This is a genomic window from Microscilla marina ATCC 23134, from assembly GCF_000169175.1.
Classification (GTDB): Bacteria; Bacteroidota; Bacteroidia; order Cytophagales; family Microscillaceae; genus Microscilla; species Microscilla marina.
Window position 1 is genome coordinate 288357 of sequence record NZ_AAWS01000002.1, and the last position, 57671, is coordinate 346027.

At 41.4% G+C, this 57671-nt stretch carries 41 protein-coding genes (2 of these 41 cut by a window edge); 22 read left to right on the plus strand and 19 right to left on the minus strand.

Annotation, left to right across the window (positions count from 1 at the left end; all coding sequences use genetic code 11):
• Both M23134_RS02420 and M23134_RS02425 read right to left on the minus strand, forming a co-directional pair.
• Positions 1 to 695, minus strand: the 5' end (the start) of a protein-coding gene (locus tag M23134_RS02420) for an AMP-binding protein (RefSeq protein ID WP_002693578.1). 976 nt of this gene lie to the left of the window's left edge; the window shows 695 of its 1671 coding nt (coding positions 1–695); its start codon is at positions 693 to 695; the stop codon falls past the left edge of the window.
• A 702-nt stretch (positions 696 to 1397) separates the two neighbouring features.
• Positions 1398 to 2000 (minus strand): DUF2306 domain-containing protein, encoded by a 603-nt coding sequence (locus M23134_RS02425; RefSeq protein ID WP_002693581.1) that lies wholly within the window; start codon positions 1998 to 2000, stop codon positions 1398 to 1400.
• A gap of 286 nt (positions 2001 to 2286) precedes the next feature.
• Between M23134_RS02425 and M23134_RS02430 the strand changes: the two genes are divergently transcribed.
• Together M23134_RS02430 and M23134_RS02435 are read left to right on the plus strand one after the other, a co-directional pair.
• The gene (locus tag M23134_RS02430) at positions 2287 to 3858 is read left to right on the plus strand and encodes an NAD(P)/FAD-dependent oxidoreductase (RefSeq protein WP_002693582.1); all 1572 of its coding nucleotides are present in this window, start codon (positions 2287 to 2289) and stop codon (positions 3856 to 3858) included.
• Positions 3859 to 4073: 215 nt separating this feature from the next.
• Positions 4074 to 9011 (plus strand): translocation/assembly module TamB domain-containing protein, encoded by a 4938-nt coding sequence (locus M23134_RS02435; protein WP_002693583.1) that lies wholly within the window; start codon positions 4074 to 4076, stop codon positions 9009 to 9011.
• Between the two features lie 507 nt (positions 9012 to 9518).
• Here M23134_RS02435 and M23134_RS02440 read toward each other — a convergent pair.
• The gene (locus M23134_RS02440) at positions 9519 to 10148 is read right to left on the minus strand and encodes a DUF5683 domain-containing protein (protein WP_157558300.1); all 630 of its coding nucleotides are present in this window, start codon (positions 10146 to 10148) and stop codon (positions 9519 to 9521) included.
• A 383-nt stretch (positions 10149 to 10531) separates the two neighbouring features.
• Here M23134_RS02440 and M23134_RS02445 point away from each other — a divergent pair, with 383 nt between their 5' ends.
• The 5 genes from M23134_RS02445 to M23134_RS02470 all read left to right on the plus strand — a co-directional run bounded on the left by M23134_RS02445 (position 10532) and on the right by M23134_RS02470 (position 16248).
• The gene (locus M23134_RS02445; protein WP_045112888.1) at positions 10532 to 11404 is read left to right on the plus strand and encodes an ABC transporter substrate-binding protein; all 873 of its coding nucleotides are present in this window, start codon (positions 10532 to 10534) and stop codon (positions 11402 to 11404) included.
• A 457-nt stretch (positions 11405 to 11861) separates the two neighbouring features.
• Positions 11862 to 12857: a hypothetical protein gene (locus M23134_RS02455; RefSeq protein WP_157558301.1), complete on the plus strand. Its 996-nt coding sequence runs from the start codon at positions 11862 to 11864 to the stop codon at positions 12855 to 12857.
• Positions 12858 to 12868: 11 nt separating this feature from the next.
• Positions 12869 to 13735, plus strand: coding sequence for an ABC transporter substrate-binding protein (locus M23134_RS02460; RefSeq protein WP_262492890.1), 867 nt, complete (start codon positions 12869 to 12871; stop codon positions 13733 to 13735).
• A 498-nt stretch (positions 13736 to 14233) separates the two neighbouring features.
• The gene (locus M23134_RS02465; protein WP_002693595.1) at positions 14234 to 14821 is read left to right on the plus strand and encodes a hypothetical protein; all 588 of its coding nucleotides are present in this window, start codon (positions 14234 to 14236) and stop codon (positions 14819 to 14821) included.
• A 107-nt stretch (positions 14822 to 14928) separates the two neighbouring features.
• On the plus strand, positions 14929 to 16248 hold the full coding sequence (locus tag M23134_RS02470) for an amidohydrolase (RefSeq protein ID WP_002693598.1): 1320 nt from the start codon (positions 14929 to 14931) through the stop codon (positions 16246 to 16248).
• Between the two features lie 169 nt (positions 16249 to 16417).
• Here the strand turns inward: M23134_RS02470 and M23134_RS02475 are convergent, their stop codons facing one another.
• The 4 genes from M23134_RS02475 to M23134_RS02490 all read right to left on the minus strand — a co-directional run bounded on the left by M23134_RS02475 (position 16418) and on the right by M23134_RS02490 (position 22901).
• Positions 16418 to 17893 carry a nicotinate phosphoribosyltransferase gene (locus M23134_RS02475; protein ID WP_002693599.1) on the minus strand — a complete coding sequence of 492 codons (1476 nt, stop codon included), beginning with the start codon at positions 17891 to 17893 and terminating at the stop codon, positions 16418 to 16420.
• 437 nt (positions 17894 to 18330) lie between these two features.
• On the minus strand, positions 18331 to 20001 hold the full coding sequence (locus M23134_RS02480) for an amidohydrolase (RefSeq protein WP_002693603.1): 1671 nt from the start codon (positions 19999 to 20001) through the stop codon (positions 18331 to 18333).
• Between the two features lie 938 nt (positions 20002 to 20939).
• A complete protein-coding gene (locus M23134_RS02485; RefSeq protein ID WP_002693607.1) occupies positions 20940 to 22223 on the minus strand; it encodes a lactate 2-monooxygenase in 1284 nt (427 codons plus the stop codon).
• 192 nt (positions 22224 to 22415) lie between these two features.
• A complete protein-coding gene (locus tag M23134_RS02490; protein WP_002693609.1) occupies positions 22416 to 22901 on the minus strand; it encodes a dihydrofolate reductase in 486 nt (161 codons plus the stop codon).
• Between the two features lie 156 nt (positions 22902 to 23057).
• Between M23134_RS02490 and M23134_RS02495 the strand changes: the two genes are divergently transcribed.
• The 5 genes from M23134_RS02495 to M23134_RS02520 all read left to right on the plus strand — a co-directional run bounded on the left by M23134_RS02495 (position 23058) and on the right by M23134_RS02520 (position 31792).
• On the plus strand, positions 23058 to 23963 hold the full coding sequence (locus M23134_RS02495) for a Ppx/GppA phosphatase family protein (RefSeq protein ID WP_002693613.1): 906 nt from the start codon (positions 23058 to 23060) through the stop codon (positions 23961 to 23963).
• Positions 23964 to 24795: 832 nt separating this feature from the next.
• Positions 24796 to 26802 carry a neutral/alkaline non-lysosomal ceramidase N-terminal domain-containing protein gene (locus M23134_RS02500; protein ID WP_082226507.1) on the plus strand — a complete coding sequence of 669 codons (2007 nt, stop codon included), beginning with the start codon at positions 24796 to 24798 and terminating at the stop codon, positions 26800 to 26802.
• 73 nt (positions 26803 to 26875) lie between these two features.
• A complete protein-coding gene (locus M23134_RS02505) occupies positions 26876 to 28333 on the plus strand; it encodes a T9SS type A sorting domain-containing protein (RefSeq protein WP_002693616.1) in 1458 nt (485 codons plus the stop codon).
• Between the two features lie 1071 nt (positions 28334 to 29404).
• Positions 29405 to 31501 carry an ATP-dependent DNA helicase RecG gene (gene recG, locus M23134_RS02515; protein ID WP_002693621.1) on the plus strand — a complete coding sequence of 699 codons (2097 nt, stop codon included), beginning with the start codon at positions 29405 to 29407 and terminating at the stop codon, positions 31499 to 31501.
• 120 nt (positions 31502 to 31621) lie between these two features.
• Positions 31622 to 31792, plus strand: coding sequence for a hypothetical protein (locus M23134_RS02520; protein ID WP_157558302.1), 171 nt, complete (start codon positions 31622 to 31624; stop codon positions 31790 to 31792).
• Positions 31793 to 31885: 93 nt separating this feature from the next.
• On the opposite strand, the gene M23134_RS02525 is transcribed toward M23134_RS02520, so the two are convergent.
• Complete coding sequence (locus tag M23134_RS02525) at positions 31886 to 34207, minus strand: T9SS C-terminal target domain-containing protein (RefSeq protein WP_045112845.1); 2322 nt, start codon at positions 34205 to 34207, stop codon at positions 31886 to 31888.
• 199 nt (positions 34208 to 34406) lie between these two features.
• A complete protein-coding gene (locus M23134_RS02530) occupies positions 34407 to 34838 on the minus strand; it encodes an OsmC family protein (protein ID WP_002693629.1) in 432 nt (143 codons plus the stop codon).
• 776 nt (positions 34839 to 35614) lie between these two features.
• Between M23134_RS02530 and M23134_RS02535 the strand changes: the two genes are divergently transcribed.
• From M23134_RS02535 to M23134_RS02545, 3 genes are all read left to right on the plus strand, one after another.
• A complete protein-coding gene (locus M23134_RS02535; RefSeq protein WP_002693633.1) occupies positions 35615 to 36760 on the plus strand; it encodes a zinc dependent phospholipase C family protein in 1146 nt (381 codons plus the stop codon).
• Between the two features lie 222 nt (positions 36761 to 36982).
• Positions 36983 to 38344 carry an NAD(P)/FAD-dependent oxidoreductase gene (locus M23134_RS02540; protein WP_002693635.1) on the plus strand — a complete coding sequence of 454 codons (1362 nt, stop codon included), beginning with the start codon at positions 36983 to 36985 and terminating at the stop codon, positions 38342 to 38344.
• 110 nt (positions 38345 to 38454) lie between these two features.
• Positions 38455 to 38808, plus strand: a complete 354-nt coding sequence (locus M23134_RS02545; RefSeq protein ID WP_002693637.1) for a hypothetical protein — start codon at positions 38455 to 38457, stop codon at positions 38806 to 38808.
• A 289-nt stretch (positions 38809 to 39097) separates the two neighbouring features.
• Here the strand turns inward: M23134_RS02545 and pafA are convergent, their stop codons facing one another.
• Positions 39098 to 40771, minus strand: a complete 1674-nt coding sequence (gene pafA / locus M23134_RS02550; RefSeq protein WP_075163979.1) for an alkaline phosphatase PafA — start codon at positions 40769 to 40771, stop codon at positions 39098 to 39100.
• A 205-nt stretch (positions 40772 to 40976) separates the two neighbouring features.
• On the opposite strand from pafA, the gene M23134_RS02555 reads away from it, so the two are divergent.
• Positions 40977 to 42143, plus strand: coding sequence for a peroxiredoxin family protein (locus M23134_RS02555; RefSeq protein WP_002693639.1), 1167 nt, complete (start codon positions 40977 to 40979; stop codon positions 42141 to 42143).
• 194 nt (positions 42144 to 42337) lie between these two features.
• Here M23134_RS02555 and M23134_RS02560 read toward each other — a convergent pair whose 3' ends face one another.
• The 4 genes from M23134_RS02560 to ybaK all read right to left on the minus strand — a co-directional run bounded on the left by M23134_RS02560 (position 42338) and on the right by ybaK (position 45139).
• Positions 42338 to 42937, minus strand: a complete 600-nt coding sequence (locus tag M23134_RS02560; protein ID WP_002693640.1) for a DUF4291 domain-containing protein — start codon at positions 42935 to 42937, stop codon at positions 42338 to 42340.
• Between the two features lie 514 nt (positions 42938 to 43451).
• Positions 43452 to 43895, minus strand: a complete 444-nt coding sequence (locus tag M23134_RS02565) for a hypothetical protein (protein WP_002693641.1) — start codon at positions 43893 to 43895, stop codon at positions 43452 to 43454.
• Positions 43896 to 44012: 117 nt separating this feature from the next.
• Positions 44013 to 44420, minus strand: a complete 408-nt coding sequence (locus tag M23134_RS02570; protein ID WP_045112846.1) for a hypothetical protein — start codon at positions 44418 to 44420, stop codon at positions 44013 to 44015.
• Between the two features lie 239 nt (positions 44421 to 44659).
• A complete protein-coding gene (gene ybaK / locus M23134_RS02575; protein ID WP_198144968.1) occupies positions 44660 to 45139 on the minus strand; it encodes a Cys-tRNA(Pro) deacylase in 480 nt (159 codons plus the stop codon).
• A gap of 232 nt (positions 45140 to 45371) precedes the next feature.
• Here ybaK and M23134_RS02580 point away from each other — a divergent pair, with 232 nt between their 5' ends.
• Positions 45372 to 49184, plus strand: a complete 3813-nt coding sequence (locus M23134_RS02580; RefSeq protein WP_002693649.1) for a leucine-rich repeat domain-containing protein — start codon at positions 45372 to 45374, stop codon at positions 49182 to 49184.
• 27 nt (positions 49185 to 49211) lie between these two features.
• Here the strand turns inward: M23134_RS02580 and M23134_RS02585 are convergent, their stop codons facing one another.
• On the minus strand, positions 49212 to 49514 hold the full coding sequence (locus M23134_RS02585; protein ID WP_002693651.1) for a hypothetical protein: 303 nt from the start codon (positions 49512 to 49514) through the stop codon (positions 49212 to 49214).
• Positions 49515 to 49587: 73 nt separating this feature from the next.
• Positions 49588 to 50589: an NADP-dependent oxidoreductase gene (locus tag M23134_RS02590; RefSeq protein WP_002693653.1), complete on the minus strand. Its 1002-nt coding sequence runs from the start codon at positions 50587 to 50589 to the stop codon at positions 49588 to 49590.
• 125 nt (positions 50590 to 50714) lie between these two features.
• Here M23134_RS02590 and M23134_RS02595 point away from each other — a divergent pair, with 125 nt between their 5' ends.
• Together M23134_RS02595 and M23134_RS02600 are read left to right on the plus strand one after the other, a co-directional pair.
• Positions 50715 to 51086, plus strand: coding sequence for a winged helix-turn-helix transcriptional regulator (locus M23134_RS02595; RefSeq protein WP_045112847.1), 372 nt, complete (start codon positions 50715 to 50717; stop codon positions 51084 to 51086).
• A 320-nt stretch (positions 51087 to 51406) separates the two neighbouring features.
• The gene (locus M23134_RS02600; protein WP_002693657.1) at positions 51407 to 51751 is read left to right on the plus strand and encodes a hypothetical protein; all 345 of its coding nucleotides are present in this window, start codon (positions 51407 to 51409) and stop codon (positions 51749 to 51751) included.
• 33 nt (positions 51752 to 51784) lie between these two features.
• Here the strand turns inward: M23134_RS02600 and M23134_RS02605 are convergent, their stop codons facing one another.
• Positions 51785 to 52075 carry a hypothetical protein gene (locus M23134_RS02605; RefSeq protein ID WP_157558303.1) on the minus strand — a complete coding sequence of 97 codons (291 nt, stop codon included), beginning with the start codon at positions 52073 to 52075 and terminating at the stop codon, positions 51785 to 51787.
• A gap of 370 nt (positions 52076 to 52445) precedes the next feature.
• Between M23134_RS02605 and M23134_RS02610 the strand changes: the two genes are divergently transcribed.
• Both M23134_RS02610 and M23134_RS02615 read left to right on the plus strand, forming a co-directional pair.
• Positions 52446 to 52694 (plus strand): hypothetical protein, encoded by a 249-nt coding sequence (locus M23134_RS02610; protein WP_002693661.1) that lies wholly within the window; start codon positions 52446 to 52448, stop codon positions 52692 to 52694.
• A gap of 377 nt (positions 52695 to 53071) precedes the next feature.
• The gene (locus M23134_RS02615) at positions 53072 to 54214 is read left to right on the plus strand and encodes a trans-sulfuration enzyme family protein (RefSeq protein WP_002693662.1); all 1143 of its coding nucleotides are present in this window, start codon (positions 53072 to 53074) and stop codon (positions 54212 to 54214) included.
• A gap of 190 nt (positions 54215 to 54404) precedes the next feature.
• On the opposite strand, the gene M23134_RS02620 is transcribed toward M23134_RS02615, so the two are convergent.
• A complete protein-coding gene (locus M23134_RS02620) occupies positions 54405 to 54695 on the minus strand; it encodes a hypothetical protein (RefSeq protein ID WP_045112851.1) in 291 nt (96 codons plus the stop codon).
• 91 nt (positions 54696 to 54786) lie between these two features.
• Positions 54787 to 55605, minus strand: a complete 819-nt coding sequence (locus M23134_RS02625; RefSeq protein WP_002693664.1) for a hypothetical protein — start codon at positions 55603 to 55605, stop codon at positions 54787 to 54789.
• A 668-nt stretch (positions 55606 to 56273) separates the two neighbouring features.
• On the opposite strand from M23134_RS02625, the gene M23134_RS02630 reads away from it, so the two are divergent.
• Positions 56274 to 57671 carry the 5' portion of a tetratricopeptide repeat protein gene (locus tag M23134_RS02630; protein WP_082226508.1) on the plus strand. It continues 510 nt past the right edge of the window, so only the first 1398 of its 1908 coding nucleotides appear in the window; the start codon lies at positions 56274 to 56276; the stop codon falls past the right edge of the window.

Sequence of the window (57671 nt, forward strand, 5' to 3'; positions counted from 1 at the left end):
AACTCTATAAGGGCACGCTCGGCAATGTGGTTGAGTGGTAAAAAAGAGAAAAAACGATTGTCACCATCAAACGATACTTTGACATAGTTTTGTTGGTGCACCATAGCATCGAGGCTGGCAAGGGCCTGGTGGTTAAGCATTACACCCTTGGGAGTACCCGTGGTACCCGATGTAAATACTATAGTCCATAAATCTTCCATGTCGGGCAAAGGATTGCCCTGCAAAGGTTCAAAGCGGTCAAGAAAAGTGTCCCACTGCTCACCTTCGGTTACTTTAGAGTTGCCTTCGTAATGCGGAAAAGCAATAATGGGCAGGTCAGCAGGCACGCCTTTTTTCATATCTTCCCATACTTCAGTTTTGCCCACAAACAATGCCTTTACATCGCCCAGGTGGATTACTTCCTTGATTTGCTCTCCAGTAAGGGTGGGGTAAAAAGGTACCGATACATAACCCGCAATCATAATGGCCAGATCAGCTATGATCCACTCTCGACAGTTTTTAGATACCAGCCCTATATGACTTTTGGCTGGCAAGCCCAACGATTGAAGTCCTGTAGCAAGCTTGCGCGCCATTTGTGCCGCCTGTTGCCAGGTATAGGTTTCCCAACGGTCACCAAAAGGTTGTCTTAAAAAAGACTTGTTGGGCATTATTTGCTCTTTTTCGTAAAATGACTGGAGTATTGTTTTTTGTCCCATAGATTGAATGTTTTTAATTTAAGTTCTTTGGCTATCAGATACTTTCAAACCATTGACAGCGATTGGTTTGCTATACAAATAGCAGACAAGATTGTTTTATTATATTTGCAAATATGATATTGCAGGTAACACAACTGGTTGAGCGTTTTAAAAATTACTTAGTAATGGTTGAAAATAAGGCATCCATTTGGAGATAGAGATTTACCACTGAGGCGAGGCATTTTTTGCGTTCGTAGCAGCGCTACGAGCAATAACCGATGGCTACAGCTTTGCTGTGCCGAGCTCTGCCAAAGGCTAAAAATAACGAAGTATCAGTGGTAAAGGTCATTTCCTAAATCGAAAGATTATTTTTTGTCCATTACTTAATGTCTCGTGATAAATCAGTTTTTTAAATACATTTTGTTGACTCAGCGAGGTAAACATACAACCATTGTATTAGTAAAAGCTCAAAAATCAAATTAAATATTTTTAGCTGAATCAGAAAAGTAAAATAGTATTTTAATACTAACACAATCACTTTTGTTTTGTTTTGGGGTACATTTAATCCAGTCGGTGTCTTACTAAGGAAAGCAACTTGATGAGTGGTAAAGAGGGAAGGAGGCTTTGAGAAAGGTTAGAGTTTAACAACTTGCCTGCGTTGTTTTATAGCCACGGGGGAGAAGTAGCCATAAAACAATGCCTCAAACACAGGCTTTATAGTAGCTATGATACTTGTTTTGCCAAACGATGTGCTACCCACAAGTTGGGCACCCAACATAGCCAGGCTACTATCAGGTAAGCTTTGGTAAAGTCCCCCAGGGTAACAATCAACAAGGGAAGCCACAAACGCAAAGTAACCGCAGCAAAACAAGCCGCGTAGCTATAAATCATCATTTTCTGATGGATGACGACCTGCTTTGCTTTAATGCTGGTATACGCCTTGTAGGTAGTAAAAAACCACACCAAACCTAAGCCTATAAAACCGACGGCAGCCACTGCCCCTCCATTGGCATACCAACCAAGGTAAATACCCGCCACTGCACTCAATAGCGCCGATATTATATATACTTTGCCCAGCCTTCGGTGCCATTCCAGATGTTGGGTTCTCCACCGCTTGCCAAACTGCGCCCAACCCACCAACAAAGCCACCCCGCCCAGTACAATGTGGGTATAAAAACTGGTATACCACACCATGTTGTTGAGCAGTGCCAGACTCTTGGAGCCCAAAAATCCCTTGCTCATATCTACAAAAAAGTAAGCCGCTGGATAAAGCCCAATAGCAATGGCAAAAAACGCCATCAAAAAATGTAAGGTTTTGTTTTTCATGGAAATAGAGGGTATTGTTTGTTAATAAATAGTTCGACTTTTTGCTGGAGGTGATGAGCCCCAATGCTAGTTACTTTTTGTTTTATATAAAATGTTTGTCCGAAGAAACCACGAATAACTTGCCCCAAGCGTAGAAAAAAGCAGACGAAATGCTGGGTTGTTTTTAGATAAAACCACCATTTTTTATTACATCTACTTGCTTTCGTGTGTGGTTTTCAAACCAGGTTTGGCAATAAATTCGTAGATTGCAAGTCAGTTTTTTTTAAGGATAAACACCTTACTCGTTATGATGAAACAACTCAAATTGACTTTGTCTCCCGAAATCGCCTATAACGATGAGGCATTGGCCCAATACATTGCCACTAAAATATCGGCAGTTAACCAAGACGACTTTACCATTCGTAAACTCAAACGCTCGATCGATGCCCGTGGTAAAAACATTAAGGTACACCTTCAGGCAGAGGTTTACTTCAACGAAAGTCCCCCTCCCTTGTTAGATTACAAGCAAGACTATCCTAACGTAGCCCAGGCTCCACAAGTAGTGGTAGTAGGAGCTGGTCCAGGAGGTTTGTTTGCTGCTTTGCGTCTTATAGAGTTGGGGTATAAACCCGTAGTACTAGAGCGGGGCAAAGATGTACAAACCCGCCGCCGCGACCTGGCATCTATCAACAAAGACCACTTGGTCAATGGAGAGTCTAACTATTGCTTTGGCGAAGGGGGGGCAGGCACTTACTCAGACGGTAAACTATATACCCGTTCAAAGAAAAGGGGGAGTGTCAGACGTATTCTGGAGATTTTGGTGGCACATGGGGCGGTAGACGATATTTTGGTAGATACTCATCCTCATATTGGCACCAACAAACTGCCCCGCATTGTGTCTAACTTACGTGAGAGCGTACTACAGGCGGGTGGCGAGGTACACTTTGACACAAAGGTGACTGACTTTGTGTTGAAAGAGGGAGAAATGAAGGGAGTGATTACCCAACAGGGTGACAAGATAGAGGGTTTGGGAGTCATATTGGCTACTGGACACTCGGCACGCGATATTTTTATTCGTTTGCACGAACAAGGCATCTATATCGAGTCAAAGCCTTTTGCTTTGGGGGTACGCATAGAACATCCACAACAATTGATAGATCAGATACAGTACAACTGCAAAGACCGGGGCGAATACCTGCCTGCCTCGTCTTATTCGTTGGCTGCTCAAGCGGTGTATGAAGGCAAACAACGAGGCGTTTTTTCGTTTTGTATGTGTCCTGGAGGCTTTATAGTACCCGCTGCCACTGCCCCTGGCGAGGTGGTAGTAAACGGGATGTCGCCCTCACGTCGTAACTCTAAGTTTGCCAACTCAGGTATGGTGGTGTCTGTATTGCCCGAAGACCTGGAACCTTACCAACAATATGGAGCGCTTGCAGGCATGCACTTTCAGCGAGAAGTAGAGCAACGTTCTTGTCAAATAGCGGGCACTACCCAAACTGCACCCGCACAAAAAATGCGTGATTTTGTTAACAAAAAAATATCTGGGCAGTTATTAGAGACGTCTTATCAGCCAGGGCTTAAGTCTATAGCCATCGATGAGGTGTTGCCACCGTTTATTGCCCAAAGTTTGCGCAAAGGTTTTCAGCTTTTTGGAAAAAAAATGAAAGGTTATTTAACCAATGAGGCGCAAATTGTGGGGGTAGAGAGCCGTACTTCGTCACCAGTACGTATTCCACGTAACAAAGAATCTTTTGAGCATGTGCAAACCAAACGCTTGTATCCGTGTGCCGAAGGCGCAGGCTATGCTGGTGGCATTATGTCGGCAGCGATTGACGGTGAAAAATGCGCCGAAAAGTTGGTAGAAAAGTACGGAAAATAGTACTACTTGTCTGGTGTTCAACAATTAGCCAGGTAGTTAGTTATTGTTATGAAGGACTTACAAAGAGAGAGGGTAATATACCCTGCCTTTTCTACTGCTCTGCCATTTAGTAGCAACAAGTCTTGGATACCGATGCGTATTGGTACCCAAGACTTGCTGCTACTTATATTGAATACTTAAACATAGTTGTCAGTAATAAACCCCTAACCTCTTGAATGAAGATCACAGGTAAAAAAATAATAAAGTTTTCTGTAAAATTTATTGTCTATAGTGTAGCCTCGGTGCTGCTGTTGTTTTCGGTGGTCTGGGGGGCTATTCAAATACCAGCCGCGCAACAATATCTGGTAGATCAGGCAACTGGTTACTTGCGTAAAAAGCTCAAAACCAAAGTAGAAATAAAACGTGTCAATATCGAGTTTTTTAAAACGGTGGTATTGGAAGATATTTTTGTGGCAGATCGTCAAGACGACACTTTGCTATATGCCAAGAAATTCAAAGTAACATTGCACAGTTTTTCGCTGTTAGACAAACAATTGCAAACCCAGGAAGTAGGTTTTGAAGGGGTCAATCTGTACTTGCATCGCTCTTCGAAATCGCCCGATTTTAATTATCAGTTTTTGATTGATGCTTTTAGCAGCAGTGACTCTACCAAAAAGCCTGAACCCAAAAAAGACAGCACAGCAGGCTGGGACATAGACTTGCACAAGGTACGCTTAAAAAACCTGAAGTTACACTGGTGGGACGACCGAAGCAAGTTGTTTTTGCAAACTCAAATGAAAGATTTCAAAGCAGATTTTGAAACGTTGGGGCTAGATAACAAGCACCCTGTCATCAATCAATTGATGTTTGACGGGCTTGATTTGAAATTTAGACAGGCTCCTCATCAACAAGAGGCTGAGGCAGAGGTAGAGGCTGAAGTGGAGTTGGAGGCAGGCAAAAAGCTGACTCCAAAAGATAGCACCCAAAAAGCGGTCACAGATACGCTTGACACTGCCTTGAACTCCAGTGGGTATAGAATTGACCTTAAATCTTTGGTGTTTAAAAATTGTGATTTCCGCTATGACGACGACTCACGCAAGCCTGCCAATAGGAGTAGTATTGACTACAACCATCTGATAGCCAAAGATTTTAGTGCTGATATAAGACAGATAAAAATAGGGAAAAACAACCTCAGTTTTGATATGAGATCGTTGGCTTTTGCCGAAAAAAGTGGTTTTAGGTTAAAACAATTCGCCCTGAGCATGGACCTGGATTACCCGCAGGTATCGATAGATGCCGGAAAGATACAAACCAACAATTCGGTATTTCACCGGGGCTTTAAGTTGCGCTTACCCTCCATAGAAAGCATTGAAGCATCTGTTGATTCTACTTTTTTTGATGCCGATTTCACCCAGGATTCGTTGGGATTCAAAGACATTACTTTCTTTACCGGGGCGTTGCCTCCCGCTTTGCAAGGCCAAACTGTAAAGTTTGGCGGAAGCATTAAAGCGGATAAAAACAAACTATATTTAGACAAGTTTATGGTGGGTTTCAATGCCCGCAATAGTTTTGAAACCACTCTGGAGGTTAACAACTTTACCGACTATGCCCAGGCACATTATAACTTAAACCTACACTACTTAAAAGTAGCTCCTGCCTTTTTACAAAGTTTGTTGCCTACGCCTTTGCCTGCCCAGTTGATGCTTGTACCTGATATTCGCACCGAACTTAGATTGAAGGGGTATTTGTCGCAGCTCGAAGGTGATTGTCTTTTGCAAACGGTGTTGGGAGAGCTGGAAAGCGACTTTAAACTGCAAACCAATGCCAAATTTGATAATAATCGCCTGCAGGCCAACCTGAGCGGCAAAGCCATACAAGTAGGCACGCTTACCGGAGTGGCTGATGTTGGTGCTTTGAATTTTTCGGCTTCTACCAGTATTGCCCAGAGCCCCCACTTGTTTCGAGTGGATACTTTGAGTGCCGATGTCAATAGCTTTGAGTATAAAAAGTATGTGTATAAAGGCTTAAAAATTGCCAGCAAATTTGTAGACGACATCGCCGAAAGTAAGGTAGTTTATAAAGATGATGAGGCACATGTAGTATTGCGAAATGTGATAAACCTGAAAGAAAAAAGGCCTAAGGTGTTTTTGTTGGGCGATGTACACCAATTGCATTTAAAGAAGTTGAACTTGTTTGACCAAAAGCTGGACATTAAAACCCAAATAGTAGGCGAAGTACAAGGTTTTGATGCTGACAGCCTTACTGGGTATTTGAAAGTAACTCATGCAAAGGTGGCTTACCAGGAACGAAACCTGGAACTTGACTCGCTTCGCCTTACCATTAGCCAACAAGATAGTACGCGCAATATTGTGCTAAAGTCGGACATAATGGATGCCCACGTCAAAGGACAGTTTCACTTGTCAGAGTTGCCCCAGGCGTTTGATATTTTTGCGCACAGTTATTATACCGGTTATGCTACCGATTCGCTCAAACTCAAGCATACCGAACAGTTTACCGTCAATGCCCATATACACAAAAACCCTCGTTTGTTGTATGCTTTTGCACCTACTCTTAAGCTTCCTTTCGAACTGGACATTGATGTTACTTTTGACGCCAGTACTAATTTTTTGATGGCACAGGTAAGTACGCCAGCGCTTGGGTATGCAGGACAAAAAGCCAACAATTTTTACTTGAATCTACGCACCAGGCGCAAAAAACTCAAGGTATTCTGGTCGTGCTCCAACATTGAAACCAAAGAAAATATAGACATCAAGTCGCCCAGTTTCCGCACTACTATAGAAAAAGACAAGGCATCGTTTAATTTTAGGGTAAAGTCTGACTCGCTTAAAACAGATATGGCATTGTATGGAAAGGTAAATGCCAAAACCGATACTTTTGCTATAGCCCTGCACGATTCTTTTATAGAAATAGAAAAGCAAAAGTGGAAATTTAAGCAAGATTGCAAAATTACTTTTAACCCTTACAATGAGTACTTGTTTGTAGATAGCCTGGCGCTGACTCACAACGATCAAAGCCTATTGCTACAGAGTCGCACTAATGATGATAACAAAATTGTACAGGAGTTAGATATTATCAAGTTTGATATTGACTCTATTCCTCTGTTGTTTGGCTTAAGCCCCTACAAACTGGGCGGGGTGATCAATGGCAATCTGGCGGTGACCAATGTGTTTGATATTGAAAAAATCACCAGTGATATTAAGGTGAAAAACCTAAAAGCAATGGACCTGGCAATGGGTGACCTTACTGTGGGGGTGAGCGACAAAGATCTTGCGGGGATTACCAAGATACAAGTATTGCTGAAGGGTAGAAATAATCGCCTGCGTGCCAACGGTTCGTATGACCTTAACAAAGACAGCTTATACTTGTTTGCTGGAATATCTCAGATCAGGCTTGAACCCTTCAGGCCTTTGGTGTCTGACTATATAACCAAGCTACATGGCAGGTTGAGCGCCCGACTGCGCATTGCGGGGCCTTTGCTTCAGCCCAATATCAATGGAGATATTAGGTTTAAAGGTAAAAATACGGTGCAGGTAAAAATGTTGGGAGAGCCTCATTTTATCGAAGACCAACGCATTTACTTTGATGGTGACCAAGTCAAGTTTAAAAACTTTACCATTACCGACCAAAACGGACAAACCAATACAATCAATGGTAAAATTCATAACCTGGGCTTTAGTGCTTTTTATACCAACCTTAAGGTAAAAGGAGATAATTTTCAATTGATGAAGTCGAGTGCCTACAATTTTAAAACCTTGTATGGTACCATTGTGAGCGATTATGACATTAAAGTAGATGGTTTGCTGGATGACCTGAAAATAAAGGCAGATGTAACAGTGAAGCCTGGCTCTAATGTGTATACATCGATAGATGATGAAGGGGCTGCCAGTGTAAGACAAAGCGATTTTATTAAGTTTGTAGATGCTGACTCTACCAAAACCAAAGACACTACCAAAGCAAGAGCCCAGACTGATCTTACTGGCTTTACAATCAAGTCGGTGATTAGGGTAACCCCCGAAACAAAGCTACATATTATAATAGATGAAGCTACCAACGACCGTATGGAGTGTTCGGGTACTACGGTGCTGAGTGTAAACATGGACAGTACTGGAGAAATTGAGCTATCAGGTGACTATATTATAGAAACCGGAAAGTATACCATGAACTTGTTTGAAGTGGTGCGCAAAGAAATTGAAGTGCAAAAGGGGAGCAGTGTACACTTTTTTGGCGACCCTATGCAAGGCATCATGAATATTACGGCTATTTATGAAACCAAAACATCTACTTATAATTTACTGGTCGATCGTATTTCGGCAGAACAAACTGCGGAGATAGAGCAGGCAAAACGAATTATTCCGGTGCAAGTACTGATACACTTGCGGGGCAAGTTTATGGAGCCTCAAATTAGTTTTGATATTGAGTTGCCCAAAGACAAGGTGCGCAACCCCAGCCCGGCACTTACCAGTAAACTTAACGAAATAAGAAATGACCAAAACCAACTCTACAAACAGGTTTTTGGGTTGATAGTACTGGGGCACTTTATTACTTCCGAAGAGGCACAAGGCGGCAATGGGGTAGATGTAACCTCCCAGTTGGGGTCGGGGCTGAGTGGTTTTTTGAGTTCTCAGCTCAACAAATTGTCTGATGATTATTTGGGAGGAGTACAAATTGACATTGATTTAAGTAATAATAGTGATTATTCGCAAGACCGGGAACTAGCGGTACAATTGTCCAAGAAGTTTTTCAACGATCGACTCAAGGTATCGGTGGGTAGTTTTGTAAGCCTTGACAACCACGACAATAATGAAGAAAATTCGCACCAAAACCTGATAGGAGATGTAACAGTAGAGTATCGTTTAAATGAATCGGGTAATTTAAGCCTTAAGTTTTTTCGCCGAACCAACAACAATGGGGCCGCAAGCGGTCTTACCCAGCAAAACAACCAAACCAATGGGTTTTCGGTGAGTTACCAGAAAAACTTTAATAGATTAGGGGATTTGTTTAGACGCAAAAAGGTGAAAAACAGTCGGCCACCCAAGAAAGAAAATACCCAGAAAGAAAACACTCCCAAAAAAGATACCCCGAGAAAAGACGAGGAAACAAAAAAGACGGAATTAAAAGGGAAGGAGAGCAAGAAAGAAGAAAAAAAGGACTAAAATACTGTAAGCCACTATTGTTATCCTACCTTATGAAAGTTTAAAGTCTACCCTACTATTTTTTCGCCTCGATTTGTGTCTCCACAACCGAGTTTACGAGTCCTCAGATACCGATGAATGTCGGTGCTCAGCAAAGCTAAATCACCCTGTCGCAGAGCCTGGGAACAGTGCTTTTCAAGGTTTCGATCAGCTCATGGAGACACGACCTGAGGCGATGACGGTACTTTGGAAAAACCGAAGCTATTTCTAAATCCTGATTCATCAAGACAGTTTTACTGTGCTGAGTTCAACGAAGTTAAAAACTGGGTAGAGTAGTTCAAAGTCTTGTACTTATTAAAAAATAAAAACTACAAAACAATACTTTTGTGATTTTCCGAACTTACTTACATTACACCTATTCAAATATAAAGCTTATCTTTTCCAAGAGTTTTGGATGCCCTTGGAAAGCAATTTTTATCTAAGATGCACGCAAGCACAGATAAACCCTGTTGGGGGAGTGTTTTTTCCTTAAAACTTAAGTGTTAAACTCAAGGCCGCAAAGTTGCTAAATGGGGTACTCTCCATGGTTGGTTCTAACCTGAAACTGAGGTCGTCGTTCAGGTCAAAGTCCATCAGGTGGGCATCTACGTTGGCATCTACCATTTGTAAACCATACACCAATACCGAAAGAATAATCATAAAGTCACGGTCGCGTTTTGCCTGATCTTGAATAGTTTTAAGGTTTTCGGCAGTCAGGTTAAAGGATGCTTCATAGTTGGGGTCCTGGCTTTTTTTTACGTATTCGTTTCTAAACTGTAAAAACCGTTGGTGTTGGCGGTTTATTTCCAGACCAAGCAAGGCACCTCCTCCGTAAATAATGATTAGTTTCCAGGGTTTACGGTTATATATTTGCCCAAACCCCGGAAAAGCAGCCGAATATAACAGGGCTTTGCGGGGAGAGTTACTCCTTCTTTTTCGCTTTTTGTTCGATAACCGTCCCCCTTTTTTTATTACCACAGTATCTTTCACGGTGAGAGTAGGTTTTACCGTAGTCGAGGGCTTGATTTGGGGCACAGAGTCCTGCACCTGAGCTTCAGACACACCTATGGACATTAGCAAAATACCCGCAAGGCAAAATAATCCTCTATACAAGTTCATTTTCAAAAAATATTTGCACATCTTACGCTCTTTGTTAAAATTATAAATTTAATGTCATTAACCTTAAAAAACACTTCAAACCTTGCTACAGGTTGTTTTTCTGTCAAAATCCTGTCAGATTCTTCATTTCATTCTTATTTTGGTTTATATTGTTACGTTTTTTAAAAAATATTTGCTACAAGTTTTGGGTTACGTTCTACTTTAATTTTGTATAAATGTTTACAAAAACTGTAATACCTTACATCGAAGAAAACTTCGCGCAAATCAAAAAAAATAACAGGAATTATTTTTAAATAAAGTATTTTTGAACAATATTTGATCGCTTAAAACGCGTGAAATTCAAGGATGCAAATATAGCGGTTTCATTTAAAAACATATAAATTATGATGCGACGATTCACCCTTTTAGCTGCACTTGCTGTTTGTTTATTATCCTGTGGGCCAGGAAACAAAACAACAAACAACACTAATGACAGTAAAAAGATTTTTCGCTTGAACCTGACAGGGGGACTGACTTCGCTTGATCCGGTTTTTGCCGATCAAAGAACAAACATTTGGGCTACTACTCAATTGTACAATGGGTTATTTACCTTTGGGGAAGATTTACACGTTCACCCTGAGTTGGCAGAAAACTACAAGATTTCTGAAGATGGGCTGACGTATACCTTCACCATCAAAAAAAATGTTTACTTTCACGATGATCAGGCTTTTAAAAATGGCCGGGGACGTGAAGTAATTGCCGATGACTTTGTTTACTCATTCAAGAGATTAATGGATCCTAGAACTGCCGCAAAAGGTTCTTGGATATTTGCCGACAAGGTAAAGCAAAGCGCCGACAAGAAATTGGCGGATGACTGGATTGAAAAAATAGATGATTATTCATTTAAAATTACTCTTAATCGACGATTTCCCGCATTTTTACAAATCTTGTCTATGCCGTTTACTTTTGTAGTAGCAAAAGAAGCAGTAGAGAAGTATAACAAAGACTTCAGAAAACACCCAGTAGGCACTGGTCCTTTTATGCTTAAGACCTGGAACGAAAAAGATCGTCTGATCTTGGTAAAAAACACCAAATACTGGAAGCGTGACGTAAAAGATCAAACGTTGCCTTACCTTGATGCAATAGATGTATCATTTATTGAAGATAAAAACCAAGCTTTCTTAAGCTTCGAAAAAGGTAGCTTACACTTCCTGACCAGTATTTCGGAAACTTCTCGTAACAAGATTCTTAACAAAGATGGAAGCATTAAATTGTAGAAATTAAAAAGGGTATAAAAAATTGAATTCCAATTAATTATACCCATAATTCATTGCAAAAGGTTATTATTATATCTCCTAAAACATCATAATAGCTTTTACAATGAATATACATTTTAAAAAAACTTTCGTAAAGAACTATCCTCTTTAGTAAAAAAATATTTTCGTGGTCATTTTTGTGAGGAGGTCAACATATTTACTACCATTTCGGAAACATTTGATAAATCGTGTTTGAGTTTAGAGGAATGCACTAAACTAGAAAAGCTTCTGCAGGTTTTTTATTTGGGTCAATTGGTAGGTTTACCTACTTTGAACAGTATCTTAGTGAAGCATGGGGTTGTGAGCAATTCTGCTCAAATCAGCTATCAAAAGTTGGCTTCTAATTTATCTATTAGCACCATTCGGAAGCTATTTGAAGAGGTTTTTTCGGCTCAGTAAGGGTCAGGTACTCCAAGAAATGAGTGAAAAAGATTCAAGTTGTTGGTCAAAAACAACGGTCACTGTTGTGTTGGATGATAGCGTGTTTCGGTGTTGGCTATCTTCTCAGAATCATTTGAAAGATTTTGAGGAGTGCTACGGGAAATTTTTTAGTGGTCAGTTTGGTACAAGTGTGTATGGTTTTCGGGTGTTGACCCTTGGGGTGAGCATTGATGGGGTATTTTACCCACTTTTCTTTGATTTTATCAAGAAGAAAACCTCCAACGCTTATCAGAAACCAGCAAAAGTAGCTCAAAAGCTTGTGAGGCGCTGGGGAGAATATCGCAAAAAGCTGACTAGAACTGGGTATGATTTTCCTACACTTCACCTGAGTTGTGACAATGGATATAGTAATGAGGCTTTGGCAGAAAGTTGTGCCCAAAATGGACTTTGTTACATCAGTGTAACCAAAAAATCTCATTATGTGGTAATAGAGGGTCAAAAGGTAAAGCTCTCTGATTGGATTGAGAAAGAATTTATCCCAGCAGAGCAAGCTCATCAAGCGAGTCAAAAAATGCTTCCTGAGGAAGATAAAACCACTTTTAAAAGGAGAATAAGTGCCTATTATTGTAGCAAGAAACAAGCTGTAACTTTGCTGTTTTTTCGGCTCAATGGATCAAAGAAAGTAAGTGTTATTTATAGCACAAGTAAACATATTTTCGCCAAAACCTTGCGAAGACACTGGTTTCAGAGAACTTATATTGAACAGTTTTTCAAATTACTCAAACATGTGCTCCAAATTGGGGAAGCCAGAACAAAAGACAAAAAAGGTTTTGAATTCAAGTTATACCGATTTTCTTATGTAGCCTTGCACGCACAAAAACTGGTGAAATGGATCAGAAAACAAATGAAGGGTTTTAACAAAAAAGGGTTCATTACCATACAGCGAACCCTTAATTCAGACCCGGATATTTTAGACCTTTTGCAAGAAAAATTAATAGCAAACATTTGTAAATCAAATAGTTATAAACAATGAAATAATTACAAATTAAAGATGATTTCAGTAGCAAATTTGTAGTAGAGAAAAAACCTTACATGCTCACCGAGTATATTGGTATTTTGATGGAAGGCACTGACGAAAAAGCCAATCCAATGCTCAATAAAAAGGTACGTAAGGCTTTGAGTTATGCCATTAACCGCAAAAACCTGATTTCGTTTATCAGAAATGGCTTAGGTACACCAGGTAGCCACGGTTTTATACCTGATGCACTCTCTTCGTTTGACTCTACACAAATTCAAGGGTACAAAGTAGACATTAAAAAAGCGCAGGAATTGCTAAAAGACGCTGGATACCCACAAGGCAAAGGTTTTCCTGAGATTACGTTGAGTACTTATACTACTGACAAAGAAATTGCTGGATTCTTGCAAAAGCAATGGGAAGATAACTTGGGAATAAAGGTGAAAATTGAAAGCAATCAGTTTGCTACCCACAAAGATATGGTAGACAACGCCAAAGTGAAGTTCTTCCGTGGCTCGTGGATTGGTGACTATCCAGATGCCGAAAACTTCCTTTCTTTGTTTTACAGCAAAAACTTCTCACCAGATGGACCTAACAAGACTCACTTTGCCGATGAGACTTATGATAAACTGTTTGAAGAAGCACACGAAACAGACAACACTTTTACCCGATACTCTGATTACAATAAGATGGATCAGATCATTATGGACAATGCTCCTGTAATTGTATTGTTTTATGATGAAGTGTTGAACCTGAAGCAAAAAAATGTGACTGGTTTGAAAACCAACACAATGAATACGTTGGTACTTGAAAAAGTAGACCTTAAATCAGGCAACAACGCTTCGGCAAACGCTGATGACAAAAAAGAAGAAAAGAAAGAGGAAACCTCTAAGTGATCTGGAAAAAATAAGATGTGCCAATTCAAGAAAATATATTGTTCTCAGACGATTCAAAAAAAACGGTGCATAGCCAAAGCTATGAAGCTTTTTTTTTGAGAAGAATGAGGGCAATAGATACACTTTAATGGCTCAAATTATTTATGAAAGATCACTAAGTAAAACTTTTACTACAAATAATATAATGAAGAGCACGCAAACTTTGCGTGCTTTTTTTGTTTTTAGACCTCAAATAATAAGCCTGCCTACTCCTTTTTCATTTCTCATGGGTCTTTCTGTTAAGGAATGGTGAAAAAATAAGTTACCGATTTCGGGGGAGAGGTTTTCTTCTAAGGCGCGGCACTTTTTGCAGGCGTAGCCATAGCTACGGCTAAAAAAAGCTCCCAGTCCCGGCGGAATTGCCGGGGTAACAAAGCATTAGGTGGAAAGACTTTCTCTAAACTGAAAAGTTATTTTTTGTCCATTCCTAAATCATACATTAAAAAATAACTCCTGTAAATGATGAAAAAGTTAAGTTATTCTCTGATTATTCTTTTTGCCATGATGTTGACCAGCATAAGCGCACAAGCACAGTTTAAGCATCTAAAAATCGAAGGAAAAACCATTGAGGCAACACTCTCGAAGGGTGTGAAAGTTATATTTGAAACTGATAAAATAGACCTGGAGGCTTACACCAGAGTAAAAAGTATTCAAATCGAACGCAAAGGTGAACCTACGCAAACATTTCGTAAACTAAGGGTGAGGGTTATTTACACCAACGATCACTTATCGGGAAATAAACCTTTGAGCTACGACCTCAAAACTAAACGTGAATTTTTAAATACCGGGCTTTATATCTGCTTTCTCGCCAATACTAAAAAACACCCAAAGCTCAAAGGACGATTGAAAATTGCCAATGGAAAACTTACTTCTACCGTGATTACTATGTATGCCCATTGCCAGTCATCTATGAAGAAAATATACTATCGCCTTGACAATGAGCAATTTTTTATAAGTCATGTCAAACAATACCCCAGATCGAATACAAACCCTAATAAGCCCCGGTTGAAACGTCCTATAGAGCTTATCAAAAAGAAGAATGAATAAGGTTTACCTTCTAAAAAATTCTTATTTCCGCTATTTAATTTTGCAATCCCTTGCCTCCTGCCTAATTTGGTAAACTATTTATTTGTTCTAATAAATCTTTTACTCAAATGAAAAACATATACGTTTCGTTTCGTTTTTTATGCCTGCTATTGGTGGCGAGTGCTGCATTGACTACGACTACTTTTGCCCAAAAAAAACTTCGCCAAAAGATAGATAAACTAGCTGAAGACATAGAGCCACAGGTGATCAAGTGGCGACGACATATCCACCAAAACCCTGAGTTGTCGAACCGGGAGTTTAAAACTGCTGAAATGGTGGCTCAACATTTAAAAAAACTAGGGTTGGAGGTAAAAACCAAAATCGCACATACCGGAGTAGTGGGTATTCTGAAGGGGGGCAAGCCAGGACCAGTAGTGGGGTTGAGGGCTGACATGGATGCATTGCCCGTGACCGAACGCGTAAAATTGCCTTTTGCTTCTAAGGTAAAGTCTACCTACAATGGCAAGCCTACCGGGGTGATGCATGCCTGTGGACACGATACCCATGTAGCTATGTTGATGGGAGTGGCTGAGGTGTTGAGCAAGGTAAAGAAAGACCTGAGAGGAACTGTAAAGTTTGTGTTTCAACCTGCCGAAGAAGGTGCGCCTCAAGGCGAACAAGGTGGGGCAAGTTTGATGGTAGCCGAAGGGGTGCTCAAAAATCCTAAGGTAGACGTCATGTTTGGTCTACACATTAATTCTGCCACCGAAGTGGGCACCATTCGCTACCGTTCGGGAGGAATTATGGCAAGCTCTGACCGCTTTGTGATCAAGGTAAAGGGCAAGCAAACCCACGGTTCTACACCTTGGACCGGGATTGACCCTATTGCTGTGTCGGCACAGATTATCAATGGATTGCAAACTATTATCAGCCGCCAAACCGCTTTGACCAAAGAGGCAGCAGTAATTTCGGTAGGAATGATTCGTGGAGGAATTAGGAACAACATTATTCCTGAGCAATGCGAAATGGTGGGAACTATTCGGACACTGGATACTAAAATGCAGGCAATCATTCATAAAAAAATCAAACTAACTGCGACCAAAATTGCCGAAAGTGCTGGAGCAACTGCCGAAGTAACTATTCAGAAAAACACCCCGGTTACTTATAATGACCCTCGTTTGACAGCTCAAATGTTGCCTACTTTGCAAAGGCTTGCCGGAAAACGCAACGTACTGTTAACCAATGCGGTGACAGGTGCCGAAGATTTTGCTTTTTATGCTTTGCAAGTCCCTTCGCTTTTCTTCTTTTTGGGAGGAATGACCAAGGGACAAGACCCTCGCACCGCTGCTCCTCATCATACACCCGATTTTAAAATAGACGATTCAGGAATGAAGCTGGGAATAAAAGTCTTGTCTAACCTGACCATAGATTATATGCTTAAAAAATAAATAGCCCTGATAAGGCTCTAGGGACTAGCTTTTAGGTTCTAGGTACACCCTACTTATCACAGTATGTTTATTTTCAGTCAGTTACGAATGTGTTAGTTAGCTATTAGCGGCAAGCTTGCGACTTGTCGCTTGCCGCTAATAGCTTTGATACATAAGCACTAAAACCTGTTTAGCTTTGTTTTCGCTTACGCAAATCGCGGATGAGGTCATACTTATAATCACTGAGGGTTTTTTCAAGCCCCACCGGATAACTGTGTGGGTTGATAAAACGTTTGACCCCCGCATGAAAGTTTTTTAGCTCATTGGCTGCGTGGGCTTTTACCTCATCAATGGTAGGTATTCTGTAGGTCAACTCGCCACTTTTGAACAATGGTTGCAGTAAATCTTTAAATTCAGCATTGGCAGGCATATCGCGTTGGCGGGTAGCATCCATTGGGTCAATAATGGTGGCCACTTCGGGTATCTTCTCCACTTCATTGAAAATCATATCGCCAATATACTCTCCGTCTTGATAAAAACGACGCACTTGCAACACACCAGGGTTCGATATCTTGATTACCTGCTCCGACAGCTTTACCTTATAATCCCAACTGCCATCGTCTTTTCGCATGGCGGCTATTTTGTATACCCCACCCAAAGCAGGTTGGTCGTAGGCAGTCACAAGTTTGGTTCCAATGCCCCATACATTTATTTTGGCATCCTGTAGTTTCAAACTGTTGATAATATTTTCGTCCAGGTCGTTGCTTGCCACAATGGTAGCTTCCGGAAAACCTGCCTCATCTAAAATCTCACGGGCTTTGATACTCAAGTAGGCAAGGTCACCAGAGTCTAACCTGACGCCAATCATTTCGTGTCCTTGTGCCCGCAACTTTTTACCTACTTCTACTGCGTGCCTTACTCCTTGTACAGTGTCGTAAGTATCTACCAAAAACACACAGTTGTTGGGCAATACATCGGCGTAAGTTTCGAAAGCATCCATTTCGGTGTCAAACGACATTACCCAGCTATGGGCGTGGGTGCCCTTTACGGGAATGCCAAACAAGCGCCCCGCCAATACATTAGACGTGGCTCCACAACCACCAATGTATGCAGCCCTGCTTGCAGCCAGTCCACCGTCTATGCCTTGGGCTCTGCGCAAACCAAACTCAAGCACAGGCTCCCCTTTGGTAGCCAGGTTCATACGGGCAGCTTTGGTGGCTACCAGGGTTTGGTAATTGACAATATTGAGCAGAGGAGTTTCCAGCAACTGACACTGGGCTATAGGGCCTTTGATCCGGATGAGGGGTTCTTGAGGAAAAACCACCGTGCCTTCAGGCACTGCCTCTACATCGCAGGTAAACTTCAGGTCAGCCAAATAGTCCAAAAAACCCTGTTCAAACATTGGCTTGTCATCGTTGCCCTTCAGGGTAGCCAGGTAAGCAATGTCATCTTCCGAAAACTTGAAGTTATCTAAATAATCAATGACATACTCTAGACCACAGGCAATCGTAAACCCGCCTTTGAACGGGTGGCTGCGGAAAAATAAATGGAATACAGATTCGTTTTCCGACCTGCCCGCTTTCCAATAGCCATAAGCCATGGTTAATTGGTAAAGATCGGTTAACAAAGAAAGTGAAGTTTGATAAAGGTCTTTTGTTAGTTTCATTTATACTGTAAGTTTTGAGGATTACGAATGATTTAATTACGAATTTTTTAAAGTGCTAATAGGGATTAGTCCAGAGCACCGACAAGATTCTAGGGACTAGGTTCTAGGTATACCCTGTTCCCTAAGTAACTACACTTTTTCTATCATGTTGATTTTTAGTAACTTATAAAAAGCGTAGTTAAGAGTCGGTAGCTTCCCTATAGACCTCACGCTGTTTTAAGTGTTCTTTAGGGTACTTAAAACTTATAGATAAAAAGAAGTCTCCGATCTTTACAAGACGGGCTTTCTAGCCGAATGGCTCAGTAGACTTTGACCATTACTGAGCTTTGCATTCGTAAACAAGTCTGGAGACTTATATTCATCAACACTTTTAAGTCTCCTAAAGGAAGACTTAAAGGAATGGGTGAGCGCGCCACCAATGGCTTTCGCCCAACAAATTACTTTTTTTGATATACTTGCTCGCCTCCCACAAAAGTATGCAAGACCTTAACTTGGCGTAGTTCGGCTTTTGGAGACGTCATTAAATCTTTTTCAGTCACGACAAAGTCCGCCATTTTACCTGGTTCAATGCTTCCTTTTTCGTTTTCTTCAAAATTGCTGAATGCCGCCCAAATGGTCATCCCCTTGAGTGCTTGCTCGCGGCTAATGGCGTTCTCCATTTGGAACCCACCTTCGGGGAAATTCTTGGCGTCCTGGCGTGCCACCCCCGCATGAAAACCATACAGTGGGTTGATGTGCTCCACCGGAAAATCACTGCCAATTGCCAACAACCTGCCTTGTTTCAATAAGTCTTTATACGCATAAGCAGTTTTTACCTTTTCGTTGCCCAAACGTTCGTCTGCCCAGTACATGTCAGAGGTTCCGTGGGTAGGTTGCACCGAAGGAATTATGCTAAACTGGGCAAATTTTTGTAAATCAGCCTTGCTTACTACTTGAGCATGCTCTATGCGCCAGCGTAAATCATTGTTGCCCTTAAGGTATTTGCCATAAATGTCTAACAACAAACGGTTTGCTGAGTCGCCTATGCAGTGGGTGTTTACCTGAAAACCTTTGGCTGCTATGCGTTGCACCAAGCTATCTAAAGTTTGGGGAGAAGACAACAAAAAACCTTGTTCTTCGGGTTTGTCATGGTAAGGATGCAGCAAACAAGCCCCGCGCGAACCCAAAGCGCCATCGGCGTATACTTTTACCGAGCGAACATGGAGGTAGTCGGTTTTTATCTTACCTTTTGCCAAATAATAATCCAGGTTGGCCTTGGTAGCGCTTATCATAGCATATACCCTCATTTTTAGCTTGTTAGCTTTATGTAGTTCATCTATCAATTCAATATTGCTGCGGTTGAGCCCCGCATCTACTACACTAGTGAGCCCCACCGCAAAACACTGCTTTTGGGCATTGAGCAAAGCGGTTGTTTGTTCTGCTTTGCTGGCTTCCGGAATGGCTTTACTCACCAATTGTATGGCGTTGTCTATCAATATCCCGGTAAGTTGGTCATTTTTGGTGGCAATGACCCCTCCATTTATTTTTGCCCCCTTTTTTACTCCGGCAAGATCCAACGCTTTTTGATTGGCCAAAGCTGCGTGCCCGTCTACCCTGGTCAAAAATACAGGGACATCAGGAAAAACCTTGTCCAAAGTGTCTTTAGAAGGAAACTCCTTTAATTCCCAATCGTTTTGATCCCAACCACGCCCAATCAACCAAGCCTGCGCAGGGTTTTGCTTACGAAAGGCTTGCAACTTAGTGACAATGCTGGCAAAAGAAGTGGTACCTACCAAGTCTACCTGACGCAACCCCAACCCATAGCGGTAAAAATGGCAATGCGCATCGAAAAAACCAGGATATACCGGCTTTTTCTGTAAATCAATTTTCTTTTTAGCCTTGTATTTTGTCAAAATGTCTTTGGAGCTGCCTACTGCCACAAATTGACCATCTTTGACCGCAAAAGCCTCTACCTGGCTAAAGGTGCTGTCTACAGTATATACCTTGGCGTTGTGTACAATCAAGTCTACCTCGTTGCTTTTAGTAGCGTCGCGCTCTTGGATTTTTGAGCCACAGGCATTCAATAAAATAAATAATAATGGAATAAAAGCGAATAAATACTTTTTCATAAAATCTAACTTTGAAGCGTAATCTTGTTATTATAAGTAAAAAAATGAAGTTTATGATCATATTTGCAAATATTATTAAGCCAGCCTAACCCCTACACTAAAGACTCTTCCAAGGAAACAGCATTGAATTCCGGCCTCCCATCTGTCGGTTTTATACCAAGTCTGATTGAAAACCCATACAAACTCACTTGTAGTGGTCTTTTTTGGCAAGACCAAGTTCTTCGCTATCGTTACCCGCTCTCTTGGTCAGCTGTGCTTAAGACCAAGAGGAGAGGATAAGCTTGGTGATGGCTTTTAGGTGTAGACATACAAAGAATTTAGTGTATGGGTAATGGCAACGATTTGGTATTATAAACCGCGATTAGTTGCTTTCAGAGCAGGGTGTATAAAATAAATAATAATGGAATAAAAGCGAATAAATACTTTTTCATAAAATCTAACTTTGAAGCGTAATCTTGTTATTATAAGAATAAAAAAATGAAGTTTATGATCATATTTGCAAATATTATTAAGCCAGCCTAACCCCTACACTAAAGACTCTTCCAAGGAAACAGCATTGAATTCCGGCCTCCCATCTGTCGGTTTTATACCAAGTCTGATTGAAAACCCATACAAACTCACTTGTAGTGGTCTTTTTTGGCAAGACCAAGTTCTTCGCTATCGTTACCCGCTCTCTTGGTCAGCTGTGCTTAAGACCAAGAGGAGAGGGCAAGCTTGGTGATGGCTTTTAGATGTAGACATACATTAGTGTATGGGTAATGGCAACGATTTGGTATTATAAACCGCTAAAAACCAACGTACCGTAAAACCTGTAATTACTTCCAAAGCAGGGTGTACCTGGTACCTAGAGTCTATCAACCTACCGATTTTATAAACCGCTAAAAACCAACAAGCTATAAAATAGGTAGTATGTCTGCAAACCAGCCTCAAGCTAAAAGCTAACAGCTAAAAGCTTGAGGCTTTTTTAATAGCTCCCGACCAAGTTCACCTACCGATTTGCAGCCAGCCAACGCCATATTGAGCTCAAAGTCTGCCATGAGGTTGGCGAGTACTTCCTGCACCCCAGCAGCGCCCGCAAGTGCCAGCCCATACACATAGGGTCGCCCCACACATACTGCCTTGGCACCTATAGCAAGTGCCTTCAACATATCGGCTCCGCTCCTTACCCCGCTGTCGAGCAGTACAGGTATTTGGTCTTTTACCTTTTGTACAATGTCTGGTAAAGCAGCAAAGCTCCCTATAGCCCCATCTACCTGACGCCCTCCGTGGTTCGACACCACAATGCCATCCATACCATAGTCTATAGCTTTTTGGGCATCATCAGGGTGCAAAATCCCCTTAAGTAACAAAGGCAATTGAGTGTGTTTACGCAAAAACTGGAGGTTTTCCCAGGTAAGCGAATCTCTGGAATAAATATTCACAAACCGCTTAACGGCTTTGATGGGGCGGTCAGAGCTGAAGTTTTTCCACAAGCCGCCAGGGTAGTTTTTTTTCATTCGAAGGGCATTTTTTATCAGCGAAAGCGTCACCTTAGGCTTAAACTCAGGAGCTTGATGATCTATAGGTTCGTCCATTAATTGTTGAAAAACCGGATCACTCGTATATTGGGCAATGCCTTTACCTTGCAAAAAGGGCAAAAAAGCCAGGTCAAGGTCTTGAGTTCGCCAACCCAATACCGAGGTGTCAAGAGTGACTACTATAGCCGAGCAACCACTGGCTTCAGCGCGTTTGAGAAAGCTCAACACCAACTCGTTAGATTTGCTCCAGTACAATTGAAACCAGCGCGGGTTGTTGCCCATCAGACTTGCACAAGCTTCCATTGGGTAAGATGCCTGGTTAGAAAAGATCATAGGCACCCCCAAACTACTGGTGGCTTCGGCAACGGCAAGGTCGGCGCGTTTGTGTACCATCTCTAACACACCTACAGGAGCCGTGAGCAAGGGTGAAGGAAATTTTTGCCCAAACAAGGTAATAGAAGTATCGCGTTTTGATACATCTTTGAGCATACGGGGCACAATTTGATACTGGTCAAAAGCGCTCCGGTTGTTTTGCATAGTTTTGCCCAATCCCGCCCCGCCAATAATATAGCCTGTCGCCTCTTTTGTCATGCGCCGGGCAGCTTTTTCTTCTAACAGTTGAGGCGTAACAGGCACCAAAGGAGTTTTACCACTGGCGCCGGAGGTATAAATAATGCGTTGACGATTGATGGCTTCAAATTTCATGGGCGTTTTATAAATCTTATGTTACACGGTTTCTTTAAGTGATAGTTTAATGCGGTTTCATTCACAAAGCTTTTGGTAGGGTTTTATAAACCACTAATAATCAACGAGCTATAAAATCGGCAGAAACTGGCAGAGCAGCTTCAACTTGGAACACTGATATGTATTGGCATCTAAGGACTTGTGGCTTGTTCCTTAAGGCTGTAGAAGCTCCACCACTTCAAAATCATATTCGTCTTTTTCACCCGCAGCAAAAGCCTGGGTACTGACTACCTGCCACTGGTCGAGGTTTTCAATCTCAAAAAAAGCATCTCCTTTTACCTCAGCTTTCACCCTGGTTAGGTAAATTTTATCGGCTTTGGGCAACACCTGACGGTAGATTTGTGCACCACCTATCACAAATACCTCACTGTCTGCCTTGGCAGCTTCTAGAGCAACCTCTATGCTTTGAAACACCTCGCAACCCTCTGCTATATATGCAGGGTCTCTGCTAATGACCAGGTTGCGACGTTTGGGCAAAGGCTTGCCGATCGATTCGTAAGTTTTGCGCCCCATGAGTATGGTGTGCCCAGAGGTAAGTTTTTTAAAGTTTTTGAGGTCAGACGATAGTCGCCAGGGCAACCCATTGTCTATTCCAATTACTCCATTTTCGGCTATAGCCACTACAATTGATACTTTCATACAATTAAATTTGACGATGTGTGCCCAAAAAACATTCAATTTTGCATCATTACTTACGCAAAAGCAATTTAAAACCACACATCTTTTAACAAGGCTTTACTTTTTTATTATTTTTGATGTCAAATTTATGACTTATCATTCAAAAAACGAGAAAGTTTGAAATTAGCAGCAATTGATATAGGATCGAATGGAGCGAGAATGCTCATTGCCAGAACATTACACAACAACGGGAAAACATCTATTAAAAACATTGAATATGTGCGTTATCCGCTGCGACTCGGCAAGGACGTGTTTGCCAATAAGATGATTGGTGAAAAAAAACAAGAAAAAATACACAAACTCATGCACGCTTTTAAGCTACTTATGGAACTCCATAAAGTAGAAGATTACCTCATATTGGCTACTTCGGCGTTTCGCGAGGCAGACAATGGTGCTCAAATTGTAGAGGATGTGAAACAATCGCTTGGAATGGACATACAAGTGATTGACGGTGACGAAGAAGCCCAATATATGCACTTGGCTATTCAAACATTTTTGAGCCCCAACCAAAACTATTTGCATGTAGACGTAGGAGGCGGTAGTACCGAGCTCAACATTTATAGTAATATGCAAAAAATAGATGCCTTTTCTTTTCAGATAGGCTCTATTCGCAACAATGAGCCCGGAGGCTCCAATCACCGTTTTGAGAGCATGCGTCAATGGATTGTAGAACGCAAAGAGCTGCTGGGGCAGGGCAACAACATTACTGGAATATGTACAGGAGGGAATATCAATAAAGTGCAAAAGTTGCTCAACCGTCGTAGTGGCGACTCTATCTCTATCAGCGAAATTAACAATTTACTGCAAGAGCTTGAGGTGTATACTTTGCATGAGCGCATTAATATTTTGAAGCTAAACCCCGACCGTGCCGACACGATTATCCCAGCTACTAATATCTACTTATCGGCCATGAACTGGGCAGGCATTCGCGAAATGTTTGTGCCCAAGGTAGGCGTCAAAGATGGAATTATTTACCATTTGATGGAAAAACACCACGATAAAGTATATAATAATGTAGAATAACAACTGGCATGACCTTCCTCCCACAAAGTACAACAAAACACCATAAAAAAGCTTCTTATCTCGTGAGATAAGAAGCTTTTTTTATGAAATTTTAGACTTGCCAGGTTTTTGAAACTTGGTAGGTAGGCTGTTCAAAATCAGGGAATTTCTTCCCCATGTTTTCACTCTAAAGTATCAAAGATTCATACCACTTTAAACGAGTCAAACCCACTTAAATAATACCATCACCGCCTTGGGCAGTGTCTCCACGCCCGATAGAAGCCTTGAAAAACAGCGTTTAAGTTGAGGTTCCGGTTATTTGATAGAGGTGAAAAACGGTAGTTTTTAAGTTGGTTGTACTTCGAATGAAATAGCCTTGTTTTGGGTAAATAAACGTAAAATAATGACTCAAAAAGAAGTCGAAATCCTGGGGAACTTTAAAAAAAATGAACAGCCTACCTAGCAGGTATAGAGAATATTCTCCTAAAGTCTATGATGAAACAGCGCCTCTTTTTTTATGCCCTGAAGAGAGCCGTTTCAACGTTTTCAAGCATCAATTACCTCATTACCTCTTGCCTACTTGTAGCGTTGTCTTCAGCTTGAGGTTGTAGCAGCGCTCGAGGTATGGCAAACAAAGCGTAAATAAACCTTGTAGAATAAAATATTATGCATTCATACTATTTTTGCATTATTTAATTGTGTTGTGCAATTAAATATTTATATATTGCTATGTAAGCTTTTAATAAAATCAATGATTACGAACACCCAATCAGGTGGTAAATATAGGACAAGCCGAACAGCCGGTCACCAATAATTTCAGACGCAATCAATCTAAATTAAATATATACCACACATGAACTATTTAAAAACCAGAACATTGTGCTGCCTCTGTATGGCAGTACTTGCATTCATGCAACTAAGCCTTAGTTATGGGCAAAACAACAACTACCTAATAGGAGTGGGGATTTATGATGTCACCGGGCAAATTGCCGAAACCAATTGTGGGGGGTACGCCCAGTTGCTGCACCGAAACAAAGGCATTCGCGATCGCCAATATGCCAGGGCTTATGTAATGCAAGAGCCCAACGGTAGCCCGGCAGTGTTTGTATGTATAGACAAATGGGCAGTGAGCCAGGCAGTAAACCTTGCTGTGATACAAAAGCTCAAAAGTAAATATGGCGGGCTTTTTAGTGATGCAAACGTGGTGATAAGTGCCACCCATACCCATTTGGCCTCTGCGGGTTATTCACACTATAGCCTGTACAATACCTCTACCGGAGGGTTTTGGAAACCGAACTATGACAACCTCGTCAATGGAATATTCAATGCCATTGTGCGCGCTAACGAAAACAAAGCGCCTGGACGCATTTATTACAACAAAGGCTCACTTACCAACGCCAGCATCAACCGTTCTTTGGGGGCTTATCAGCAAAACGCCGATGTAGATAAGTATGCCCATAGCATAGACGACGAAATGACGGTGCTTAAGTTTGTGCAAGGCAACCAAGAGGTGGGAATGATTTCGTGGTTTGCAGTACACCCCACCAGTTTGTCGGGAAACTATAAGCATAACAGTGCTGATAATAAAGGGTTTGCTGCCTTGACGTTTGAGCGAATGAAGAACTCCTCTTACGCTACTTCGGGCGCGTTTGTAGCTGCCTTTGCCAATAGCAATGCCGGAGACATGTCGCCTAACCTACACCTGCCCCCGGCAAATGATCATAGATCAAATGCCACCGGACCCGGCAGCAACGAAGAAGAAAGCACCAAAATTATTGGCAGTCGTCAGTTTCAAAAAGCCCTGAGCCTTTACAACAATGCCCACATTCAGCTTACTGGATCTATCAAAGTAGCATCGCGGTATAATGACTTTTCTAACCTTTTGGTGGCTCCAGAGTTTACTAATGGTCAGTTTCAGACCACTTGTAAAGCTGCCTTAGGCATGTCATTTATGGCAGGTGCCGAAGATTGGCGTTCTGGCATCTCCCGCGAAGGGATAACCAAAGATGCCGACTATGGATTGGCGATCGACAGATGCCATGGGGAAAAACCGCTGGCTCCTTTTTTCTTTATTGGTAGCAACGACAACAACCCAGGTGCCCCTAAAATACTGAGTACTACGCTGATGAAAATAGGGCAATTGGGCATACTGGCAGCCCCGGCTGAGTTTACCATTATGGCGGGGCGTCGCTCGCGCGAAACGGTACAATCGGTAGCGGGTACCGGGCTTGAGCACTTGGTTTTTGCGGGGTATTCTGACGCCTATGCGGGCTATGTAACCACGCGTGAAGAGTACGCCAGCCAACAATACGAAGGTGCAAGTACTCATTTCGGTCCCTGGACTTTAGCCGCTTATCGTCAGGAGTTTAAGCGCCTTGCCACCAAAATTGCCAATCCCGCGGCCAGCCCCTGGGGCAACAGTACGGCTCCTCAACCTCCAGTAAAATCTGCTCCCCTCAATATGGCAGCCCATATTTTTTTCGACGACAAGCCCTTGTTCAAAAGTTTTGGCGATGTGCATAAAAACACCTCAAGTCATTATGCTAAAGGGAGTACGGCTAAAGTAGTTTTTTGGGGTGCCCATCCCAACAACGACCTCAAAACCAACAGTACTTACCTGACTGTAGAGCGTTGGAATGGTAGCAGTTGGCAAGCGGTGTATTATGACCGTGACCCTATTACCAAACTTACCTGGGACCGCAACGGGGTAGCCAACTCTCACATTACGGTAGAGTGGTGCATTCCTGCCAATGAAGCATCAGGCTATTACCGTATCCGACATTTTGGCAAGTGGAAAAACGGCTTTACGGGGAAGTTAAAAAACTATACTGGTACCAGTCGTAGCTTTTTGGTCAATTAGTGACAAGCGATAAGCAAACCAACACAAAATCAATCCCCAAACAAAATCAGTCAATGATTATAACAATAAAAAAATGAAACAACTTACCTCAAAAATATATATGATTTGTTGCCTGTGGGCAATGAGCCAATTTGCCTTTGCGCAAAGTGTACAGTTTGAACCCGTGCACACAAAAAGTCCTTTTGTTGCCTCTTCGGAGAGCACCATGGCTTTTGCCGACGTCAACGGAGACCAAGCGCCCGATTTACTCATTTCTACTTATAATGGCGAAGATTGCGCCATTAAGTTATATACCAACGATGGCAAAGGAAACTACCAAAATGTAACCCAATTACCTTTTGAAAAACTCAGCCGTAGTTCGGTGGCTTTTGCCGATGTAAATGGTGACCAAGCGCCCGACCTGTTGTTGAATGGTTTTCACGCAAAAAGTTTCCAAGGTATTACCAGGCTCTACCTCAACGATGGCAAGGGTGGTTTTGCCGAACAAAAAGAAGCCGCTTTACAAGGGGTTGACTTTGGGGCTATAGCTTTTGCCGATGTAGACAATGACGGTGACCAGGATATTTTCTTGAGTGGGGTAGATGCTCAACTAAAGACTGTAGCACGAATGTATATCAACAATGGCAAGGGAAACTTTCAGGAAACCACCATCTCGGTGCAGGGCTTGGCGCGTGGGGCTGCTACTTTTGCCGATGTAGACGGTGACCAATTGCCCGACTTATTACTCACTGGGGTCAATGCGGCGTATGTGCCTACTGCCCAGCTTTACAAAAACAAGGGCAATGGACAATTTACACTGGTAAAAAACACCCCTTTTACCGGAGTACACGGCAGTGCGGCAGCGTTTGCCGATGTAGACAATGACCAAGACCTGGATGTGCTGATTACGGGCTTGAACAAGTTGAAACAAGCAACCACTATTTTGTACCAAAACGATGGTTTGGGCAACTTTGAACGGGTAGAAAATACGCCTTTTCAAGGAACAAGCGATGGGGCGGTGGCTTTTGCCGATATTGACGGTGACCGTGATGCGGATGTACTTATTACCGGGCTTGACCAACAACAACGCAAAATAGCGACTTTGTATCAAAACCAGGGAAATGGGCAGTTTGCACTGCTCAAAAATATGCCGTTTGCCGGGGCTGGTCTGGGCAGTATTGGCTTTGCTGATATTGACCAAGACAATGATTTGGATGTGATGATTACGGGGGCAAATAACGAGGCAAAGCCTACCACTCAGTTGTATAAAAACGGCCATGACTTTAATGCAGTATCGTCCAAGAAGCCTCAAACTGCCTTCGCCCACCTTAAGGTGTATCCAGTGCCTAGCCTGGGGAAGGTAACTATAGAAGCCACAGGTTTTGCTGGTACGTATCAGTTGGTAGACTTGAATGGTCAGAAAATAGCCGCAGGCAAGATCAATGCTAGAGGAAGAACTCCGATTGTGTTGCAGCAACGCAACCGGGTGTATATGCTCAGGGTTACCCGCGAAGATGGGCAGGTGTTTACTTATAAGTTGATTAATAAGTAACTAAAGTTACGCAGACCTACTTATTTTGATGGTTATATGGCTTTATTGCTCAATGGTTGGGCTACGCATTGCGTAACAATATAGCCATTCAACAATAGAAACAGGTGACCTTCAGAAAACTGCGTAACTTGAGTAAGTATAGTAGCCAATCTTAGCTGCCCAATAGTTTTGTTAAGGTGCCAGATGACAAGTGAAAAATTGTGGTCTGGCATTTTTTTATGTCGGCCACTGAATGGTGATCATTAGATATGTGTGAAGTACTTTAAAAGTTTTGCCCGGCTTTTTGCTTCGTTGAGCTAACCGTCAGGCTAATGTTTTTTTCACCCAGTGAAACCTCTTTCAGTGTCCAAGTTTTGGCGATTCGATCAGCGTGTGGGGACACTCGCTGAGGCGGTGACGGTATTTTTAAGTGAATTGTTTACTACAATACTCCGCAGTGATTTTAGTCAAAGTTGGTTGCTGGTTATAAGTTATTTATGAATTTAAAAACTATTTAATTGGGTGTTTAGGCATAAAAGAAACACTTTTAAAAGTAAAGTGTGTACGCAATCTTAATATAAAATACTGGTTTACAGCATTTAACAAAGTGAACATTTACTCGAATCAGTTTCTAACTATCAAATTTGTAAACAACTGAAAATAAACACTTTACAAACTTGATAGCTCCCTATGGAATAGGGAATAGCACCGATATTCATCGGTATTTAAGGACTTGCGACTTGTCGCTTAAAAATTGCCCCTGCAGGCGCTATGGACTTCCATCTACCGATTTTATAAACCCTTAAAAATCAATGTATTATAAAACAGGTAGCAGGCTTGCAAACCAGCCTAAAGCTAATGGCTAAAGGCTAATAGCTTTAGGCTGTAGAAGCTATGGACTATTATTACTATTTTCTTCTTAACCTAATGGTTATAGTGTTTCCACAAATCACAACGCCTTAGCAGCACTGATTATCAGGTCAAACTTTACTCAATTTTTTTAATTAATTTTTCGTCGCCATCTTGCTAATATAGTTTTGGTAAATGTCGGGTTTTTGAGTAATTTTAATAAAAAAACGAAGCTAACATTGCATGTCAGAGTTCTTTTCTAAAAAGATAGAGTTTTTAAAAGGAGTGGGTCCTGCGAAGGGGGAGTTGTTAAACAAGGAATTGGGTATTTTTACCTATAGCGACCTTATACTGTATTACCCTTTTAAGCATGAAGACCGCACCAAGGTGCACCGCATTGCCGAACTAAACGAAGGTATGACCGCAGTACAGTTGAGTGGTCGTATTATACGTACCCAAGTAATAGGCGAAGGACACAAAAAACGTCTGGTAGCTTATTTTGGTGATGGCACCGGTGAAGTAGAGTTGATTTGGTTTAAAGGGGTAACCTGGATGCAAAAGCAAATCAATGCCAACGCAACTTATTTGGTGTTTGGCAAACCTCAGTTTTTTAACCATAAATTTAGCATAGCCCATCCCGAAATAGAATTATTGAATCCTGCCGAACAACAATCAGGGTTTTTGCAGCCAGTGTATACCGTCACCGAAAAAATGAAGCGTAAATATGTATACAGCAAAAACATAAGCAAGATGTTGCGCACCTTGTTGCCTATGGCATACCAACACATAGAAGAAAACCTCTCCGAAGCCATCTTGCAGCGTTATCGCCTGATAGCCCGCCGCGACGCTGTAGTAAATATTCACTTTCCTAAAGACCAGCAATGGCTCAAGCGTGCCACTACCCGGCTCAAGTTCGAAGAGTTGTTTTATATTCAGCTTAAGCTGCTCAAAGAACAGAAACACAAGAAAAAGATATACCAGGGGCAAACCTTTAAAGATACCAGCCTTATCAAAGATTTTTATGAAAAACACCTGCCCTTTGAGCTGACTGATGCCCAAAAAAGGGTTTGCCGGGAGATTTACCGCGATATGGCTTCGGGCAAACAAATGAACCGTTTGCTACAGGGTGATGTAGGAAGTGGTAAAACAATTGTAGCATTTATTTCTATGCTCAGTGCTATAGGCAGTGGTGCCCAGGCTTGTATGGTGGCTCCTACCGAAATACTGGCCGAACAACATTACCAAGGCTTGAAAAAGTTTGCCGATAAGTTGGGCATTACCATTGACATACTGACGGGGTCTACCCGCACCCGCGACCGAAGGGTACTACACGCTCGCCTCGAAAATGGCAACCTGAAAATTTTGGTTGGTACCCATGCCTTGTTCGAAGACAAGGTGCAATTTGATAACCTGGGACTGTGTATTGTAGACGAACAACACCGATTTGGTGTAGAGCAAAGAAGCAAGCTGTGGAAACGCAACAGCGAAAACCTATACCCTCATATTTTGGTAATGACTGCCACTCCTATTCCACGTACCTTAGCAATGACCCTCTATGGAGACTTGGATGTGTCGGTGATTGACGAGTTACCCGCCGGACGTAAACCTATCAAAACGGTACACCGTTACGATGCCCAAAGATTGCGTATGTTTGGGTTTTTGCGGGAGCAAATTGCTCTGGGGCGGCAAGTATACATTGTGTATCCTTTGATAGAGGAATCGGAAACTCTGGAGTATAAAAACCTGATGGATGGTCATGAGAGTATTCAGCGGGCTTTCCCCGATCAACACTTGAGCATTGTACACGGGCAAATGAGTTCGGTAGACAAAGACTTTGAAATGCAACGTTTCAAAAAAGGGGAAACCCAAATTATGGTGGCCACTACTGTGATTGAGGTGGGGGTAGATGTGCCCAATGCCACGGTTATTGTGATAGAAAACGCCGAACGCTTTGGCTTGTCGCAGCTACATCAATTGCGTGGCAGAGTGGGGCGTGGTGCTGAGCAATCGTACTGTATCTTAATGACTGATTACAAAATTAGTAAAGAAGGGCGTACCCGTTTAGAAACAATGGTGAAAACCAACAATGGTTTCGAGATTGCCGATGTTGACCTTAAGTTGCGTGGCCCAGGCAATATGATGGGTACCCAACAAAGTGGGCTGATGAACTTACAGATTGCGGATTTGGCTAAAGATGGTAAAATATTGCAGGAAGCCCGAAAAATGGCACAGGAGATCATAGAAGAAGACCCTGAACTGGAAAGCCTGGAGAATAGTAAAATGAAGGAGTTTATGAATTTAGATCAGAAAACCCAAACTCAGTGGAGCAGGATTAGTTAATATGCTTAATAATTAAGAGCGGCTTTAATTATTCTTTTCAAAAAGTGTCCGTTGTGCGTATCGATGCTGGTATATATTATTGAACTCAAGGGGAGTTCAGGTAAAAATATAATAAGGATTATGAATATAGTAGCAAGAATTAGTATTTCAATTGTTGTTTGTTTGTTGGTGGTGGGTATTTTCCATGCCATTGCTATAGTTGTTTTTGGTGCAACAAGCGTAGAAACAGCGGCTTTTATTGGCGTGGCTGCATTTTTTGGCATAAACGAATTGCTCAAGACAAGAAGGTAAGCAGTGCAGTGGATAACACCTAAAGAAAAAAGCGGATGATGTTTCAACACCATCCGCTTTTTTCTTTAGCTTTTTGCTAAAAGCTCTGCACACTTACCTCACCAGGGTAACTCGCCCAAATTTCTTGATTTTGGTTCCTGGCGATTTGACATCTTCATAAATAGCGCGCCACACATAAGTGCCATTAGGAGCATCAAAACCGTGCGCTGTTCCATCCCATTGGTTTTCTTGCGATTTAGAGAAGTAAATCAATTCGCCCCAGCGGTTAAACACCCTAAAGTCAAGGTTAAAGAAACCCTTGCCAAATATCTGGAGCCCATCGTTGGTGCCATCGCCATTGGGCGAAAATGCCGTGGGTACCAAAAACTTCACTTCGCATACGTCTTGTACCACTACCGAGTCTACTACTACACAACCCGCCGAAAAGCGAATGGTTGCTATATAAGTACCTGCGGCGTTGACCGTAATTTGGTTAGTGTTTAAACCTGTGTTCCAGGTGACCGATTCGGCAGTATTGGTACTATCGGCAGTCAGGCTAAGGGTTTCTCCCTCTTCTACACATAGGTAAGCGGTGCGTTCGAGCCCTAGTACATTGGCGGTGGGCGGAGCTGGCGATACCGCTATTTTGGAGGTGGGCAACGTGCCCGATACTACCCGAACACTTGCGGTGGCCCGGCACGAGTTACGGGTAACAGTGACCGAGTAAGTTCCTGCTTCGGTTACCTGGGTTGTTTGGGTATTGGCTCCATTGCTCCAGGTATAACTACTAAAACCTGCCCCGGCGTCCAGCGTAAGCGTATCGCATACAATGGCTTCTTCGGGAAGCGCCAAAATGATGGTATCTACAGTAATGGTAAACGAAATGGTAGAGTCACATCCAGCATCATTGGTAGCTTTTACCGAAAAACTGGTATCGGCAGTACTGCGAATGGTATAAGAAGCTGAAGTTCCGGTGGCAGTAGAGCCATCAGGGAAAGTCCATAGGTAAGAGGCAATGTTGTTGGGGCCACTGGCATTAAAAGTGGTGCTGGTTCCTGTACAGGTAGGGTTGGGGTTGCCACTGGCACTTACAGGTATTTTGCTCACATTATAACCTGCCGAATACACCAGCCCGTCGTTGGCACTGCGTCCGTGTACATACGCCAGCAAACCATTGCCCCCCGACAAGGTTGCTTTACTAAACACCCCACTGGGTATAATAGTGCTAATATCTACCGTCGCATGTACATAGTCTGTACACACCGCATATTGGGTAAAAGACCCCGCTGGTATGGCTTGTCCGTTGAGCTGTAGGGCGTTTTGGTTGCCATCAGGAATGATGATGGTAAGGTAGCGGTTGGCTACCGAAGAAGTGTTAGTAGTATCTACCGAAAAAGTAACCTGATCTACGCTTTGTTGTACATGGTTGAGCACCACCATGGCAGGATTGCCATCTCCGGTAGCTGCACCCCCATTACCGTTACAATTATTTCCTTTCATAAACTGGGTAATGGTGACTGGGGCAGATGCTTCGAAACAAGCTGGGCGGGTAAGGGTGTCAATGGTAACTGCTTGTCCCTTGTTAAGCGTAATGGGGTTGTTGTCCAAACTATCGATGGTGACTGTAGTGCCATCGGTAGAGGCTACTATTTTTACGCCGTAATTGGTGATTGCTCCCCCCGAAGGAACCGTGAAAAAGCGGGTGCCCCAAGTTTCGAAAGGGTACATTTGGCTCATCATGTGGTTGGTAGCAGTACAGCCTTGGGTTAAAGTTTCGCCTCCGGCAAAAGTAAGTACTGGTTTACAGGCTTGTACCCGGTAGCCGCTCAGGTCGGCACCAGTAATTACGTGGGTTTGCCCGGCATTGAGGGTAACTGTAGTAGCCGCCCCGCCCGAAGGAGTCAGTATAACATCGGTAGCATCTACAGTGGCTACTACCGCAAAAGATGAATTAGCCTCTGGAGTAGTCACAAAATAATCGCTAAAATTGCCTGTGATAGAGCGCGTCCAGTCCTGTGACGAATCGTGAGGGTATACCACCGTTCCGTCCAGACTTCCGGTTTTGCTATTGAGCAAATACACGCTTACGTTTTTGTCTGACCGCAGCTTAAAACCAAAGTCACCAGTACCCGCACTGGCAATGTTTCCTACAGGAACATCAATAATGGCTGATTTATCGGTAGTGACTGCCTGGTTGATGTCGGTAAAGCCACCATTGGCGGGCATACTTACTGTTACATTGGCAGTAGAGTCGTTCGAGGTCACCATTATTCTTAAGTTGGTAGCTCCGGCATGGGGCAAAAATGCAAACCAAAACTCTTGTCCTTCGGTGGCAATTTGTGCCTGAGCCGATGAAAAAGAAAGGCTTGAAAATGCGCTCACTACCAGGCAAAACCTTAATAAACTGTATACTTTTTTCATACGAGGTATATTCATTCCTTTATGAGATTTTATTCAAAGCTTGTTTAACACTATTACTTTTGATACAACGAAGAGTTGGGGTTTATATTAAAATCCAAATAGGATTAAAAACCCCTATGTAAAAAGCACAAAAATAGGAAAAAGTATGTAAAATAAACCAAAAGCTATAGAGGAACCTTTATTTTGAAAAGCCTCTATAGCTTTGGGCAAAGTATTAGGCGTGAGCGTTGGCAGCAATTACCTCAAAATCGTAGGTGATATTGGCAGTTTTTTCCAGTATTTTAGCCACCGAACAATACTTATCCAGGGACAGTTCTACCGCTCTTTGTGCTTTTTCTTTGTTTACATCGCCAAACAAACGGTAATGCAAATGAATACTGGCAAAAAGTGCTGGAGTTTTGTCTTTTTCCCGTTCGGCGGTTATAGTTACTTTGATGTCTTGCAGGTTTTCTCTTTGCTTTTGCATTATATCTACAATATCTATAGTACTACAGCCACCTATACCCGCCAGCATCAATTGCATAGGGCTAAAGCCCAAGTCGTGCCCTCCGCTTGCTGCACTAGAGTCAAGCTGTATTTTATTGCCTCTTTCGTTGGTGGCTTCCATGTGAAACGCATCATTGAGTCGTTCTATTTCTATTTTCATCTTCCAGTTATGTTTAATGTAATTGAATGAAGCTGCAACCAACCAGCCCTAAAACTACTTCAAAGCCCTGATTGCGGTTGTTGTTTAGAGGTCATATTTATGAATGATAAAAATCATTATTCTAATTGATAAACCTCATTAGAATTTACAATTTTAGAATTTACCTTTGAAATATCAAATCTGAAAGAGATTAAGCGCTTGTTTAGCTGAGTATGTGTGCAGAGAAACAGCGCAAAGACGATGTGAAAACATCAGAGTTTCCAAGACAAGAACTTTGTCGTGCGTCTATGTTCAGGTCGTTTTGATTACGCCCAAATATGGACGCAGAAAATATAAAGGCAACCTTCTAAAATGGGTTATTGCCCTTTATGTTGCCACAAAAATATCAGCTAAACACACAGCATATCGAAATGAAATAGGCATGTAAAAATGTTCTGGGGATGAAGTGTTGAGCGAATTTTTTGCTTAGTGATCTGGAAAAAATAAGATGTGTCAATTCAAGAAAATATATTGTTCTCAGACGATTCAAAAAAAACGGTGCATAGCCAAAGCTATGAAGCTTTTTTTTTGAGAAGAATGAGGGCAATAGATACACTTTAATGGCTCAAATTATTTATGAAAGATCACTTAACACTTTTTTTGTTGGGCATTGTTTCTTTGTTCAGGTCAGCAGCTTCTTTAAGCTTTCGTTATTTCTTCTATAAATTTATCCCCAATCCCTCTCATTTCTCCAAAAAAACTTATCTTTCGCCTTTGTTACAAAAACATTGTTTGCAATGAAAAAAGGCCTGTGTCTATTCTTGTTTTTTGTGGGGGTGTTGCCCGTCATACAAGCATTTATGGTAAAACCTCCCACCGACCCAAAACCTCCTGCCTGGGGTTTTTTTGCCCACCAACGTATCAACCGATTGGCGGTGTTTACTTTGCCATCAGAGATGATTACTTTTTATAAGTTTTATATTGTTTATCTCACCGAAAACGCCATTAACCCCGATGCACGCCGCTATGCTGTAAAAGGAGAAGCCCCACGCCATTTTATAGATGTAGATGTATACGACCACCAGTACAATGACAGTGCAGTATATAAAATGCCCCGAAACTGGAGAGATGCAGTAAAAAAACATACCGAAGACACTTTGCAGGCGTATGGCATTGTACCCTGGCACATCAACTTTATGAAATATCGCTTGACCAAAGCATTTAAAAACCGTGAAGCAACCAAAATATTACGCCTTTCGGCAGAAATAGGGCATTACATTGCCGACGCAAACGTGCCTTTGCACACTACCGAAAACTACAATGGACAACTAACCAACCAAAAAGGGATTCACGGTTTTTGGGAATCGCGTTTGCCTGAACTTTACTCAGATAATTATAATTATTTTGTGGGCAAAGCCAAGTACATTAAAAAACCTCAGCAAACTGCCTGGCAGGCGGTAATCAATGCCCACGAAGCCCTCGACTCGGTGTTGAGGTTTGAGCGTGAACTCACCAAGCGTTTTTCGGCAGACAAAAAATATACTATAGACGAGCGCAATGGCTCTAACATACGTACTTATTCTAAAAAATTTTCGAAGGCTTTTCATGACAAGCTTGCTGGTCAGGTAGAGCGACGCATGCGGGCTTCTATAAAAATGGTAGGTGACTTTTGGTATACCTGTTGGGTAGACGGTGGACAACCCGACTTGAGCAAAATGCTGGACAAAAAGTATATAGAGGAGGAACGCAAACGCTTGGAAAAAGAACGAAAAGAATGGCGGGAAAAACAACAGCAAAAAAAGCTTAAAATCCGTAGCCATGAAGCCGCCCTGCAGCATCAAATACACAAGTTGCCTCACCAGGGGTGTTGCCATGCGTATGCCCGTTATTATACCTATTTAAGGAAAAAGATGCAAGATTCAAATAAAAGCCTAAAACGTTGAAAATCAACAAAACTATTGGCAGACTGTTAGAGTTATAAGTATGGTCACTTTTCCAGAGTTGAGGTAACAGTAAGTAATGCGCAGGCGTTTCGTTTGTTTGACCTGATCGCCAACGTGTGTATAAAGTAATGATGATGCTGATGCCTCAAACAAAACCAACAGTTTACAGCCTGAGATTTAGAGCTTGCCAACACTGTAGATTGACAAAACAGCAAACACATTATGGACAAACCAGTAAATACACAGACGTTAATAAAAGACCAGGGAGTACCCCGCATTGTAGTAGTTGGAGGAGGGTTTGGAGGGTTGGAACTAGTAAAGGGACTACGAAAAATGAATGCACAAGTGGTGTTGTTTGACCGCTACAACCACCATACTTTCCAGCCTTTGCTTTATCAGGTGGCCACCTCTGGGTTGGAAACTGGCTCTATTATATACCCTTTCCGAAAATCGCTGAACCGCCAAAAAAACTTCTTTTTCCGTTTGGGCGATGTAAAGCATATAGACGCTGACAACAATCAGGTAGAAACCTCGATAGGCAGTGTAAAGTATGACCATCTTGTAATAGCCACTGGAGCCACCACCAACTATTATGGCATGCAAGACATTGCCCAACACGCTGTACCACTCAAAGAAATACAAGATTCTATTTTGCTGCGCAACAAAATTATTAAAAACTTTGAAAATGCCCTGCTTACCGCTGATCACGAAAAGCGTAACAGTTATATGGATTATGTGATTGTGGGGGGAGGACCTACTGGTGTAGAAGTAGCTGGAGCATTGGCAGAACTCAAAAAACACGTGTTTCCTAAAGATTACCGTGAACTAAACCTCATGGAGATGGATATTCACCTGGTAGAGGCTGGACCAAGGTTGTTGGGAGCCATGTCAGAAAAATCGGGAGCAAAAGCCCAACAGTTTCTTGAGAAAATGGGGGTAAAAGTACACCTGAATACTTCTGTTAAATCTTATGATGGGTACCGAGTGACCTTGGGTAGCGACGAAGAATTGATTACTAAAACTTTGGTATGGGCGGCAGGAGTAAAAGGGGCACCCATTGATGGCATTCGGGTAGAAAGCATGGTAGGGGGCAACCGTCTAAAAGTTAACCATTTTAACCAAGTAGAGGGCTACGATAATATTTATGCCGTAGGCGATATTGCTGCAATGATAGACGATGACAACCCAAAGGGACATCCTATGATGGCACCGCCAGCCATGCAACAAGGGCGACACCTTGCCAAAAACCTCCTCAATAAATATGAGAAAGATCGTCCGATGAAACCATTCAAATACTTTGACAAAGGATCTATGGCTACCATTGGACGTAACAAGGCGGTGGTAGAAATGCCTAACGGTAGTAAAACCCAAGGTTTTTTTGCTTGGCTGATTTGGATGTTTATTCATTTAATGTATTTGGTGGGCTTTCGTAATAGACTATTGGTGTTGATCAACTGGGTGATGAGTTATTTTAGTTATGATAAAAGTAACCGTTTGATCATAGGACGCACCGGAGTAGAAGATTTTCAGGAAAAGGATAACGTAATAAAACCAGGGAATCCTCAGTTAAGTAAAAATCCCTAAAACCCCTTGTGTTAAATACTCTATAATATATAAATGTTTGTATTTATTGATGAATACCTTTAATTTAGGTGTTTTATTTAAAACATTGATTGATATAACATAAGAGTTGGATGAAGATTACAAACTCAATTCAGGGAGAAAACGGGCACTTTTTATTACTAACCAATATTAAATGTCCGGCAGCTTTAGATTTTGCTTATTACCCACATTTGGCAGTTTGGGTAAATGAAAAAGGAGAATTTCAGAAAATAAGCCACGAAGACGAATACAATGCTTTGTACTTAAAACACAAACATCAGGCAGTACACTTTAAAGGAGATGTGACATTTGTGGCAGAATTTGTTTACCACGATTTCGACAATTTTATAGAGGTAAAAGATACCAATGGTCAATTGTTGCATGAGGAATGCCTCGGCGAAGATGATGATTGGGGCGTGTTTACTGATATAATGGAATATAGATAAGACTTAACACCTGTCAACAGGAACACGTTTATCACTTGCGTTTAAACAAACTCTAAAAACCCGTATTTCAATCAATTGAAGTACGGGTTTTTAGGTTTGGTACTCTAGTGCATCAGGGACTAAGTAGTTTATACACTATTTCGAGTTTATTTTGGTGGCTGTCAAACCTCCAAAAAACGAGCATAGCTTAAGCTACGTGAGTTTTTTTAGGTGAAGTCAGCAGGCAAAAGAAGCCGAAAGACGTGAAAGGAATTTAGTACCCAGAGCACTAATTTGTCACACAGATTTTTTAATCAAACAATTCCTCAATGGGTTGCCCGGTAGCAGCATTGGGCAACTGCAAGTGAAGCATCATAGCGAGGGTAGGAGCGATGTCTGTGATATGAATACGACGCACTGAACTGCCGTGGTCTATACCTGCACCATAAAATATAATGGGCACGTGGGTGTCATAGTTATAGCCCGACCCGTGTGATGTACCCTGTTTGGCGCGTTTGTTTATTCTACCTGTAGGCGACCAAGCAGGCAACCAGGCAGGATTAAGCACAAAAAACACATCACCTGAACGCTTCTGGTTATACCCTTTCTGTAATTTGCTTACAATGCCGTGGGTGTAATTATTCCGATGCAAATCGGTAGCTGTGTAGGTTTTGTAAATACCCTCAAACTGCAACAGAAAATGGGCTGCATCTCTTTGTACCTTTTCCAGACTGATGTTTCTTTCTTTGATGAGCTTACGGTTTAAAAATACCTGGTTGCCCGCATGCAAAATCCATTTACCTACGCCATACTTTTTGGTCAAATAGTCTCTAAGTTTAGAAAAATAAATACGCAAAGGAGCATAACCACCTGCTATGCGGTGATCTCGCAAATACTGGGGTACATCTACCACTGCATGGTCGGCCGTCAGAAAAAGTACATAATTGTCTTGCCCTACTTTTTTGTCGAGGTGAGTGATCAACTCTGCAATTTCACGGTCTAAACGCAAATACATATCTTCCACCTCTATTGAACGAGGTCCAAAGGCATGTCCGGTAACATCGGTAGACGAAAAACTGATGGCAAGCATGTCAGTTTCTTTGCCTTGCCCCAATTTTTCTTTATTGATTGCCTCGATGGCCATTTTTTGCACCAGGGTATTGCCAAAAGGCGATGCTACCACCAAATGGTATTGGGCGTTTTTCTTGGCGTATACTTTTTTTAGTTCAGCAAAATTGTAGGGAAAGGTGGGAGCCTTTTTTCCCCTGAGTACTTGCTCATAAGGCGTGTTATCTCCAGAGCTTTCACGATACTGGCTAATGGGTTTGAGGGGGCTCCAGGTCTGAGTTAAAAACTTGTCAGAAAGTCCTTGTTTGTTGAAATTCTCTACCCAATTGGGCAGCTTGTTCATGTAATAATTGCTAGTGATAAATTGCCCCGTAGAGTAATCATACCAGTAAGCTGCGTTGGCAGTTCGTCCTCCGGGTAAAATGGCTCCTCGGTTTTTGATAGATACACTGACTACCTTTGACCGCCAGTTAGATGCCAGACGCAATTGATCGCCCACGGTTGTTGCCAATAGGCTGACAGGCGAATTTGCCCCACGGCGGGTATTGCTGCCTACAGTTTTTACGCTGCTATCTTCTACACAGTTAATCGTGCGGTTTTTTTCGCGTGTATACCATCGATTGCCAATAATACCATGATTGGCAGGCGTAGTGCCTGTATATACCGAAGCGTGCCCAGGACCAGTATAGGTAGGAGTATAGTTGTAATGGGCATTTTTTGCCAAAAATCCTTTGTTGATCAGTTTCTTAAAACCGTTTTTGCCATACTGGTTATAGTATCTAAACAGGTAGTCGTAGCGCATTTGGTCTACCATAACGCCCACTACCAGTTTAGGAGTAGAATGTTGTGTTTGTGCCTGAGTAGTGATGCCTGCCAAAAGGAGGGTTAGCAGAAATAATTTTGTGTATTCCTTCATTTTTAAGCGAATCTAAACAATGATTTGATAAAATAAATACGGGTTGATTTACAAGATTCAAATATACACGACAAAGCCCAAACTTAGAGATGAAGCGGGGTTTTTATGGGCAAAAGACGAAATACTGCCAAATATTTAATAATTTAAGCATTTAATCCATAGTTGTGGATACATTGTATATAGACTTTTAAATAACCATATTTTTATGAAAAAAACCTATTTAACTTTCATCGCCTGTTTGTTTGTACTCACTACTTATGCTCAAGACAATGTGTTGTTGAGTGGAAAGTTTGAAGGCTACAAACCGGGCAGCAAAGGGTATATTATGAAAATGCCTTATGGCAAAGGAGCTCCAAAAAAAGTTAACCTAAAAATTAACAATGACGGGACTTTTGAGAAGGAATTGACCTTTAAAGAACCCTCGTTATACCGTTTTGGATACGGCAGACGTCGTCGGGCAATGCTGGTGGCAGAAAAACCAGGCAAAATAGAGATCAATGTTGATAACAAAGGCATACAAACAGTCAAAGGTTCGCAGGCTACTCAAGATTATATCGACTATACAGCCAAGCAACGGGCGCTGAGCGAAAAATATATGAAGAGTATCATGACTAAGTTTCGCCAGGAGTATATGGCATACAACAAAGCCAAAAAAGAAGAAACCGATCAGGCCAAATTAAAAGCAATGAAAAAGGCTTTTGCCAAGAGACAAGATGCTGTAATGGCTGAATACCTGGCGGCCAACGCCAAAATGATGGCTGAGTTGAATTTATATGTCAAAAACAACATGCCTACTTCATTGGCAGTACTTGCGGCATCGCGCAACTGGAAAGACGGCGACCTTGACTTGATCAAGTCAATCATCAGAAAGTTTAGAAGAGCGCACCCCAAATGGACAGCGACTAAAGCTTTACAAGAAAAATACAAAATTTTAAAAAGCGTAAGCATTGGGCAGGTAGCCCCCGAAATTGCGCTTCAAAATCCAGCCGGCAAAATAGTGAAGTTGTCGTCGTTAAGAGGTAAATATGTATTGATTGATTTTTGGGCGTCCTGGTGTGGACCTTGTCGCAAAGAGAACCCTAACGTAGTGGCCAACTATAACAAATACAAAGACAAAGGTTTTGCTATTTATGGGGTATCGTTTGACAATAAAAAAGACCGTTGGCTAAAAGCCATCAAAAAAGATGGCCTTGAGTGGGCACAAGTGTCTGATTTGCAAGGCTGGAACTCTGTAGCTGGCTATGACTACAATGTGCGTTCGATTCCTGCCAGTTTTTTGATTGATAAAAAAGGGCGAATTGTTGCCAAAAACCTGAGAGGGGGAGAGCTGAACAAAAAACTGGAAGAGATATTTGGCGATGCCGGGAAGTAAACCTTTGATTGCTTGACCAAAAAAGACTGCTTTTATATAGGGCTTTCTTATAAAAAATGAGAAACCTCTCTGAAGCTTGCAAAGCACGAAGTTTCGATCGGGCGTGGAGACACTGCCCGAGGCGGGGGCTAAAATTAATGAAGTAATAACAAGGTTGTATTTAGAGATGAATACGACCTTTTTTTTGGTTTATTTTAGCCTATGCCCAATATCCGTTTAAGCTCAGCTTCTACAGGATATGCTTGCTCTTTTGGGAGAAGTTGGGTAGCCTGTTCAAACTGTTGGGCAACAACTAAAGAGCGAATATGCTGGGTAAGCGGAGTCACATCTTCAATTTTTGCAATCCATTTTTTAGCATAAGTTTCTGCCAGTGAAGGCATAATGCCTACTTGAATAGATTTAAAACTTAAATGCTTGTTTTGAATGTCTCGTTCGGGGTCCCATTGCACCCTTACTCTAGCCTTGTCCAATTGTTTACGCCACTTTTTAGCATCATTATACACATGTGCTTCAGGGGTGGTAAGTATCGCCTCTTTAAGCGCCAACTCCCAATCAATTCTTTTGATCCATATTCTCAAAATGCGTTGCATATTATCTTTTTGTGCCCAATCGCTACGGTACATCATCCAAAGGTAAGAAGGCTTAACCCAAGTCATGCGGTCATAAGAAAAAGGAGGGAGCAACTGCTGGGATTTGAGGGCTACATTTGCTATTGACGAGCTAAATGCCGCGTATAAGGCGATATGTTTAGGAGTATACAAAGCCCTGATTTCATATTTATTTTTTTGTTTCATTACTTAGGAATGGTGTAAAAATAAAATTCTATAGTTTAATAAAATATTTTGCTGCTAGACGAGGCAAAAAATCGGCTAATAGCATCGCTATTTGGCTATTTTTTAACAAAGTATAGCCTCAAAAGATGAGGTTAAGAATGTAAATTTATTTTGGTACCATTCCTTACAAGGGCAAAAATAAATCAGGGAGGGAATGCTCCCTCTCTGACTAAAAAAAAATTACATAGGGAAGCATTCAACGCTTACCATCACACACATTTTGTGTTGGGGTGATAAAGCGTCATATTGCTTACAGGTGACAAATATAGGACCTGAGTAAGAATCGCAGGGGTTGCCTCCTCCCTTAATGTTTTTTTGCTGATTTTTGTTTAGGATGGTGCCTAAGGTTGAGAATTTTTTCATTTTTTTTGATAAACTTAATATAAAGCGTAAAATATAATCCCTGAACATTTATAAGACACTCAGGTATATGTCTGTATGCAAGTGTAATTATAAAAAAATATTGGGCGAATTGCTAATCCTTCAAAATTTTTACTGCTTTGCGTACAATATCCAAGTCATCTTGTGCCCTCAGTCCACTAAAGCCCACTGCCAATGCCTGGTTGTTTACCCAAATAGTTTGCCCCCCTTCCCAACCCACAAAGTCGTGGCGTTTGATGCCAAACTTCCGCTCGTTAATTTCTCCGTTAAAAACCTTTTGTTCAAACACTCCCGTGTTTTCTTTAGTGATCCAGACTTGACTGGCTTTTTGCCAGGCAAGCTGATAAAAAAAACGTTGTTTAACCTGATCGCTCCCATACATTTTGCCATAAGTTTGTCCTTCTTCACTAATGAGACATATCCCCACATTGCCTTCAGCAACGGCGTTGTTGGCTTCGTTTTGCAAGTATTGAGGCAGCAATTGGGCTATATTGGTTAATATTTGCTCAACAATCTGGTTGGTTGGTTTTTTGTCCATTGTACAAGTTTTTTATCAATGATTTTTTTGCCTCAATGTACGCTGGATTTACCCAAATAAAAAAAGATGCATCGCCGAAGTGATACACCCTTTTATTTATTAAGCAGTAACAATACTTTATACTGCAACAGTATTTTCTTCAAACAACCACTCTAAAGCATCTTGATATTGGTCAAATGTAAGGTATTCAAAAGAGTAATTTGATTCTTCAATCTGGCGGTTAATAGATTTCATTGCCTCAATGTTATCTATGTTGGGCGAGTTGATACGAGCCACTTTGGGTAAGTCAGGTATTTGTTGTGCTTTACGATGTGCTATTTCCAAAAACTCTTTCTTAAACCAACACTGGTTTTCCAACGAAATCGCTTTGTGTTTACGGGCATCTATCAAAAAACGGTTGGTACGCTTGGTATTCATTAGGTCAAGAGCACTTAGCCAGGCAGTTTTATATTCTTCAGGAAACAATATTCCGTCTAATTTCAAAATTACAGTGTGTATCGAACTTTCATAATTTACTAAATACATAAGCAACTAATTTAAATGGTCTGGTTTATTTTTGAGTTTGACCTCAAAAATAGTGTTCAATAGTGTAAACCTTTACCAAAAAAGGCTTATGTACTATTATACGAAAAAAAACACTTGTTTGGTGATTATTCAAATAAATAATTGCATTTATATGTGAGTTGCCATGCTAAATTTTTGGTGTTGGGCAGCACACCAAAAATAAACTCAACGCAATTGAGTACCCATATAGCCTGTGCTGTTTACTCGCTTATGGCTGCCCATACTGCCCCTGTAATTTTTTGTAAGTCAATGGGCGAAGTGCCTACCAAAATCCCTCTTTGTCCGGCATTTACAAAAATAGTGGGCAACACTTGCGCGTTGGTATCTATCACCACTGGATAGTCTTTTTTCATTCCTAAAGGCGAGCAGCCACCCCTGATGTATCCAGTTAACCCTTGTATTTCTTTTACGGGTACCATTGCTACTTTTTTGTTATTGCTTGCCTGTGCCATTGCTTTCAGCGACAAGTTTTTATTGCCAGGTACAACCGCCACCCACACGCCCGTTTTATCTCCTTTTACTACCAATGTTTTGTAAATAGAGGTGAGTTCGAGTTGATTATCGACCGCTATTTTTGCCACATCTAGGTTTTCTGGGTCGTATTCATAGGTTACTGTTTGATAAGCAGCTTTGTGTTTGTCAAGCAGCCTCATGGCGTTGGTTTTTTTTGTAGCCATCATTGTTTGTTAAAAGGTTTGATTATCAATTACTTATAAAGTTATAATAAACTTAGGAAATAAAAAAACGCCTTTTATTGTATCAAGCAGTTAAGCAGTGTGTATGGTTTGGTTTTATTTTGTTTGCCAATAAGAAAAACACTGAGTGTTTAGTCTGTTCATCATTTGAATTGATTTTCAACTTTTGACTATATTTATTACCTTACAGCCACGACCTTTATTTTGCAAAAATACCATGAGAAAATCCAACTACCACGGTTTTCAAACATTACCATTTACCTTCCCCGTTGTCGCTGCTCAAACCCCTGTACAAGAGTTTACTTCTATTAGTCAGGCAATAAAGGCTATAGCCAAAGGGGTAACCCGCGTGCGGCTGGTGCTTTCGCGCAAACGGTTACAAAGATTGCCCTCCAATATCAACTCATTGGCAAAAGCCCCTTACCTGGAGGTAGATTTGAGCGACAACCCAGGGCTTCATTTAAAGCAGGCTTTAAAAACGCTGTCTACCCTTCCTCAGCTCAAAGCCCTCGACTTGTCGGGCATGCGTATGGGTACTTTGCCCCCCGAAATAGGGTTGCTTGCTTCGCTTGAACAGTTGATACTGTACAGCAATGCATTAGATGAACTGCCCCAGGCACTGGAAAACCTCCAGCACCTTTGTTACCTTAATGTGCACTCCAACAATATTCGTGACTTATCGGTGGTATACGCATTGCCCCAGCTCCAAAAATTGATTTTGAGAGGCAACTCATTTTCAAAAAAAGAATTTTACCAAATAGGCAAGCTTGAACAACTCGAGTATTTAGACATTCGGCGCTGTGGGATCACCCGGATTCCCGAAGAGTTTACTCAATTGACCCAGCTGCAAAACCTGGATGCCAGTGCCAATCATATTCGTCAACTGCCCGAAAGTTTTGGTCGGCTCACTGCATTGCAAAACATAGATTTACGAATGAATAGCTCGCTCAATTGGGACAAGGTTTTTGCTCAACTGGCGCAGTTGCCCCAGCTCACCCAACTCGACCTGAGTCAATATAATTTACAAGAGCTTTCGCCCAAAGTAAGTGAGATGAAACAGTTGCGTGTGCTCAATATTCAAAGCAATTTGCTGACTCGTTTGCCTGCTACTCTGGCCAACTTACCTCAAGTAGAAGAAATTAAAGTTCAGTACAACATGGAGCTCGACTGGCAACAAGCCTTAGAAGTGTTGGGCAAAGTAACCTCACTAAAACGCTTGGTAATCAGTGAAGTAAACAATGCCACTACCTTGCCCGATACATTGGGTGACCTCCATAACATTGAGTCGCTCACTATAGAGCGCATGCCTTTGCTACAGCAGCTGCCTGCTACTATAGGCAAGCTCAACAACCTCCGGCGCTTGCACATACACTATTGTCCAAAGCTTACCCACTTGCCTGAAGTATTGGATAAGCTTACCCTACTTAAAACCTTGGATATGAGTAATATGAATCCCCTTTTTACTCAATTGCCCAGGACTTTGACTCAACTCACTTCCTTAGAAAAGCTTTGTTTGAATGGTAATAATATTGCCCAATTGCCCAGAGACATAGGACAACTTCTGCAACTACGTACGCTTTGGGTAGGAAACGCCTTGCAGGAGTTGCCTAAAGAAATCGCCCGCTTGACCCAGCTGGAAGAGCTTCATCTGGGCAATGCGGTATTGTGTCAGCTTCCTGAAGAAGTGGCAACACTTGCCCGCTTGCGGGTATTAGATTTTGGCAAATGCGCTCAGCTTGACCTTGAGCATACTTTTGACTTGGTGAGGGCGTTGAAACACGTGCACAAGATAAAAATAGGTCATAGAAAGCTGGACGCATTGCCTGATAACATTGCCCAACTGGACAAGGTAGAAGAGGTAGACCTGACTACTTGTGAACTGACAGCTTTGCCAGAAGTGATTGCTGTGTTGGCTAAAATGCCTGCTTTGACCACGTTGAGGGTAAAAATGAATCATTCGCCGCTTCCTGCAAGCATGTCTTTGTTAGCCCATTTACAAACCATTCAGGTAGATTATCCTATCAACTACTTGTATCGCCACGAACAGCCCATAGGAGGGATTCCGTTAGAGTGGGGATTGTTTGAGCATACCCGTATTGAGAGTAACTCGCCTTATTTTGACAAAACAAATCGGTTTATTGCCCAATACGGCAACGAAAACTACCCAAAAGAGCGTCGCATGTTCTTTTTTGGAGTATACACTGGCAATTTTGAGGGTTTATTGCAAAGGGCGGAAAACCACTTAAAAAAAAGCAGCTTTAAACCTGAGAGATCAGTGTTTTTTGTGACGGGTAAAGTAAGCGGTTTTACTCAAAAAGAACTGAAAGAGAAGCTTGTCGAATACGGCATTCAAGTAAGCAACAAAATCACCCCAAGGGTAACCCACGCCGTGATAGGGCGATTTACGAAACCAACTTTAGTAGCCCAAATATTTGCTTTGCCAATAGCCATTGTACTAGAAGATTATCTCAAAGACTTTATATGGGCACAAGATAAACCTTATTTAATGGAAGGGAATGCGGCTGAGATGAGCCGCCACGTGTTGGACTTGTTTATGAGTAATGATGAAGACAATTTTAGACTTGCCCTGCAGATTATAGAAGGAGGTGGAGCCAGCCAGCAAATTACTACTTATTTAATGGCTATTTCGTTGTTTTATCCTGACAATGAGGTGAGAAAAGAAAGCCGTAGGCTGTTTAAAAAGTATGCTTCAAGCGAGTTGCAGGAGCATGTGCGCAAGCATTGGAACACTGCCCTCCGGCAAAAGGTAGAAAGTTATTACCTGAATCCTTTGATGGATCATCCTGAAGTGGATGCGGGCGAGTTTATGATTATGCGCATAAGGGTGAGTTGGGCAGGGGGCAATGCACATCGGGTGTATATGAAAGAAAGGGTCAATTTGTCCAGAGTGAGTTTCTCCCGGTTGCCCAAATCATTGATTTACCTTGGCACCATACGCAAGGTAGTGCTCACAGATAATCCCAGCTTTGATTTTGGTCAGGCACTGGAGATACTAAACCAGCTTCCTCATTTAGAAGAACTTTCGCTGGCAAACTGTAGCTTGACTGCAGTGCCCAAGGGGGTTTATACACTCAAAAAACTCAAAAAGCTCAACCTGTCTTACAATCAATTGACGCATTTGTCGGGAGGTTTTTCACAACTGAGCCAACTCGAAGAACTTGTGCTGGACAAAAATCCTTTGCAGCAGGTAGCCCCTGATTTTTACCGTTTGCCCCAACTCAAAAAACTGTCGATACAAAATGGTAAACTTACCAAGGTGTCAACAGAGATTGAGCAAATGTCTCAATTGCATACCTTATTGTTGAACAACAATCAAATCAGTGATTTGCCCGAATCTATAGGCAAGCTTGTCAAACTGCAGGATGTACAACTTTTTGCCAATCACCTGAAGCATTTGCCCGCAAGTTTGGGTAAATTACGTAACCTCAACCGAATCAACCTTAAAAATAATCGACTCAAGGCTTTGCCCGACGAGCTTCACTGGAAAAAGATTTATAAATTAGATTTGAGTGGCAATCAACTCGCTACTTTGCCTGAGTCTATAGCCAATTGTAGCTATTTGAATGAAATAAAACTCAATAATAATCAAATTACTTTTTTACCCAATAGTTTAAGCAACTTGTCGGTGACTTACTTTAGTATCGACTTGTCAAACAATGAGTTGACGGAGTTACCAGAGGTCATTCCTCAGATAAAACAGTTGCGTAACCTCAATATCAGCGATAATAAGCTTACTGCTTTGCCCAGTGAGTTATGTCAGGCAAGTGAGTTGTATTACCTAAGGGTGACCAATAACCAAATCACTCATTTGCCCCAAGGGTTTAGCCGTATGCTCAAGCTCAACAACGTAGACTTTTCTTATAATCAGATACAGAAGCTGCCCGATCAGCTTCCTCCGGTTTTTCAGGACAAGCAGGCTTATCGGGGTAATTTTATGTTGTATGGCAATCCGGTATCGTTTGAGTGCAAGAAAAAGTACATGCAAAAATTTCACGGGTTGAGATTTTAGGGTTTACGCTTAGCCTCACTAATTTGTCTACAGTTCGGGTTCTACCACTTCAAATCCCAATACATTGGTAGCAATTTGTTTAAAAGTAGCAATCCATACCTCAAATACTTCTGCGTCCAGGTTGCCACTAAATTGTAGCCCGCTGGGTTCTACCGAAGCACTGATAGAGACCTCGTCGTGATCGTAGCCAAACCAGTGGGGAATCCCTTCTTTGCTCCAGCCTTTCCAGCCGGGGAGTTGTTTGTATACTTTAGGCATTTTATTCCATACCTTTTTGGGCAAATTGTAGTGAATATTAAGGTTGCAATGCTGAGGTGAAAACTGGCTCATATTTGTATTTTTTTTAAAGCAAAAACCCCAATTTTTGTAATTGGGGCTGCAAAAGTACGCTAAATCAGCTAATTTATAGCACTTTTAAGATAATTTTACCTTTTGCCCGTCCCGATTTCTGATAAAGTAAAGCTTCTTTAGCCTGGTCAAAACTAAAAACTTTGTCAATCACAGGTTTGATTGCCTCTTTTTCTACCAGGGTTGATATTTCGTTGAGTTGTTGGGCGTTGGGCTGCATAATTACCATGCGGTAATATGCCTTCTTTTTTCGGCTGAGTTTGGTGATTTTACGACGTTTGAGTGCCAGTAAAAAGCGAATGAATGAATTTAGCCCAAACTCCTTGGCGGTTTGGTCATCTATTTTGCCTACTATAGATATTACCTTGCCTCCTTGCTTGATTACCTGAAAGGCATCTTCGGTATATTTATCGCCTAAAGTGTCGTACACAATGTCAGCGTCTTTTACTATCTCCAGGTAGTTTTCCTTTGTATAGTCAATTACCCGATCAGCGCCTAATTTTTTTACCCAATCCACATTTTTGGTGCTGGTAGTAGTATATACATAGGCTCCTTTGGTTTTGGCATATTGTATGGCAAACGAGCCTACGCCTCCTGACCCTGCATGGATCAGTATTTTATCTCCACTTTTGATCTGTGCCTGCGCTAATGCTTGTACAGTAGTAAGCCCTACTAATGGGATGGAAGATGATGCTTCAAAACCAATATTATGAGGTTTTTTAGCCACTACATTGCTGTCTACTGCTATGTATTCGGCAAAGGTACCTGGGCTTTCGGAAGGTACTCTGGTGTATACTTCATCTCCTTCAGCAAAATTAGTTACACCTGTACCCACCTTTGTAACAGTACCACTTAGGTCAAGCCCAAGGGTTGTGGGAAAGTCTAGTTTAATCACTTGTTTCACAGAACCTTCTATGAGGTGGTAATCTATTGGGTTGATTGCGGCAGAGTGTACCTTAATTAATACCTGATTACTTTTAGGTTGTGGTACGGCAATTTCAGCAAAGGCAATGCTTTTGTCTATGGCTCCGTATTGAGTAAGTTGTAGTGCTTTCATAATATTAAAAAATAATAATTTGTAACTTTTAATGTTGCAAAAGTACGTCAGGTGGTTTATATTTGAAAGTGAGTATACAAAATATAGTGGTATACTCCAGTATACCACCTCAAACAATCAAACAAATGGAAGAGACTTCAAAAAAATGTACTACTACTGCCACAAGTTGTGGGCAACAGTTGCTGGCAATACGTGATGCATTGGATATATTTAGTGGTAAATGGAAAATACCTATATTGAGTGTTTTGTACTATTATCAAAAAAGGGGCTTTAAAGACCTACAACGCGATGTAACCGGCATTACTGCTCGTATGCTGTCTAAAGAACTCAAAGAGTTGGAAATGAATTTGTTGGTTAAGAGGCATGTATTGGATACCCGCCCGGTAAAGGTAGAGTATGAGATTACGCCTTATGGAGTGTCATCAAGTAAAATTATTCAAGAGTTTTATAATTGGGGAGCCACCCACCGCAAAAAAATAATGACGACGGAAAAGTAATACTTCTAAAAAAAGTGGGTATTAAAAAAAATGACACGAAGGCGCTGATAAAGTATTGATATTTTTTAATATCATTGTATTTACAATACTCCGCAGTGATTTTAGTCAAAGTTGTTTGCTGGTTCTCAGTTATTTACGAATTTAAAAACTATTTAATTGGGTGTTTGGGCGTAAAACCGACACACTTTTAAAAATAAATTGAGCAAGCAATCTAATATAAAATACTGGTTTACAGCATTTAACAAGATAAACATTTACTCGAATCAGCTATCGACTATCGACTAAATACTATGGACTATTGATTTATTAAACAAGTTTTTATGATGGAAGAATTACGAAAAAATATCAGAGAGTTAAAAATTCTTGCGGGCAGGTGGTTGCGTATTGTAATAAACCGACGGGGAACTTATACTTCTACGATGATTATAGACCTCAAAACGGTGTATAACCTGGTAATAGAAGAGCCTCATGATGGTACCAAGTTGTGTAAATTCTCTATATTTTTTGGTAAAAGATCTTTGAATATCATCTATAGTAATCCTAATACAGAGGATGAAGACGATGAAGATGAGGATGAAAATGACTGGTGGGGCGATGAGGCTCAACTAGAAGCCGAAAAAGATATGCAAAAAATATTTACGGCTATGCGCCACCTAAGTGAGTAGCAATGCTTGCCAAATACATAGCAAGCATTGTTGCTATGTAATGTCATCTTTGTATACCAGCATTGCAGTAGCTACAAACTGCTCTTTGCCCTCTTTGGTATGAGTAACTACATTGTGGCTGATAGCAACTACCTGCACTCCATTGGTAATGATAAAGTCATCCATTAAACCTTCCAGCTTACCTACTGCTCCTTCTGGAGATGGTCCAATGGCAGAAAAAGACTCTATTTTGTCCAGTATAAAATTTATTCTTTTGATAGCTCTAATGTTTAGTGATAAAATAAGTAAGTAAATAGCCCTACATTGTGATGTAATGCCAGACAACAAGTATTATAAAAGTAATAATTATAAATAAGGTGATAAAGTGTTTTTGTCAAAATCTCTACTTTTTTTTCAAAAAAAACAAACCACCTCTGTTTGAAGCTAAAAATAGTAATAGTATGTATGTACATCTTTATACATGAGCTCATTCTGCACTACCTGAGCAAGTGAAACTGTTGCGTGTTTTACTTACTGTCAATATGTTGATAATCAGTATTTTATTTTAGTTTTTGCGGAAACAAGTAAGCTTGAAAAACGCTTGCGTGGGTAGATATACTTATCGTTTTTTGAGTATCTACGGGCAAACAAAGGAAACATGGGGGGCGTTCCAAATGATATGAGCAGACACCAATTTAACCAATTTTTAGACACTATGAAAGTAAAAAACATCACACGTTACGCACTTACTGAGAATATTTTGCCTGATATAATCATACAAAGAACCTTGGGGCAGTTACCACCTGAATTAAAACAGCTATACCTTGACAAAAAAAATGAAGGGTTAAAAGTGGGGGTTGGTTTAGACATGCAAATAGGTTTTTACCTGATATTATATACCAGTACTTTTCAAGTAGAATTGCTTTGGTGGGAAAATCAAGTAGGCAAAGTGGCCGTTGCATAAATATAAATTCTCACTTTTTTTGACTGACACACAATGAATCATAATATTTGCTTTTATACCACACCAGGTAGTAACTTTGGTAGGCAACTCTGGCTTACACCCCTTTTTTATTTTGCTTATTCTAAATAAAGCTTCTTTGCTTGCTCTCTGGTGTTTTTCCCCTCCCTGTGACTTACATAATACTGCACGTTTTTTGAGATTCCCTTCCTACAAATTAGCGTAACTTTTAAATTTATGCCGTTTAGTTACTTGCTTGCCTGCCAGTTCAGTGTAACCCGCTGACACAAAAAAATGGCATTTTTCAACTCTGACGGCAAAGCTTTAAACAGGCGCTTACCAACGATAATTTCAAACTATTACTTATAAAAACAAATCTTATGGCCTCTGAAATCGCTAAAGATACTTTGTGTGTGCATACTGGCACATACCACGACCAAGCACAACCTGGTATTAACTCTCCTATATATACTTCCAGTTCGTTTGAGTATCTGGATACGGATGCTCGTACTTACCCACGCTATTTTAACACGCCTAATCAAGAAAGTGTTGTAAAAAAACTCGCCGCGTTGGAATCGGGTGAAGATGGGATCATATTTGGTTCTGGAATGGCAGCCATTAGTACTACATTGCTGGCTTTGCTCAAAAAAGAAGACCACGTATTATTTCAAGCCGACTTGTATGGGGGTACTCAGCGCTTTATAACCACTGATTTTCCTCGTTTTGGCATTGAATACTCTTTTGGCGACGCCACCAACATAGAAATGTTTGAGGAAGCCATTCAGTTCAATACCAAACTTATTTATATAGAAACCCCTTCCAACCCTTTGTTACGCCTTACTGACATAGAAAAAATAGTGGCTTTGGCCAAGCAATACGGGGTACTTACAATGATTGACAATACTTTTGCCAGCCCTATCAACCAAAACCCTATTCCTATGGGCATCGACCTGGTCATGCATAGCGGTACTAAGTATTTGGGGGGGCATAGCGACTTGAGCTGTGGGGCTATTATTGGCTCTAAAGGTTTAGTGGCACAAATTAAGTCAACTGCTACTCATTTTGGGGGGAATCTCAATGCGCAGACCTGCTATTTGCTTGAGCGTAGCCTTAAAACACTTGCCTTGAGAGTGCGCCAGCAAACTTACAATGCTCAAAAGCTGGCAGAGTTTATGGAAAAACACCCTAAGGTAAAAAAAGTACACTATCCTGGGCTTGAGAGCCACCCTCAACACGATATAGCCAAGCGTCAAATGGAAGGCTATGGGGCAATGCTGGCAGTAGAGTTGCACGGCAACGCAGACGAAACCCGTCAGTTTTTGCGCAAGCTGAAAATAGTCACGCCAGCAATGAGCCTGGGAGGTGTAGAAACTTCCATTTGTGAACCAGCCACTACATCGCACGCCAAAATTTCGGCAGAACAACGGCAAAACCTGGGCATAAGCGATTCATTGTTGAGAATATCGGTAGGCATAGAGGCGACTGAAGATTTGATTGCAGACTTTGAACAAGCCCTGCCATAAAAATATAACGGTAAAACTATCAAGCATGGGCAAGTTTTGGATTACCTGTTGCCTTGTAGTTTTACCATTAAGTACTTGCTTAAAGCTACTATTTCAAGTTGTGTCTAGCAGCTTTGAAACAGGTGAAACTCTTATCGTAGACCTATTTTGTTGCGCAAAGAAGTTTTCAAACTTCTGTATATTCAAGCTTTTAAGTCTCCTGCGGAAGGCTTAAAAAAGGGTAGAAAGTTCTCGAAGGCAACTTAAGCCCAAAATCCTGTACAACAATCGTTTTTTCAAGCCTTGGGTGAGCATTGCTCAGGTCGCCCTGCGGTAAGACCTTCGCGGGAGGTAGGGCAACCTGCCAGGTTCTCGAAGGCAACTTAAGCCCAAAATCCTGCACAACAATCGTTTTTTCAAGTCTTGGGTGGGCATTGTTCAGGTCACCCTGCGGTAAGACCTTCGCGGGAGGTAGAACGGTAAAACTATAAAGTGTGGGCAAGTTTTGGACTACCCGTTGCCTTGTAGTTTTACCATTAAGTACTTGGTAATAAATAATATCACCCTCCACAATAGCAGGATGGAACTGTATATTATGACTCCCACTTCAGGCTATCCATCAATCGTTTGCGAATGACTTGACGAATGATGGATAAAGGGTGAAAAGGGTAAAGGTGATCAAATACTTCTTTTTCCGACACGTTCATAGGCAAGCCTTGCCGATTGGTATGGTCGTAGGGGTCACGAAAATAATGTTTCATAAACTCTTCGGAATTTGTCATCTCGGCTATGTCCATCAATGGGCGCATCAATAGGTTGTCTCGCAACCCCTTGGTGCCTTGTTCAAACATCTTGATTGATATTTGATAAAGTATATTATCTTTAAAATTAGGGATGTTTAAAAAATATATATAATCTACGCCCTGAGCACTGTCAGGCTTGGGTATTTTCGAAATAGACTCAAAGCCTTCTACTCCATTTATATTACTGAAATGTTCACATAATACTACCCCTCCTCCAAAGTCTATGTATTGTTTGGTGAGCCATTGACGGTACACAGGCAGGGTAGTTTGCCCATGTTTTAGTTTGTTTTGCACTTGTATGGCTGTGGCGTGAAAATACCCTCCGGTTTGCTTACAAACCAATACCAACTCTCCTTCTTTTTGTTCTTGCTGCCAGCCCATATCGTCAAACAATAGTTTTGCTACTTTGCCTGTCCCTACTGGGTATTCAAGTGTAAAGTTGGTCATTTGACGTATATTTTCTTCGTCAAACATGCGCTCAAACATTTCTTTTACAAACGTAGTGATTCTTTGACGATTTGTTTCGCTCAACGGAAACAGGTCAAACAAAGGGTTAGGAGGAGCTACCGGGTTGGTTTTACTTTTTTTACTAAAAAATTTTTTTAACATTATTTCTATTCCTGGGGTAAATTGTATTTGAAGTAGCTCAATATACAACTTATATTATTGAATGATAATCGGTCATCTTACAAAAGGCTTTATTTTTCACCAATTCAGCAGTAGTAAGTCTGTGGGTATCAGTGCATATGGGTGCAATTGGCTATAAGCTACTCATAACAAACCCATTACATATAGCAATTAGGGTATGTTTTAATTATGACCTGGTACTTATTCTTGCCGTCATTAGGCCTGTTTTTGTTTTGAGGGAGCCCCTAAGTTACGTTGTTACTCAAAACACCCCTTTTTACTTGTACCTCAAAAACAAGTTTGTTTCGGTAATTATTTATTGTTTGGTGCTCGTGTAAGTTTGTAGTACAAAAAGACACCAAAAGTATTATTTCTCCGTAAATACAAATGAAGGACTAAGAGCTTGTTTAAAGTGTTTACATTTAACACACCTGAGGGCAAAAATTGCGTAAAGTGCCTATTAGGCGAACTTTAAACAAGCCCTAAATACATACACAATCAACACCTGCTTACAAAACTGTAAGGGAGCAATTTGCTGTGCTTTTTATTGCTGCCATTCCTTTCCCTTACCCAAAAAATAAGGGTTTGTCTATGTCACACATTGCGGCAAGCCAACTTATAAATCGTAAACTATACCTGACAATGGCCCTATGGACACACCTCTTTTAATGGATAACATACCAGATTTTGATATCATTGCTGACAAGCGTGAAAAAATAGAAGCAATTTGTGAATTTTGCGATTATCATAGGAACGCTTATCCTGATGCTTCGTATAAATGGGCGCAAAAAGGGTATCAACTGTCTAAAGATCTAGGTTTTCGGGAGGGAGAGGTACGCTGTCTCAAAAATATAGGTTATCACCATTGGCATTTGTCTCAAGTTTCGCTTGCGCTAAAAGAACTTAACCAATGCAAACAATTGATGGATAAGATTGCCTATTATGACCAATGGGGTGAGGTGACGATGATGAAGGCAATGATTTGGTGGAGCGAAGGTAAATACGAGCGGGCAATGGGTATAGTGTATGATGGGATACAGTTGCTTGAAGCAAAGAAAATGACCAAACCTCAAGGTTGGGCTTACTGGGCATTGGGAGTTTTTAATTATGACCTCAAAAATTATGATAAATCTCTCAGGTGTTATGGACGGGCACTTGAAATATTCAACTGTTGTGAACCTTACAATGTTGACGCCGAAAGTTGGTGTTTGCTGGGTCTGAGCACTGTATACCGTGCCAAAAGTGATACTACCCAAACCTGGTATTACCTACACAAAGCTGAGCAAGTAAGTACCTTATATAACCAGTGGATGCAAATTGCTCAGGTACATTATGAGATGGGACACTTATTGTTTGAAGAAAGTAAGTTTGAAGAAGCAGAAGACGCATTTTGTGAAAGTTATCAAATAAGAGAAAAATACCAGTTTAAACCAGCAATGGTGAGTTGCTTAATGGCCATTTCTGACGTGAAAGTACAGCAAAATCAGCCTTACGAAGCAATGGATTGCCTGCAAAAGGCACTAGAGATTGCAACTGAGACCAACACCCGCGCCAAGTTATACAAATGTCATAAAAAAATTGCAGAGCTTTACAAATCACAACAAAACTACAAGGAGGCTTATTATCACATCGAACTTTTTTACCAAATACATTCAGAAATAGCTGGAGGAGAAACCAGTAGTAACCTGAATATGTTAGAGGCCAAGTTTACGTCGGAAAAAGTGGCACGAGAAAAAGAAATTCACCGCCTGAAACACGTGGAACTAAAGCACGCACACGATGCTATTTCTAAAAAGAACAAAGAGATACTCGCCAGCATCAATTACGCCCAACGCATCCAACAAGCAATATTGCCCCCATTAGACAATATTCGTCAAAGACTCCCTCAATCTTTTATATTGTTTCAACCCCGCGATATAGTAAGCGGTGATTTTTATTGGTTTAAGGAAACTGAAGACAAAATTTTTATTGCAGCTATAGACTGTACCGGACACGGGGTGCCAGGGGCATTTATGAGCATGATTGGCAATGAGCTATTGCATAAAATC

Excerpts from the sequence above, each read along its gene's own strand:
- M23134_RS02425 (WP_002693581.1), bottom strand. The coding sequence starts at position 2,000 with ATGAAAAACAAAACCTTACATTTTTTGATGGCGTTTTTTGCCATTGCT.
- M23134_RS02430 (WP_002693582.1), top strand. The coding sequence starts at position 2,287 with ATGATGAAACAACTCAAATTGACTTTGTCTCCCGAAATCGCCTATAAC.
- M23134_RS02435 (WP_002693583.1), top strand. The coding sequence starts at position 4,074 with ATGAAGATCACAGGTAAAAAAATAATAAAGTTTTCTGTAAAATTTATT.
- M23134_RS02440 (WP_157558300.1), bottom strand. The coding sequence starts at position 10,148 with ATGAACTTGTATAGAGGATTATTTTGCCTTGCGGGTATTTTGCTAATG.
- M23134_RS02445 (WP_045112888.1), top strand. The coding sequence starts at position 10,532 with ATGATGCGACGATTCACCCTTTTAGCTGCACTTGCTGTTTGTTTATTA.
- M23134_RS02455 (WP_157558301.1), top strand. The coding sequence starts at position 11,862 with ATGAGTGAAAAAGATTCAAGTTGTTGGTCAAAAACAACGGTCACTGTT.
- M23134_RS02465 (WP_002693595.1), top strand. The coding sequence starts at position 14,234 with ATGATGAAAAAGTTAAGTTATTCTCTGATTATTCTTTTTGCCATGATG.
- M23134_RS02470 (WP_002693598.1), top strand. The coding sequence starts at position 14,929 with ATGAAAAACATATACGTTTCGTTTCGTTTTTTATGCCTGCTATTGGTG.
- M23134_RS02475 (WP_002693599.1), bottom strand. The coding sequence starts at position 17,893 with ATGAAACTAACAAAAGACCTTTATCAAACTTCACTTTCTTTGTTAACC.
- M23134_RS02480 (WP_002693603.1), bottom strand. The coding sequence starts at position 20,001 with ATGAAAAAGTATTTATTCGCTTTTATTCCATTATTATTTATTTTATTG.
- M23134_RS02485 (WP_002693607.1), bottom strand. The coding sequence starts at position 22,223 with ATGAAATTTGAAGCCATCAATCGTCAACGCATTATTTATACCTCCGGC.
- M23134_RS02490 (WP_002693609.1), bottom strand. The coding sequence starts at position 22,901 with ATGAAAGTATCAATTGTAGTGGCTATAGCCGAAAATGGAGTAATTGGA.
- M23134_RS02500 (WP_082226507.1), top strand. The coding sequence starts at position 24,796 with ATGAACTATTTAAAAACCAGAACATTGTGCTGCCTCTGTATGGCAGTA.
- M23134_RS02505 (WP_002693616.1), top strand. The coding sequence starts at position 26,876 with ATGAAACAACTTACCTCAAAAATATATATGATTTGTTGCCTGTGGGCA.
- recG (WP_002693621.1), top strand. The coding sequence starts at position 29,405 with ATGTCAGAGTTCTTTTCTAAAAAGATAGAGTTTTTAAAAGGAGTGGGT.
- M23134_RS02520 (WP_157558302.1), top strand. The coding sequence starts at position 31,622 with ATGAATATAGTAGCAAGAATTAGTATTTCAATTGTTGTTTGTTTGTTG.
- M23134_RS02525 (WP_045112845.1), bottom strand. The coding sequence starts at position 34,207 with ATGAATATACCTCGTATGAAAAAAGTATACAGTTTATTAAGGTTTTGC.
- M23134_RS02530 (WP_002693629.1), bottom strand. The coding sequence starts at position 34,838 with ATGAAAATAGAAATAGAACGACTCAATGATGCGTTTCACATGGAAGCC.
- M23134_RS02535 (WP_002693633.1), top strand. The coding sequence starts at position 35,615 with ATGAAAAAAGGCCTGTGTCTATTCTTGTTTTTTGTGGGGGTGTTGCCC.
- M23134_RS02540 (WP_002693635.1), top strand. The coding sequence starts at position 36,983 with ATGGACAAACCAGTAAATACACAGACGTTAATAAAAGACCAGGGAGTA.
- M23134_RS02545 (WP_002693637.1), top strand. The coding sequence starts at position 38,455 with ATGAAGATTACAAACTCAATTCAGGGAGAAAACGGGCACTTTTTATTA.
- pafA (WP_075163979.1), bottom strand. The coding sequence starts at position 40,771 with ATGAAGGAATACACAAAATTATTTCTGCTAACCCTCCTTTTGGCAGGC.
- M23134_RS02555 (WP_002693639.1), top strand. The coding sequence starts at position 40,977 with ATGAAAAAAACCTATTTAACTTTCATCGCCTGTTTGTTTGTACTCACT.
- M23134_RS02560 (WP_002693640.1), bottom strand. The coding sequence starts at position 42,937 with ATGAAACAAAAAAATAAATATGAAATCAGGGCTTTGTATACTCCTAAA.
- M23134_RS02565 (WP_002693641.1), bottom strand. The coding sequence starts at position 43,895 with ATGGACAAAAAACCAACCAACCAGATTGTTGAGCAAATATTAACCAAT.
- M23134_RS02570 (WP_045112846.1), bottom strand. The coding sequence starts at position 44,420 with ATGTATTTAGTAAATTATGAAAGTTCGATACACACTGTAATTTTGAAA.
- ybaK (WP_198144968.1), bottom strand. The coding sequence starts at position 45,139 with ATGATGGCTACAAAAAAAACCAACGCCATGAGGCTGCTTGACAAACAC.
- M23134_RS02580 (WP_002693649.1), top strand. The coding sequence starts at position 45,372 with ATGAGAAAATCCAACTACCACGGTTTTCAAACATTACCATTTACCTTC.
- M23134_RS02585 (WP_002693651.1), bottom strand. The coding sequence starts at position 49,514 with ATGAGCCAGTTTTCACCTCAGCATTGCAACCTTAATATTCACTACAAT.
- M23134_RS02590 (WP_002693653.1), bottom strand. The coding sequence starts at position 50,589 with ATGAAAGCACTACAACTTACTCAATACGGAGCCATAGACAAAAGCATT.
- M23134_RS02595 (WP_045112847.1), top strand. The coding sequence starts at position 50,715 with ATGGAAGAGACTTCAAAAAAATGTACTACTACTGCCACAAGTTGTGGG.
- M23134_RS02600 (WP_002693657.1), top strand. The coding sequence starts at position 51,407 with ATGATGGAAGAATTACGAAAAAATATCAGAGAGTTAAAAATTCTTGCG.
- M23134_RS02610 (WP_002693661.1), top strand. The coding sequence starts at position 52,446 with ATGAAAGTAAAAAACATCACACGTTACGCACTTACTGAGAATATTTTG.
- M23134_RS02615 (WP_002693662.1), top strand. The coding sequence starts at position 53,072 with ATGGCCTCTGAAATCGCTAAAGATACTTTGTGTGTGCATACTGGCACA.
- M23134_RS02625 (WP_002693664.1), bottom strand. The coding sequence starts at position 55,605 with ATGTTAAAAAAATTTTTTAGTAAAAAAAGTAAAACCAACCCGGTAGCT.